Below are 56,682 nucleotides of genomic sequence, written 5' to 3' on the forward strand. Positions count from 1 at the left end.
CGCCAACCCACGGGCGGCAACGACACTACGAGCCAGATCACCAACGGCCAGGATCCCAACCACCGCAACAGCGGCAACATCACCCTGACACTGAGCCGAACACTAGGCACGGCGGGGGTGCGCGTCTTGGAGGAACGCGAACAGCTCCCGCGGCGTGACACCGGCCAGCGCCCGCGTCTCCCGGCAGAAGTGGGACTGGTCCGCGAAACCGTGGCCGGGCCCCGCCGCCGTGGCGCGCGGCCCAGCCATCGCGACCGCGGCGCGCTGGAAGCGGGCGATGCGGGCCACGGTCTTCGGCGTGAGCCCGACCTGGCGGCGGAAGCCGAGCTGCAGGTACCGCCGGCTCACGCCGAACTCGGCGGCCAGCGCGCCGATCGTGACCGGCGCGGGCCCGGTCTGCAGCCGCCACCACGCCCGGGTGATCACCGGCTCCGGGTCGGCTTCCCCGGCCGAGGCGAGCCGCGCGGCGAACCACCGGTCCAGCACCGCGAACCGGCCCGCCCAGTCCGGCACCTCCGCGAGCCGCCGGGCCAGCCGCCCCGCCCACGGCCCGAGCACGTCGTCGAGCGGCACGATCCGGTCGGCCAGCTCGTTCTGCCGCACGCCGAGCAGGGCGCGCACCCCGGCCGGGGTCACCCCGACGGAGATCCCGTCGCGCCAGCCCGGCCCCTGGTACCGCAGGCCGGTGGCGCGCGGGCCGGTCACCAGCGGCGGCGCCCCGGTCCAGTCGACGATCAGCGTGGCGACGTTGAACGGGAGGATCCGCCGCAGCAGCGCCCCCTCCGGAGTGGCGCGGAACCCGGAGTAGCCGGCCACATAGGGCCGCAACGGCTCGGCCACCGTCCCCGGCACCACCTGCAGGCACCCACTGGCCACCGCGGACACCGAGTGAATTTGCGCCAGCACCGCACCATCATGCCCTGCCCCGCGCCCGGCGGGCGACGAGCGCGGAGCGGCCCCGCGGGACCGGCCTACTCGCCGGAAACGTCGGGCAGGGCCTCGGGTGGCAGCACCCGCAGCTGCAGCATCGCGGCGAACCGCTGCTCCGGGTCGGCGAGATCGATCCTCCCGACCTCCCCGACCCGGCGAAGCCGGTAGCGCAACGTGTTCGGGTGCAGGAACAGGGATTCCGCGGCGACGGTGACGTCCCCGAACGAGTCCAGCCAGACGCGCAACGTGCCGAGCAGGTTGCCGCCGTGCCTGCGGTCGTAGTCGATCAGGCGGGCCACCGCACCCGTGGGGGCGTCGCCGCGGGCGCGCGCGATGTCCCGCAGCTCCATGACGAGCGCCTCGCCCTGGAGTTCGTCCAGGACCCCGATCGTGCGGCCTCCCCTGCCCTCGCGCAGCACCCTGAGCACCCGGTCCACCGTGGTCCTGCTTCCGGCCAGGTCCCGCACGTCGAGCGCGACCGGTCCGACGGCGGCGAGCGTCGGGAGCCGCCTGCCCACCCGGTCGACGAACTCCTGCACGATCCGCAGGGCGTGCGACTCCGCGTCCTCGGCGGCGCCCGCGAGCGGGAGCAGGCCGTAGGTGACGTCGCCGATGGCGGCGGCGGCCGAGCGCGGATGCACCGCGCCCAGGTGCAGCGCGAACGCACCGGTGAGCCGTTCCCGGTCCTGCGCGGTCTCCGACGGCGCGTGCCGGCCGGACGGGGCGCGCTCGTCGAGGGCGACGCCGAGCACCTGCAGCGGCTGCCCGGCCAGGCCCAGCCGCCCCAGTGCCTCACCGGCCCCTTCGTCGCCCTCCAGCGCGGTGCGCAACAGGTCCGCCCGCAGCCGGTGCTGCACGTCCGCACCCGCGCGGACCCGGAGCATGTGCAGGGCGACCAGCTGCGCCGACTCCCGCAGGGCGACCATGCGGTCCTCGCTCAGCGGCCCGGTCACCGCGGCCCAGACGGAGCCGAGCACCTCGTCTCCCGCGCGGACGGCGACGGCGACCCTGGGCAGCGTCAGCCCCTCGTCGGCGTGCAGCACGGAGTCCACGTACACGGGCATCTCACTGCGCAGCAGGTCCCGGAAGACCCCGCGCTCGCGCAGCACCCGCGCGTACCGCTCCGGGACCTGCCGCCCCAGGATCGTCTCGACCCGCGACGCGTCGGCCTCGTCCTGGCGACCGGAGAACGCCAGCACCCGCGAGTTGCGGTCCTCGATGGTGACCGGGGCGTCGAGCAGGGACGCGATCGCGTTGGCGACGGCGAACAGGTCACCGGACGGCAACCCGCCCAGCGACTCCGCCTCCTCGAAACCCACGTCGCCCTCGGCCAGCAGCGAGCGCAGCATCTCCCCGAGATGCCCCCACGGCGCGCCACGGCTCAGCCCGAGGAGCGCCACCCCCGACCGCTCGGCCGCCGACCGCACCTCGTCGGTCAGCGGCACGGGAGCCCGGAGCACCAGTCCGGCCGCGTCCTGCTCCCCCAGCTCGCGCAGCAAGCCCGTCACCCGCTCCGGGGACTCCACGCCGACGCCGAGCACCAGCGCGTGGCGGGGCAGCACCGGCGCGTCGAGCGGGTCGTAGATCACCACCCCGCCGATGTCCCGGACCCGGGCGGGATCGCCGTGCGCGAGGTCGAGCAGGGTCGTGCCGAGATCGTCGAGGACTCGGGCGAGGCTCGCCCGCGGCCGCACGTTCATGGCCTGGGACACCTTCCGACCGTAGACGGCGCAGGCACGGAGCCTAGTCGTCAGATCAAACGAAATCGAGGTCCTCATTTCGTGCGGATCCACCAACGCGGTCCGACGGGGTCAGAGGTCGAGCCACTCGCTCGCGGTCGTGACGGCCTCGAGCCGCTCGGGCACCGGTGTCACCCCCAGCCCCGCGCCGGCCGGCACCGCGAGATGCCCCTCGTCGAGCACGAACGGTTCGGTGACGTCGGTGGCGTAGTAGCGACCGGACGCCGAGGTGTCCCCCGGCAACGTGAACCCGGGCAGCGCGGCGAGCGCGACGTTCGCCGCGCGCCCCAGGCCCGTCTCCAGCATGCCGCCGCACCACACCGGCACGCCGTGCGCCGCGCAGACGTCGTGGATGCGCCGGGCCTCCAGGTAACCGCCGACCCGGCCCGGTTTGATGTTGACCACCTGGGTGGCTCCCAGCCGGATGGCGGCGGCGGCGTCCCGGGCGGACCCGATCGACTCGTCCAGGCAGACCGGCGTCCGGATCAGCCGGGCCAGGTCGGCGTGCCCGAGCAGGTCCTCCTCGTCGAACGGCTGCTCGATGAGCAGCAGGTCGAACGCGTCGAGCCGGGCCAGGTGCCGGGCGTCCCCGGGCCGGTACGCGGTGTTCGCGTCGACCTGCAGCAACAGGTCGTCGCCGAACCGTTCCCGGACGGCGCGCACCGGCTCGACATCCCAGCCGGGCTCGATCTTCAGCTTGATCCGCACGTAGCCCTGGTCGAGGAAGGCCCCGACGGCGTCGAGCAGTTCGGGAACGCTGTCCATGATCCCCACCGAGACCCCGCACGGCACCCGATCGTGGACCGCGCCGAGCTCGCGCCCGAACGAGCGGCCCTCCGCGCGCAGCTCCGCGTCGAGCACCGCCATCTCGAGCGCCGCCTTCGCCATGCGGTGCCCCTTGACCGCCGACAGGGCAGGCGCCACGGCGCCGGCGTCCGGGACGTCGGAGGCCACCAGGGCCGGGACGAGGTGGCCGCGCAGCACGTCGGCGGCCCCGTCGACGTACTCCGCGGAGTAGAGCGGGCTCGCCATCGCCACGCACTCGCCCCAGCCCTCGGCCTCCTCGGTGCGGACACGCACCAGCAGGATGTCCCGGGTGTGCTGCGTACCGAACGACGTCCGGAACGGCGCGACGAGCGGCATCGCGATGCGCCGCAGCTCGACAGCGGTCAGCTTCACGGTGTCCTCCTCACGACGTACCAGCCCGCGCGGTCGAACCCGACGACACGGCCGCCGTCGTCGGCGAGCGTCATCAGCGCCTCGCGGACGGTGATCCGCCACTCGTGGGCCAGCCCCGGATCGGTCACGCGCATCCGCTCGATGTCCCTCGGGACCGCGACCAGGGACGTGCGCCCGTCGAGCCGCCCCGGCCGGGGACGCTCACCGCTCGTGCGGTCGAGCGCCACCACGGCACCGGCCGCCAGCTCACCGGCCGCGTCCAGGTTCACGTGGGTGCCCGCGCACGCGCGGTGGACCTCCGCGTCGTCCAGCCTCCACCGCATGAGCAGGCGGTCGGTGTCGTCGTGCCCGTTGATGCTGTCGGCCATGGCGCCGTAGAAGTTCGGCAGGTACTCGACCGGCCTGGCCGCCAGCTTGACGAGGTTGAAGTAGGCGTTGCGGCTGACCAGCGGGTCGAACGTCCAGGCGATGTCGGACACCCCGCGGCGCAGGGCCCAGGCCCGCTGGTGGAGCTTGAGCGCGAAGCCGATGCTGCGCCCGGCGGCGAGGCCGGAGACCCCGGCGATATGGCTGTGCAGCGCGTCGTCGTCCGGAGCGTGGAAGAACCCCACGCAGGCCCCGACCAGCCGCCCGTCCTCGAAGGCGCCACTGACGTAGTTGCCCGCCTTGGTGAAGGCACGCAGCAGCTCCAGGGTGACCGGCGGGTTCCCGGCCCGCCCCCAGATCTCGGAGAGGAGCCCGACCACGGCGTCCAGCTCCTCCAGCCGGGTCAGCCTCCGCACGGCGACCCCGGCCGCCTGCGCGGCGCGGTCGGCGTCCCGCACCGCCCGCTCGGCTCCCGGCGCCGACGAAGCCGACGAGGCCGACGAGGCCGTGGCCGCGTTCCCGGCGGGCGTGCCGCTGAGCTGTTCGTGTGCCGTCACGGCAGGGCACCACCAGACACGGCCGGCTCGCCGGCCGGAGCCAGCAGGTCCTGGAGCAGCGCGCGCAGCAGCCGCGTGCGGCCGGGCAGGTGGTCGATCAGGACGTGCTCGTGGTCGGCGTGCGCGCCCCCGCCCACCGCACCGAGCCCGTCGAGGGTCGGCGTACCGACCCCGGCCGTGAAGTTGCCGTCCGACGCGCCGCCCACGGCGACCGCACCCGGGTCCCCGAGCCCCAGCCGCGCCGAGAGCAGGCGCAGCCGCTCCAGCAACGCGGCCGAGGAGCTCGCCTCCAGGGGCGGGCGGTTCGGTCCGCCGGTGACCTCGACGTCCGCGCCGGGAAGGACGGGAACCAGGGCCCGCATCGCCCGGTCCACCCTGGCCTGCTCCGCGGCGGTGCGCACCCGCACGTCGACCGTGCACGTCCCGTGGGCGGGCACGGTGTTGGTGGTGGTCCCGGCGCTCGCCCGGGTCGGGGTCACCGTGGTCCCGGCGGCGGGATCGGCGATCGCGCTCACCGCGAGAGCCTGGTGTGCCAGCTCCAGGGTGGCGTTCACGCCGCGTTCCGGCTCCAGGCCCGCGTGCGCCGCCCGGCCGGTGACCCGGATCTCGTACAGCGAGACCCCCTTGCGCTCCGTCTTCAGCGCACCGCCCTCGGCGGACGCCTCGAGCACGAGCGCCGCCGCGGCACCGCGGGCCTCGCGCTCGACGAGCTCCCGGGAGGAGGGAGAGCCGAGCTCCTCGTCACCCGTGACGAGCACGGTCACCCCGGCCAGCCCCGCCGCGGCGTGGAACGCCATGGCCAGACCCGACTTCATGTCGAAGCAGCCGGGGCCCCGCAGCACCCCGCCCTCCACTGTGCACGGACGGGTCCGGAGGGACCCCAGCGGCCACACCGTGTCGTGGTGGCCCAGCAGCAGCACGCGGGCGGGCCCGCCGCCGGTGCGCCAGCGCAGGTGGGTGTGGCCGTCGAGCACGATGCGCTCGGGCTCGGCGCCCAGGTGCCCGGCCCCGACCCGGGCGACCACCTCCGCCGAACGCGCCACGGCCGTCAGGTCCGCCGACGGTGACTCGCACTCCACCATCGCCCGGATGTCCTCCAGCAGGTCGGTCATGCCCGGTTCCATCAGCGCACCTTCGGGGTGGCGCGCACGCCGAAGTGCAAGTACCGCTCGCCGCCGGAGAGCTCGTAGAAGGTGACCGGCGTCCAGGTCTGCCCGTCGCCCGGCCGGACCGCGAACACGCCGGGCGCGACCGGGGTCATCGGGTACTCCTCGACCGGATCGGGGACGAGCTCGGCCAGCGGGCCGGTGATCACCGTCCGCAGCACGGGACCGCCGGGGGTGTCCTCGACCTCCTGCCGCACCGACGCCCGTTCGTAGGTGCCGACGTGGGGCGTCACGTCCACCGGCACCGGCTCGGCGGGCGGCGCGAACGGGGCGGGCATGTCCGCCCCGGCGAGCTCGGCGAAGATCTCCCGGTACAGCTCCTCGTACAGGTCGCGCGTGCGGCCGCCGTTGGTGAGCAGCGCGACCGCCAGCCCCTGCTCCGGAAGCAGCCGCAGGAAGGCCGCCTGACCGAGCGTGTTGCCGTCGTGCCCGATCAGCCGGTGCTCGCCCCACCCGAAGCGGATCCAGCCCAGCCCCCACGAGTCACCGAGGCTGAGCTTGACGGGTAGCTCCGCCTGCATCGCCGCCATGGCGTCGACGCTCCGCTCGCTCAGCACGCGGGTCCCGTCGGCGGCCACCCCGCCGGTCAGGTGCATCCGCGCGAACGCGAGCACGTCGGCGACCGCGGAGGTCACCAGGCCGGCGGGCCCGATCGACCGGGGCAGGGTCCACGCGGCGGCCGGGACGGTCCGCCCGTCCCGTTCGTCGTGGCCGACGGCGGCACCGAACAGCAACGCGTCCTCGGGCAGCGTCACCGTGTGCGCCAGCCCCAGCGGCGAGAACAGGCGGTCCCGCAGCGCCTCGTCCCACGTGGTGCCGGTGACCTTCTCGATCATCCGGCCCACCAGGGAGAAACCCGAGTTGCAGTAGGACCAGGTGGCGCCGAGCGGGTGGTTCTGCTCCGCCTCGCCCAGTCCGGCGACGTACTTCTCGAGGCAGTCGTCGCCCCGTCCGGTGTCGGTGAAGATGTCGCCGTCGATCCCGCTGGTGTGGGTGAGCAGGTGGCGCAGGGTCACCGACTTGGTGACGTCGGGATCGGCGAGCCTGAGCTCCGGCAGCACCTCGGCGACCGGGGTGTCCAGCTGGAGCAGTCCCTCGTCCACCAGCGCCATCGCCACGGTCGCCGTCCAGACCTTGGTGATCGAACCGATCTGGAACAGCGAGTCGGCCCGCACCGGAGCGCCGGTGCGGACGTTGAGCACGCCGTGGGTGGCGCACCACACCTCGTCGCCGCGTTCCGCGCCGGGGTCCAGCCGCAGGATGCCGAGCTGGGCGCCGGGAACGCCGTGGCGCTCGGCCAGCTCGGCCAGGCGCCGTTCCCAGTGCCCGAGGTCCACCGGGGGGCGACCGTCCTGCCGGGTGTGCCGCTCGACCCAGTCGAGGACGCGCCGGTTGTAGTCGAGGCGGTGTGCGGGGCGGCCGGTCAGGACGAAGACGTGCGACGCGCCAGGGTAGACCACGAGCCGGGTCGGCACCCCCTGCTCGCGCAGGGCGCTGTGCCACTGCTGCGCCTGGCCGAGCGGGCAGGTCAGGTCGGCCTGCCCGTGCAGCACCAGGGTGGGGGTGCGGACGTTGCCGACGTGCGTCAGCGGCGACATCGCGGCGAACTGCTCCGGCCGCTGCCACGGCGCGCCGCCCAGTTCGAAGGCGTTCAGCAACGGGGCGTCGTCGCTGGTGCCGCTCATGCTCACCAGGTCGCTGACGGGCCCGCCCGCGACCGCCGCGGCGAACCGGTCGTCGTGCCCGGTGAGCCAGCACGTCATGAACCCGCCGTAGCTGTAGCCGGTGACGGCGAGCCGGTCCGGGTCGGCGAGTCCCTCGGCGACGAGCTGGTCCAGCGGCTCCAGGAAGTCGGCCGCGTCGGCGACGCCCCACGCGCCGTGCACGCCGCGGTAGAAGCGCTCGCCGTAGCCGTCGCTTCCCCTCGGGTTGACCAGCAGCACCGCCCAGCCGCGCGCGACCAGCTCCTGGTGGTACAGGTGCACCTCGTCGGCGGCGCCGTTCCACGCGTTGTGCGGGCCGCCGTGCACGTCCAGCAGGACCGGGCGCGCGCCGCTCCGGCCGGGGTCGTGCACCAGCCAGGCCTGCACCTCGGTGCCGTCGCTGATCCGGAAGGTCCGCTCCTCCCGCGGGTACAGCAGCACGTCGTCGAGCGCGGCGCCGTGCGAGGTCAGCACCCGTTCCCGGCCCGAGGCCAGGTCGATCACGACGATCTCGCCGTACGAGGACGGCGTGCGGAGTGCGACGGCCGCGCGGTCGGCCGCGACGGCAAGGCCGGAGACGACCCGCCCGGCGCCGTCGAGCACCGGGCGTGCCCCGGAGCCCTCGGTGCCGACCGACCAGAGGTGGGTGCACCCTCGGTCGCGCAGGCAGAACAGCACCCGGTCACCGGCCTGTGCGGGAGGGCCGCCAGGGTAGCCGGTGGCTCCGGGCAGCACGTTCCGGTCGAGGTGGCCGCTCAGGTCGGTGACCTCCCCGTCGGCGAGGCGGACCCGCAGCAGGCGCGCGTGGCCGGCGGGATCACCGAGCCAGCCGGTCACGAGCAGACCGGCCCCGTCGGGGGTCCACTCGACGGTCCCCGCGACCCCGTCGGCGAGCGCGACCTGGCGGGGCGCGGCGCCCGGCTGGTCGACCGCCAGCAGGAACACGGGGGTGCGGCAGGTGAGGTCGCTGTCGGCGCCGGAGCGCCGGGGGAAGGCCAGGGTGGTCCCGTCCGGGGACCATGCGGGCTCGCCCGCGCTGTCCGGGCCGTCGGTCAGCCGGCGCACCCGGCGCGAGGTGAGGTCGAGGACGTGCAGCTGGCTGCGCACGCCACCGTGCAGGCCCGCGCCGTCGGCCTGGTAGTCCAACCGGTCCAGCACGAGGGGAGCGTCCGTGCCGCCGGCCGGGCCGACCGGTGCCGTGAAGGCCAGCCGGCGACCGTCGGGGCTCCACCGGGGCGCGCCCGCGCCCGGCGGGCAGCCGGTCAGCAGCTCGACCTCGCCGCCGTCGGCGGGGACGACGGCGAGCCGGCCGTCCCGGACGAAGGCGAGGCGGCGGCCGTCGGGGGACCACGCGGGGGCCGTGTCCGCGGGCCCGAGGGTGAGCCGTCGCGGTGTTCCGCCGCCGGCCGCGACGAGCCACAGCTCGTCCACGTTGCGGTCCCGCTCCACGTCGAGCGTGCGCAGCACGTACGCCACCTGGGCGCCGTCGGCCGACAGCGCGGGCTGGGAGGGGACGGCGAGGCCGTTGAGGTCGTCGATCCGGGCGCGACGGGTCATGGCTGGCTCCTTCTTCCGGGCACGGCGGCGAGCAGCGTGCGCGTGTAGTCGTGGTTCGGGTGGCCGAGGACCCGCTCGGTGGGGCCCTGCTCGACGATCCGGCCGGCGCGCATGACCGCCACGTGCGAGGCCACGTACCGGACCACCGCGAGGTTGTGCGAGATGAACAGGATGGACAGGCCGAGGTCTCGCCGGAGCTCGCGCAGCAGGTTGAGCACCACGCCCTGGATGGACACGTCCAGCGCCGAGGTGATCTCGTCGGCGATCACGACCCGGGGCCGGGCGGCGAGGGCGCGGGCGATCGCCACCCGCTGCCGCTGACCGCCGGAGAGCCCGCCCGGCCGGGTCCGCGCGCGGGCGGGGTCGACGTGGACCAGCTCGAGCAGCCGTTCCACCTCGGCGCGCCGCTGTTGCCGTGATCGGCCGGGAGGCATCGCCTCGGCGACGCTGTCGCCGACGGTCATCCGGGGATCGAGCGAGGCGTAGGGGTCCTGGAACACCATCTGCAGCGGTCGCCGACGGCCACTGGTCGGGACCGGTGCCCCGCCCAGGGTGATGGTTCCGCCGTGCACCGGCGCCAGCCCCACCGCGGCCCGCGCCAGCGTCGACTTCCCGGAGCCGGACTCACCGACCAGGCCCACGATCCGCCCCTCGGGGACGGTGAGGTCGACCCGGTCCACCACGACGTGCCTGCCGTACCGCACGGTCACGTCCTGCCAGCGAAGGTCGCTCATGGCGTCTCCACCAGCTCGTCGGCCGGGTGTTCCGCGGTCCCGCCGGGGAGCGGCTCTCCGGCGTGCCAGCACGCCACCCGCCGCCCGCCGGGGTCGGCGACCAGCGGCGGGTCCTCGGCCCGGCAGCGGGCGTCCGCCAGCGGGCAGCGCGCGGCGTAGGCGCATCCGGCGGGCAACTCGGCCGGGTCCACGGGCCTGCCCGGGATGGTCGCGAGCGGCTCGTCGATGTCCGTTTCCATGTCCGGGACGGCCGCGACGAGGGCACGGGTGTAGGGATGGCGGGCTCCCGTGGCGAGTTCGGAAGTCGGCAGGTCCTCCACGATCCGGCCCGCGTACATCACCAGCACGCGGTCGCAGACCTCGCCGACGACCGTGACGTCGTGGCTGATCAGCACGAGGCCGACGGCGTCGTCCCCGCGGATGGTGGCCAGCAGGTCGAGCACCTGCTGCTGCACGGTGACGTCGAGTGCCGTGGTGGGTTCGTCGGCCACGATCAGCCGCGGGGAGCCCATCAGGCCCATCCCGATCATCGCCCGCTGGCGCATCCCGCCCGAGAACTCGTGCGGGTACTGCCGGGCCCGGCGGCCGACGTCGGGGATCCCGACCGCGCCGAGCCGGTCCTCGGCCCGCGACATCGCCTCCCGGCGGGGCATCCCCAGGTGGTGGCTCGCCACCTCGGCGAGCTGGCCGCCGATCCTGCGGGTCGGGTTGAGCGAGGTCATCGGATCCTGGAAGACCATGGCCAGCGACGTGCCGAGGAGTCGCCGCCGCCGCGGGGTGTCGGCGCCCCGCAGGTCGTCGCCCAGCAGCCGCAGCCGGGTGGCTTCGACGTGCCCGCTGTCGGCGACCAGCCTGGTGACCGCGAGCGCGGTCAGGGACTTGCCCGAACCCGACTCGCCCACCACGCCCACGGCCTCCCCCCGCCGCACGGTGAACGAGACCCCGCGCACCGGCCGGATCGCGCCCCGGGGCCCGGGCACCGTCACCTCCAGGTCCCGCACGTCGAGCACGACGTCGGGATCGGCGGCCTCGACGTCGTCCCTGGCGTCCTCCCCGGCCGGTGCGCGGCGGGAGTCGCCGTCCGCGGACGGGGCGGGCGGCGGACCACCGCGGAGGGTGGGGCTGCCCAGCCCCTTGGCGACCGACTCGCCGAGGAGGTTGAACGCGAGCCCGGCGAGGAGCACCGCCGCGCCCGGCGCCAGCGCGGCCATCGGGTTCACGTAGAGGGCGCTCACCCCCTCGTAGAGCAGGCGGCCCCAGTCGTAGTCCGGCGACTGGACGCCGAGGCCGAGGAAGGACAGCCCGGCGAACGACAGCAGCACGGTGCCTGCGCCGATGGTGGCGTTCACGGCCAGCGGCTCGGCGACGTTGGGCAGGATGTGCCGGAACAGCACGCGCAAGCGCCCCACCCCGGCGATGCGGGCGGCGGCCACGAAGTCCCTGGCCGCGAGGTTCGCCACCAGCGCGTGGGTGAGCCGGGCGAACGACGGCGCCCCGGCCAGGCCGATGGCGAGCACGGCACCCCGGGCGCCCAGCCCGAACACCACCGCGAAGAACAGCGCGAGCAGCAGGCCGGGGAAGGCGACGGCGGCGTTGACGATCGCCGTCATCAGGCGGCCGGCGCGCCGGCCGAGAAGGTACGGCGCGGACCCCAGCAGGAGTCCCACCAGGACGGCGATCGCCGTCGCCGCCAGGGCCAGCCCGATCGAAAGCCGGGTGGCCACCAGCACCCGCGCGAGGATGTCGCGACCGAGGTTGTCGGTCCCCGCCCAGTGCTCGCTCGACGGGCCCGCCAGGATGTCGGCGGTGTCCACCGCCTCCGCGGCCGCGCCCCACACCAGCGGGGCCACCACGGCCAGCACCAGCACCAGGCCGCACAGGGCGGCCGCGCCCGCGCCGAGCGGCGTGCGCAGGACCCGCAGCCAGCGACGTTCCATGGCTCAGTCCTCCCGGATCATCGATCGAGGGTCGAGCAGGGCCAGCGCGACGTCCACGGCGCTGTTGACCAGCAGGACCCCGGCGCCGTACACGAGCACGATCGCCTGCGCGACCGGGTAGTCCTTGGTCAGGATCGAGTCGACGATGGTGCGCCCGAGTCCCGGCCAGGCGAAGACGTTCTCCACCAGGACGGTGCCGACGGCCATCGCGCTGAGGATCAGCCCGCTCAGGGTCAGGGCGGCGGTCACGGCGTTGGGCAGCGCGTGCCTGAAGTACACGGTGCGGGCGGGCAGCCGCTTCGCCCTGGCCGTGCGGATGAAGTCGGACTCGAGCACCCCCACCATCTCCACCCGCAGGATGCGGGCGAGGATCACGGCGGGGCCGATCGCCATGGCGACCACCGGCAGGATGTGGGCCGAGGGCGTGGCGTTGCCCGCCACCGGCAGCCAGCCCAGGTGGACGCCGAAGACGGCGACGAGCCCCACGCCGATCAGGAAGTCGGGGATCGTGCCGAGCACGACGCTGGTGGTGGTGAACGCCAGCTCGGTGCGCCGTCCGCGCCCTCCCCGGGTGAGCACTCCCATGGTGACGCCGAGCGGGACCGCGATCACGACCGCGGCCGCGAAGGCGAGCACGGTCAGCGTGAGCGTCGCGGGCAGCCGCTGCGCCACGATGTCGGACACCGGCAGCTGCGCGGACAGGGAGGTGCCGAGGTCGCCGGTGAACAACCCGCCGAGGTAGTGGACGTACTGCACGAGCAGGGGTTCGTCCAGCCCCAGCGCGTGCCTGCGTGCCTCGACGAGCGCGGCCGGTGCCGTGGGGCCGAGCGCAGCCCGGACCGGATCGCCGGGCATGAGGTGGATCATCGCGAACGACGCGGTCACCAGCACCCACACCGACACCAGCAGCCGGACCAGCCGCCGGAGGGCGAACCGCGTCCACGGGCGGCGCAGGAGACCGGTGCCGCTCTCGTCCCCCGAGGCCGTCTCGAGCACCGGATTCGCGGTCGAGGACATGCCGTCAGCCCGCCAGCATCCGGATGCTCGTCGGCATCAGCACGCCCGGCGTGCGGAACTCCGCACCCGAGCCGAAGGTCCGCGTGAGGTCGTTGGCGAAGGGCACCAGGGCGGCTTCCTCGACGAGCAGGGACTCGGCCTCCAGCCACGTGGCGCATCCCTCGGCGCCGGGCAGCTTCATGGCGTCGGCCACCTTGGCCTCGTAGCGGGGGTTCGCGATGGCCGCGAAGTTGGTCCCGTCCGGCGCGGCGGGCCCGGAGAGGAACGGCACGAGCTGGTCAGGACTGTTGACGTTCAGCGACACCCAGGCGACGTCCCAGTCACCGGCTCCGAAGATCGTCCCGGTCAGGGCCGTCTCGTTCTGGCTGCGCGCCGTCGCCCGGACGCCGATGGCCTGCCACTGCTGGACAGCCAGTTCCGCCGCGGCGTCCCCGCCCGAGCCCATGTTGTTCTGGTACAGGAACACCAGCTCGAGCGGCCTGCCGTTCTTGGTCCGGACGCCGTCGCCGCCCATGGTCCAGCCCGCCTCGTCGAGCAGCGCCGCCGCGGCGCCGGGATCATGCTCCGGCAGGGCGCCGGACAGCGAGTCGCCGGGGCAGGCGACGGGCTCGTTCGCGGCGAGGGTGGTCGGCGGGGTGCCGTGCCCGGAGGTCATGACCTTCCGGAGCTGGTCCAGGTCCAGCGCCTGGGTGAGCGCCATCCGCACCCGCGGGTCGCTGGTGACCCGGCCGTCGGCATGGTTGTACCACTGCTCGCCGAGGAGGGCGGGCGTTCGCGCGGCGAAAAGCCCGGCCTTGTCGAGCCGTTCGGCCTCGGGACCGACCACCTGCGCCGCGTTCAGCTCCCCCGACAGCAGCAGGTTGGCCGTCGTCGTCGGGTTCTGCACCACCCTGATGACGACCGTGTCCGGCATCCCCTCGGCCGCCGTGGTGGCCCCGCCGGGGCCCCAGGTGTAGCCGTCGCGGATCGTGTACGTGTAGCGGTCGCCCGGGGCGGCTTCGGTGAGCTCGTAGGGCCCCGTGCCCGCCGTGCCCGTCTTCAGCACGGACCTGTCCCGCATCCCGCTCGGGCACACGATCGGCAGGCTGGCCAGCCCGTTGAGCACGAACGGCGCGGGCTGCTGCAGCGTGATCGTCACGGTGCGGGTGCCGTCGTCGCCCCCGGCCCGCGCGCCCGCGGGCAGGAACGTCCCGAGGAACGGGCTCTGGTTCTCCGGGTCGGCCACGAAGTTCAGGCTGTCCGCGACGTCCGTGGCGGTGAGCTGGTGCCCGTCGGCGCACGTGATGCCCTCGTTCAGGGTGAGCTCGACCCGGGTGCCCTCGACGGTCCAGCTCTCGGCGAGCGCGGACCGGATCTCCCCGTTCTCGCCGTCGACGCTCAGCAGCGCGTCGTAGGCGAACTGGGTGGCGGTGAACAGCATGCTGCCCGCCCCCATCTGGGGGTCGAGGCTTCCCGGGTCGGAGGACATCCCCAGGGTGAACGTCGCCCCGTCGGCGTACTGCTTCTCGCCGGGGCCGGACGAGGCCGGGCCGCCGCAGCCGGCACCGGCCGTGACGATCAGGCAGAGACCGAGGCCGTAGGCCACCAGGTTGGTCAGCTTCATGGCGGTTCCGATCCGTGGGTGCGAGCAGGGGGTTGCGGACGGTGGTGCGGGCGGGTCAGGCGCCTGCCCGCCGGACGACGCGGCCGAGGTGCAGGTAGAGCGCGCGGCCCGCACCGTCGTCGCCGACGAAGGCGTGCGGCATGTGCATGCCGCGGTCGGGCTCGAGGGGGATGAGCATGTCGTCCCGGTAGTGCACGAGCTCCGTGCGTTCGACCTTCCCGCCGAGCTGTTCGGCGAAGACGCCCTTGGGCACCTGCTCGATCCAGATCCGGCCGTCGTCGTCCTGGGTGACGGTCAGGTCGAAGACCTCGGCGGAGTAGGTCCCGGCATAGCGGCTCGCGTCGACCCGCCGCGGTCGCGCGGGCGGCACCGGGAGCTCCGCCAGCGACGTGCCCGCCAGCGCGGACAGGACGTGGCCGACGACGTCGCGGTAGAGGGAGACCACGTCGCCGCCGTTGGTCAGCAGCGCCACGGCCACCCCCGCTTCGGGCACCATGCGGAGGAAGGCGCTCTGGCCGATGGTGGTGCCGTCGTGGCCGACGATCGTCCGGTTCGCGTTGTCGAACCGCTCGAAGCCGAGGCCCCACGACGTCCCCATCAGGCCCAGCGGGGGGAGGTCGACCTGGTGGGCCCGCATCCGCCCCGCGGTCCCGGGCGCGAGCACCGGCGTTCCGTCGGCGGCACGGCCGTCGTCGAGGTGCATCCGCGCGAAGGTGAGCAGGTCGCGCGGGCGCATCGCCAGCATCGAGCCCGCCGGTGCGTTCGACCGGGCCATCGCCCACACCGGCGCGGGCTGGTGGCCCGCCCCGGTCTCGGTCTCGACGTGCCCGACCGCCGCCCGGAACAGAATGGCCTCGTAGGGCCCGGTGGCGGCATGGGTGAGCCCCAGCGGAGCGAACAGGTGCTCCCGCAGGCACGCGTCGTACGGCTGGTCCCGCAGGACCTCCACGAGCCGGCCGAGCACGCAGTATCCCGCATTGTTGTAGGAGAACCGCTCCCCCGGCGGGAACAGCTGCGGCACGTCCCGGAGGCACTCGACGTATTTCTCCACGCAGTCGTCGCCGACCCCGGTGTCGGTGAACACGTCACCCTCGAACCCGGCCGTGTGGCTGAGCAGCTGCCGCACGGTGATCCGGGTGGCAGCCTCCTCGTCGGCGATCCGGAACGACGGCAGGTAGGTCCGCACGGGCGCGTCCAGGTCGACCCGGCCCTCGTCGACGAGCTGCAGCACCATGGTGGCGGTCCACAGCTTGGTGATGGAACCGATCTGGAACACCGAGTCGGCCGTCGCCTCCACCCCGGTGGAGGTGTTCAGCAGGCCGGACGCTCCGTCGACGATGTCCGGGCCCTGGAGCACACCCCACGCCGCGCCGGGGACGTGGTACTTCTCGAGCAGCCGCGGCATCCGCTCCTCGAGCCATTCCTGCACCCTCCGCAGTTCTGTCATGCCGGAGGACGCTAGTCACCGCATCGGGGCGCTGTGTTCGTCGTGATGGACAACTCTGCGCACCCCCGATTGTGCGTTCCGACGAAATCCCGCTCGCCGTCTCCCCGCGGCGGCGTCCCGACGCGGCCACCCGCGGACGAGAACGGACCCGCCCGGTCTCCCTTCTGTCCACACAGGACAGCGGAACGGCAGCATCACGCGAGCAGGCCTTGTTCTCCGACGCATCGGGTTGTACAGTGCCGCCCATGTCCCTCGGACTGATCATTATCGACGGCGCAGGCTGACCAACCCCCCGGCCTGCGCCCCACCTCTCGTGCCTCGCACGGGAGGTTTTTTGTTGCCCAGTCCCGCTGGAAACTCCCACCAGGAGCACGAATGCCCGCACTCACCGAGTCCACCGACCACGAACAGGTCCTCTTCTGCCAAGACCGGGCCAGCGGCCTGCGCGCCATCATCGCGATCCACTCGACCGCGCTCGGCCCGGCACTCGGCGGCACCCGCTTCCACCCCTACGCATCCGAGGAGGAGGCGCTGACCGACGTACTCCGCCTTTCCCGCGCCATGGCCTACAAGGCCGCGTGCGCCGGTCTCGACCTCGGTGGCGGCAAGGCCGTGATCATCGGGGATCCCGCCGAGCTGAAGAGCGAAGCGCTGCTACGGGCGTACGGCCGGTTCGTCGAGTCGCTCAACGGGCGCTACCGCACGGCCTGCGATGTCGGCACCTACCCCGAGGACATGAACGTCATCGCCAGGGAGAGCCGGTTCGTCACCGGACGCACCCGCGAGCACGGCGGGTCGGGCGACTCCTCGGTGCTCACCGCGTTCGGCGTCTACCAGGCGATGCGCGCGGCCGCCAGGCACACCCGGGGCGCCGCCTCGTTGCGCGGGCTGCGCGTCGGCGTGGCGGGCGCGGGCAAGGTGGGCAGCAAGCTGGTCAAGCACCTGCTGTCGGACGGTGCGTCCGTGGTCGTGGCCGATGTCGACGCCGCCGCCGTCGACCACCTCCGCGACCGCCACCCCGAACTGGAAAGGGAGGACCCGGAGCGGCTGGTGTCCCGCGAGCTCGACATCTACGCACCGTGCGCGCTCGCCGGGGCGCTGGACGAGCAGACGGTCCCCGCGTTGCGGGCACCGATCGTGTGCGGCGGCGCCAACAACCAGCTCGCCCACGACGGCATCGATCTGCTGCTCCGGGATCGCGGCATCCTCTACCTGCCCGACTACGTGGTCAACGCGGGCGGCCTGATCCAGGTCGCCGACGAGATCGAGGGCTTCAACCACCAGCGGGCGAGAGCGCGCGCCGAGAAGATCTTCACCACCTGCGGGGAGATCCTGGCGAGCGCCGCCGACACGCACACCACCCCGGCCAGGGCCGCCGACCTCCTCGCCGAGCGGCGGATGGCCGACGTCGGACGGCTACGCGGCCTCTGGCTTTCCGAACCGGTACCGAACGGTCACGCTCGCGCCCGGGTCTGAAACGGCGCCACGACCGGCGCGGCGGGCCGCACGGAAGGTGCCCGGCGGTCACGACGGCCGCTGGTCACCGTCCGCGGGAGTTCCTCCGCACCGTTTCGTCCACATCGAACGGATCGGGCACCGCGCCGGGCTCCGGATCCTCAGCGAGGGTGGTGCGTGCCCGCGCCGCGGCGCGCGTTGTCCAGGTAGCGCAGGACCGCTGTCACCCGCCGGTCGGCGCGGTCGTCGGGAGAAAGGTCCAGCTTGGCGAAGATGTTGCGGATGTGCTTGTGCACCGCGCCGTCGGTGACCACCAGCCGCTCGGCGATGGCGCTGTTGCCCAGTCCCTCGGCCATCAGGGCCAGCACGTCCCGCTCACGGGGGCTGAGGCGGTCCAGCCGCGTGTCGCTCCGGGTGGTGGTCAGCAGCTGGGCGACCACGTCGGGATCGATCGCGGTGCCGCCCCCGGCCACCCGGTGCAGGGCGTCCAGGAACTCGGTCACCCGGCCGACGCGTTCCTTGAGCAGATAGCCGAGGCCAGCGCTGCCGGTGGCCAGCAGGTCGGTGGCGAAGCTCTGCTCGACGTACGCGGACAGGACCAGCACCGCGAGGTCCGGTCTGCGCAGCCGGGCTTCGACGGCGGCGGCGATGCCCTCACTCGTGTGGGTCGGCGGCATGCGCACGTCGACGATGGCGACATCGGGCCGATGTTCGTCCACTGAGGACAGAAAGTCGCCCGGGTTGTCCGTGGCGGCGGCGACGTCCAGTCCTTCCGCGCGCAGCAGGAGCACGACGCCTTCGCGCAGCAGCGAGTCGTCTTCCGCGATCACAATCCGCATGGCAGGCTCACAGTCACGGTGGTCGGCCCGCCGGCGGGGCTCGCCAGCGAGAAGGTTCCGTCATGGGCTTCGATCCGGCGGCGGATACCGTCCAGTCCGGACCCGGCGTTCTCGGTCGCGCCACCGCGGCCGTCGTCGGTGACGTCGACATTGAGCCGGTCGCCGTGCCGCCGGAGGACCACGGTGGCGTGCCGTGCGCCGCTGTGCCTGGCGATGTTCGTCAGGGCCTCGGCGACCACGAAGTACACCGACGCCTCGACCGAGGCCGCGTACCGGCCGGGCAGCTCGGCGTCGACCCGGCAGGGAACGGGGCAGCTCGCCGCGAGCGCGGCCAGCGCGTCGGCCAGGCTCCGGTCGGCCAGGACCGGTGGCAGGATGCCGCGCACGACCGCGCGCAGGTCGCGCAACGCCTCCTCGGCCGCGTCCTGGGCACGGCCGAGGATCGTGTCGGCCTCGGCCGGATCCCGCGCCAGGGCGCGGCGCGCCGCGCCCAGCAGCACGGTCATGGCGACGAGCCGGTTCTGGGTGCCGTCGTGCAGGGCCCGTTCGATCCGCCGGAGCTCGGTGGCGTGCGCGTCGAGCGCCGCGGCCCTGGTCGCGGTCAGGTGCGCGACCCGCGTGGCGAGATCGGTCTCCGCGCCCGGCCGGAGCAGGCGGCGGCCCGGCAGTGCCTGGAGCCGGGCCATCCCCGGCAGCAGCACCGCCGACACGAGCACCCAGCCGACCCCCAGCAGCGCGACGGTCAGCGAGCCGGGCACGTCGTGCACCGTCCACAGGCCCACCGACGGGGTGGTCTCGTTCTCCGGGAGCAGGTACCACCACAGCGGGAACGTGGCGTCGCGGACGGCGTTGAGCGCCAGGGTGAGCCCGAGCAGTCCCAGCGTGAATCCGGGCACGGCATGGACGGCGAGCCACCCGATCTCGCGCCGGGTGGCGGGGGCGCGCAGGGCGGCCTCGAGCCGGCCGGACGGCGGCCCGGGGCTCACCACGTCGGGGCCCCAGCGGCTCAGCCGGGCACGTTCCTGCTCCGCGACCAGGTGGACCAGCCGCAGGACGGAGGGCGCCAGCAGCAGTCCCACGCCCACGACGCTCAGCACGGCGACGACCAGCAGGCAGGTCAGCGTGCCGAGGGCGAGCACCGCCGACCCGAGGCCCGCCACGAGGTGTTCCAGCGACGCGAAGGCCGAGCGGGCACGGCGCGCCACAGCGCGGTTGACCCGCTGGCCTGCGGACGACGGCATGGCACCTCCTCGAGGGCCAACCCTAGCGAAGCGCCGCGGACCGGCCACCGCGGTGAGCGGGTACAGCCTGCTGTACCGCGAACAGTCGCGCTGAAGGGATCGGCCGCGCGGGCCCACGTCCGTAGCGTTTCCGGCATGTCGAACACCACCTCTTCGCGGGAACCCGCCGCCGTGCGACGCGCGGACGGCACGGCACGGCGGCTGCGCCTGTCCCTGCTGTGGATCCTCTTCGCGGCCGGCGTGGCGTCCAACGCCGCGACCTCCTTCGCCGACGTTTCCCCGCTCGTGCCCCTCAGCCTCGGCTTGCTCACGACCGCGTCCGGCGTCGCGCTGATCGCGCACTACCGGCGGCACCGCCGGTGACCGCCAGGCCGACACCCCAACCCCCACCTTCCGGAAAGGACACCGCCGACATGGCCGGCACGCAATCCCCACCGTGGCACCGCCTGCGCGAGTTCGCGGCTCACCGTCCACTCGCGAGCTTCTTCGTGCTGTCGTTCGCGCTGAGCTGGCTGGCCTGGGCGCCCTACGTGCTCTCCGAGAACGGACTCGGCGTCATCCCGCTGAGCTTCCCCGTGATCCTGGGCTCGACACAGCTGCTCGGGGTGCTGCCCGGTGCCTACGCCGGCCCGCTGCTCTCGGCGTTCGTGCTCACCGCCCTCATCGGTGGCCGGGCCGGGTTGCGCCGGTGGCTCGGGCGCGTGACCCGCTGGAAGGTCAACTGGCGCTGGTATGTGGGGGTGCTCGGCGGCGTTCCGCTCGCCCTCGCCGTCACCAGCCTGCCGTTCGCGGGCGGCTGGAGCGTGCCCGCGGCGTCGGTGCTCATCGCCTACCTGGTCGGGCTGGCCTTCCAGCTGGTGACCACCGGGCTGGCCGAGGAGCCGGGGTGGCGCGACTTCGCCCTGCCCTACCTGCAGCCGAAGTACGGCCCGCTGCGCGGCACCCTGATCCTCGGTCCACTGTGGGGGGTGTGGCACCTGCCGCTGTTCTTCACCGAGTGGGGCGGCTGGCCGCACTTCAGCGTGGTCGAGGTGCTGGAGTTCTGCGCCGCGGCCACCGCGATCAGCGTGGTGATGACCTGGGTGTTCAACCGGACCGGCGAGAGCCTTCCCCTCGCCGCGCTGCTGCACATCAGCGTCAACAACTTCTTCTCCACCGCCTGGCTGCCGCTGTTCCCGACGATGGACCCGCGCGACCTGGCCCACGTCTTCCTGATCGCCTCGGCGGTCGCGGCCGTGGTGACCGTGCTGGCGACCCGCGGCCGCCTCGGCTACCGGAACCCGGCGCCGGTATCCACGCCGCCGCGCGGTGACCGGCTGCCCACCGGCTGACCCGGGAACCCGGGACACGGCCTCGTGACGGACCGGCGCTCACGCGTCCTCGCGGTCGTGCTCGGTCCTCAGGCGGCGCGGCGCGGCGGCGCCGCCTGAGGACTCGCCCGGGCGCCACCGAGGCAGCACGAGGCGCCTGGCGAGCGGGCGGCGCGGCCCCCGCGCCCTCGGCCTTCTGCCCCGGTGGCCGGACTGGCGCGGATCCTCGTGGCGGTAGTACACGTCGACCGGAACACCGGCCCAGACCCACTCGGTGACCATGATGGTGACCTCGCCCCTTTCGTTCCGTGCTCGACGGAGGCGAGCGTCGTCCTGAGGTGACGGATGCGGCATCGGACGTTCACGCCGACGTGGGCGTCACATCCCTTACGCGGGCCCGATCAGGGTCGATGCGGGTAAGGGCGGAGCCGGGCACCCAGCGCGGGCCGGGCTCACCACGCGCGGCGGCCAGGAACGCGGTCCCCATCCCACGCGGGCCGACACCCACGCCACCGCCACCGTGCCGGTGCGGTCCTGGCGCTCCACCCACCGGGTCCGCTCCCCGGGGATGTCCGGACCGGCCCGTCCCTGGTGTGGCCGGGACGTTTTCTAATCCGACGTTCTCGCCGCCCGCCCGGTCAGCCCCGGGTGTCCGCAGTGGGCAGCACGTCGGCGGAACCCGGGCCGCGCGGGCTCGTCACAGGTCGAGCAGCTCCAGGCTGACGGTCACGCGGTCGCCAGGGCCGACGCCCTCGGCCCGGCGGATCGCCCGCTTGACGGGCAGCACGTATCCGTGCGTGCGGTCGGGGAAGATCGACGTGGCCCAGCTGCTGCCGCCGATGCCGGCCCGCACGCGCAGGGAACCGAACCCCCGGCGCGGCCCGGCGGCGAGTTCCCGGATGTCTTCGGCCAGGTCGCCGGGCAGGCTCACGAACGTCCAGCTGTCCGGGCGCTCAGCCACCCACGCCCACAGCGCGGCATCGAAGTCGACGACCATGCCGCCACGATCGCACGGGGCACCGACAGTTCCCCGGCACCCGCTCACGACGCGAGCACGGTGAGCGTGGCCGGTCCCGTCGACAGCTCGCCGTCGTCGAGCGGCTCGCAGCGCACGCCGCCCCGGCCGCGCAGCCCGCGGAACGCGCCGGGCGCCAGCAGCACGTCCATCCACGCGCACGGGTTGGCGGGCCGGTGCGCCTGGAACCGCACCGGGCCCGCGCCCGAGTCGAGGCTGAACACCGCCCCGGCCGCGCCGCGGCGGGCGGCGAGGACGTCGACGGGATATCCGCGCAGCACGATGTTGCGCCGGGCGCGCAACGGATCCAGCGAGCCGGCCGGAGCGAGCTCGCGTTCGAGCTCGTCGAGTGCCTCCGCCGCGAGAACGGTCACCGCGGCCCGCCGGTGGGCGCGCTGGTTGAAGTACCGGTCCCCCACCACGCCGCGCCCGGCCCGCACCACGATGCGCTCGCGCGACACCGGCTCCGGGTCGGGCCGCGGACCGTCCGAGGGCCGCCCCGCGAGCGCGTGCAGGGGCGAGGCCAGCAGCGCCACGATCTCCACGGCGACCGTCTCGGCACTGCGCGCGCTCATCACCGGCACCCTAGCGGACGCGGCACGCCCCCAGCCCGCGCCGCGTCCGCCGGCCCCGCCCGTGCGGCGACGGCCGATCACGCTGCCGGGCCGCGGCCGCCACGATGTGGGCAGCGGGTCCGCCCGGGGCATCGGCATCGTCCAGGGCAGCCCGTCCACCTGGGACTCGCGACCCCCGGCCACGCGGCGTGTACCAGCCGGACCGGCCTCACCGGCGGCGGAGGATCGGGCCCTGGTCCTCCACCTCCTCGCCGGGTGGGTTCCCCTCCGCGCCGCCCTCCGCGTCAAGACCGGAGGGCTCACCGTCCGCGTGGGCACGGAGGTGCTCGTCGACAACGCCGACCAGCTGGGCGAACCGCGCGAGGCCGTCGGCCATCCCGGCCCGCAGGTGCTCGCGGTACTCGGGAGTCGACAGCATCTCGGCGGGGCGCATCCTGCCGTCGCGCAGCTGCTGCCCCATCTCCCGCCACAGCGGATCGGGGTTCTCGGCCATGAGCCGGTAGAGCGCGCGGCGCCGGGACGAGGCATCCCTGAGCTCCTCGAACTCGGGGGACTCCGCCACGGCGGACCGGACGTCGTCGATGTCGCGGGGGTTCTCGGCCTGGTCCACTGCGAACCTCCTATGCGGGAAGGTGGCTCAGCGACGAGCCCTCGGCGGCGGGTTGCGGCAGGGACGGCAGATAGTAGTCATTGGCGCTGATCTGCCCGAAGTTGTTCATGCTGCTCTGGGTGGTTCCGAAGATCGAGTCCCAGATGCCCTTGGCCTCGGCGAGCTTCGCGAGGCCCTGCGAGATGACGTGGGCCTCGAAGAGCGCGACGGCCCCACCGATGACCGGGCCGATCCCGGTGGTCGCGGTGACGGTGCCGCCCGCGATCGCGGCAGCGAAGATGATGATCGCGTCGCCGATCTGGTCGATCACGAAGTCGACGACGGCCCGGAAGTCCGCCGCCCCGGCGGAGGCCTCCTGGTAGATGTCGGCGACGTCGCGCATCTCGGCGGCGGCGCCGGGCAGCTTCGACCGGAGCTCTTCGAGGAAGGCGTCGCAGGCGTCGGCGGCGTTGCCTTTCCAGACCTCCGGTAGGTCCACCCGGGCGTGCAGCAGCACCACCTCGAAGCTGTCGAGCGCGTTCGCGAGATTGCGGTAGACATCGGCGGTCCGCCGCATCGCGGCCCAGTCGCCCAGGACCGGCTCCGCGTAGGCGTCGTAGGGATCGATCGACCTGTCGATCCATCCGATGCTGGCCAGCAGCCCGGTGACATCGATGAACATCTGGCGGAGCGAGCCGGTCAGCCCGATGTACCGCGTGAGGTTCCAGTCGAACTTGTAGTTCTCGTCGCCGCTGTAGTCGGGCGGGGTCTCGAGCGAATCCTCCGGATCGGACGCGATGCCGAACGTCGTGGGGTTCGTGCCCGGTCCGGTGGACGACGGCCCGGTCTCGACGGGAGCGGGTGCCGAAACGCCTTCGATCTGGCCGTCGAACTCCGCGGCGCTGCCGGCTTCGGTCGCATCGTAGTATCCCATCGCCGCCTTGATCGCCGCGGCGGCGGGATCCAATGTGGACCCGGCGAGGTCCCGGAACCAGTCGGCGCCCTGCTGGGTGATCGAATCGTGGGAGCCGCTGAGGTCGTTGAGCCACCCCTCGCCCCCGTCGAGGACGGTGTTGTCCTTCAGATAGCCCTGGCAGCTTTCGGCATGGCCGGCCAGCTGCTCGAAGAACTTCCTGAGCTGGTCGAGTCCCCAGGTGTCGACCTCGAATCCTGACATGTGAAGCGCCTCCGAGCATGACGGGCCACTGGCGGTGCGAAGGGGTCCCGTCCGGAATCCGGAGTGGACAACCGGAACCCGGCGGACGGGCAGTCTCCTCCCCCGGCGTCACGAGGCCCCCTCCCCGGATGAAGACGTGCTCCGCCAGCCTAGGACGGCGGGAACCACCGCGATGTCAGGCGAACGCCCGACACGGCCACCTGCGCCGACCAGGACGCGGGTTCCCGTCAGACCGAGCCGGACAGCAGGCTGGCGAAGAAGCCGATCACCGCGGGCCGGGTCCCCGCGGCGTCGTGACCCACCCCGGGCAGCACGACCGTCCGGACGGCCGCTCCGTGCCGGTCCAGGCTCGCGGCCAGCCGGCCGAGCCGCTCCGGCCTGCTGTCTCCGGGCAGGCCCATGGCGGCCAGGTCGGCGCGGCCGTCGTCATCGCCGCCGACGACGAGCAGCACCGGCACCCGGGCGACCGCGCCGGGGTCCACGGTGACCCCGAACCGCCGCGCGGTGTCGCCGACGCCCGCGGGCCAGGCGAGCGCGTGATCGAGCAGGGTGACGCTGCCCGGTGCGCTGATCGCGGCGGCGGCGACCCGGTCCGGATGGAGGTGGAGGAAGCGGTGGGCGAACTGGCCACCGCCGGAGTGGCCACACAGCAGGACGGTGCCGACCCGGGCGCTCCACCGGACCCGGACCTGCTCCAGGATGTCGAGCAGCACCAGGTCGAACCGGATGCCGTGGGCCTCGATCGCCTGGTAGTTGTGCACGTCGTCCGGATCGCCGATCCCCGCCGGGAACAGCGGGGTCACCACGATGACGCCGTGGCGTTCGGCGAAGGGAACGAACCCCTCACGCAACTCTCCGACGTCGCGCCCGGTGCCGTGCACGGCCACCAGCACCGGCAGCTCCGCCTCGGGGGTCCAGCCCGTCGGGACGTAGGCGCAGTAGGCGCAGCGCGGCTCGTCCGGTGCGGCGAAGAACGGCGTGCGCTGGGTCAGCAACCGGCGGCCGGGGTGCGCCGCGGGCAGGTCGGCGGCACGGATCACGCGCGCTCCGGCCGGGTGACCGGCAGGCGCGCGAGCGGGACGTGGTGCTGGCCCGCGTGCATGTCCCGGTCCCGGAGCGACCCCTGGCCGACGGGGCGGGGGAAGGAGATCTTCACGACGCGCAGCGACGGGATGCGGAAGATCTGGACCGTGCTCGCCTCCACCCGGTAGAGCTCCGCGATCACGCGTTCGTCGAGGAAGGACTCGTCCGCGGCGATCCGGTAGCCCTCGTCGTCCCGCAGGAACACCTCCATGGTGACCCAGAACGGACCGGCGTTCTTGGCGCGGACCTCGTGGGCGAGGTCGGCGAGGGTGCGGGCGGCCGTGGTCTCAGGCACGGGTCTCCTCCTCGAACTCCCTGCGGAACAGGCTGGTGGGACTGTCGCAGTCGACGACGTGGTGCAGGACGAACTCGTACGCGGCGCCGCGCTCGACCTCGGCGGGTGAGGACGCGAACGCCAGGCTCGGCAGGTAGTTCATCCCCGGCGTCGGCAGGTGCAGCATCAGCGGGTTGGCGACCTTGGCCACGGCGGTGGCGGTCGCCTGGTCGGGCGCGTTGACGAGCAGCATCACGCCGACCTCGCGCGGCGGCCCGCTCTCCGGCTCGAGGTCGTCCAGCACCGCGTTGTGGCCGTAGAGGCGAAGGTCGAAGGCGTACTCGTCGTCCGCCAGCCCCAGTGTCTGCCCCACCCGCTGCGTGATCATGGTGCGCATCAGGTCCGCCCAGGCGTCGATGTCGGCGAGGATGAGCGGGTCCCGGATCGCCGAGAACGACATGGTCTCGTAGCCGGTGATCCGGGCGCCTTCCAGCTTGATCGTGTACTGATCGGCGACGTGGAACCTCGACCCCTCCACCCGCACGATCCGGTCGTCGACCGCGGTGTACTTCGCGTCCCGGACGTCGAGGGTGCCGTCGGGCTCCCGCATCTCGAACGGGTTCGCCGTCTCGTAGAGCATGTGGGCGGCGACCAGCCTCGGCGTGCACGCCGCCGTGGGAGCGAGCGGTTCGATGGTGAAACCCCCGGCGTCGATGGTGGCGAGGACCCCGCCCGCGCGCGGGTCGCTGGTGCACTGGCCGCCGCACTCGACGATCTTGGCGGCGTGCCAGGTGGGCCCGGCAGGCATCCCTTTCATCAGCGGGTAGGCGGCCGCCACGGCCGTGTCGGTGGCGCGGCCGGCGAGCACGACCTGGGCCCCGGCCCGGAGCGCCTCGACGATCGGTTCGTGCCCCATCGCGCCGACGATGTGGGTGCAGCTCTCCAGCGTCTCGGCCCGCAGCTCCCCCAGGGGCGGCAGCGGGTGGATGCGGCCCGCGTTGAGGTGCTCCTTCAGCTCGGCCGCGTTCTGCTCGCTGTAGATCTTGGCGACCCGCAGGTCCAGACCTTCCTCCGCCATCACCTCGGCGGCGATCCCGGCGACCCAGTCGACCCCGCTGTCGGTTCCGCTGGTGCCGCAGGAGCCCACGATCACCGGGATGCCCGCGTCGGCGGCGGCCGTCAGCAGGCTGCGCAGGTCGCGGGCCACCGCCTTGGCCGTGGTCTTGGGCGTCGCGGAGCCGAGATAATAGGGCCCGGAGTCGGTCGACCCGCCGTCGATGCTGATCACGTCGGCGCCCAGCGCGATGCCGCGCTCGACGGTCGCGTGGTCCCAGCCCGCGCCGAGCATGCCGCTTGGCGCCAGGACCCGGACGGACTGCACCGGTTCGCTGTCCATGTTCCTCATTTCTTTCCCTCGGTGATCAGGGCCGCGTTCACCACGAACCGCGCTCGGCCTTCGAGCGCCGCCACGAGCTCCTCGGCCCCCGCGCGGCCCGCCGCGGCCCGCGCTTCGGCGGTCTGCCCGGCCAGGTGGGAGTAGACGACGATGCCGTCCACGTCGCGCAGCGGGCTACCCGGCGGCAGCGGCTCCGCACTCACGACGTCGAGCGCGGCACCCGCGATCTCCCCGGACCGCACGGCCGCGGCGAGCGCGTCCTCGTCGACGATGGGACCGCGCGCGGTGTTGACCAGCAGCGCCGTCGGCTTCATCCGCCGGAACGCCGACTCGTCCAGCAGTCCCCGGGTCCGGTCGGTGAGCGCCGTGTGCACCGAGACGTAATCGGAGACGGCCAGCAGCTCGGGCAGCTCCACGAACCGCACGTCCTGGTCGCCGCGCAACGGCGCGGGCACGTTGGTGGCGCAGACCACGGTCATGCCGAAGGCGCGGGCCAGCGGCACCACCGCCCGCGCCGCGGCGCCGTAGCCGATGAGCCCGAGCGTGGCACCGCGCAGTTCGTGCCCGTCCTCGCGCGGCCAGCCCCCTCGCGCCACACCGTGCGCGGACTGCACGAGCCGCCGGGCCCCCGCGAGCAGCAGGCCCAGGGTGTACTCGGCCACGGCGTTGGCGTTGATCCCGGGCAGGTTGCTCACGGTGATCCCGAGCCGGGCCGCGGCGGCGACGTCGATGGAGTCGTAGCCCACGCCGGTCCGCACGACGGCGCGCAGCCGCGGTGCGCGGGCCAGGACGTCGGCCGTCAGCGGTTCGTTGGCCACCAGCGCGGCGTCGATCCCGGCGAGCGCGGCCACGAGCTGACCGGGATCACGCCGGCCGACCATCGGCAGGTGCACGGTGTCCAGCCCGGAGCCTCGCAGGAACCGGTCGACGTCGTCGCCGGGGCGCAGGTAGTCGGTGGTGATCAGAACGCGGGGCACGGCTTCCTTCCTGGCGAGGGGATGTGGTCCGGCCGGGGTCGTCACAGGACGCGGCCGGTGGAGAACCGTCGCTGCAGGGCGCTGACCCGTGCGACGGCCAGCACGGAGACGAGCGCGACGATCGCGACGTTGAGCAGCAGCAGTGGCCAGCCCGTCAGGTCGACCATGCCGCCGACCAGCGCGGGCCCGAGGAAGCCGCCGCTCACCCAGCCGACGGTGTAGAGCCCGGTGTAGGTCCCGACCACGCGGTCGGACGGGGCGAGGTTCCACAACACGACGACGGCGTTGACGAGGAAGGAGGACGCACCGGCCGCCGCGACGCACAGGCCGACGACGGCGCCGGTGGGAGTCTGCAGCACGGTGCCGAGCACCATCCCGGCCGCGAACACCGTCATCCCGGCCATCATCATGCGCAGCCTGCCGAAGCGCTCGGCGAGCCTCGCCACCGGATAGGCGGCCACGAGGAAGGCGATCCCGCTGGGCAGGGTCAGCCCGCCCGCTTCGCCGCGGGACATGTCCAGCGCTTCCATGCCGTAGGGCGTGATGAGCGCCCGCAAGGCGGCCCACGCGCCACCGAAGAGCAGGATGGAGAAGATCAGCCACAGCCTGCTGCGGTCACGGTCCCGCACGATGTCGAGCACGATGTCGCGCACCCGCGACCGTGGCCGCCCGCCGGGTCCCGCCGCACCGTGCGGCTCCCGTTCCTCCTCGACCGCCGCCTGGTAGGCGGAGGACCGGTTGTCCCGCAGTTTGACGGCGAGCACGGTCACGGAGGCCACCATCAGGATCGCCGGGACCACGAAGGACAGCTTCGGGAAGTCGTCGATCAGGAAGATGCTGATCAACGCCGCGACCATGACGGTGAGACTCGAAGCGATCTTGACCGCCGCGTTGGCCCGGCTCCGCCGCTCGGGCGGGATGAAGTCCGGCAGCAACGACTCGGCGATCGGCTTGAACGAGTTCGCGATCAGCGCGTAGCTGAACATCACCAGGACCAGCAGCGGCAGCGACGCCGCGGTGTGCGGGATGGCGACGAACAGCAGCGCCGCCAGCGGCATCCCGACCACGAGGTAGGGGATGCGCCTGCCCCACGAGGTGCGGGTGTGGTCCGACCGGTTGCCCATCCACGGCTGGACGAAGATGCCGAGCAGGTTGTCCATGCCCATGAGGAGACCGACGAGAGCGGCACTGGCGATGTGCTCGCGGAGCAGCGGCGGAACCTGCGAGTCGTAGAGGTTCCAGGTCGACTCCTGCGCGAACACCGCCAGCGCGACGAAGAACGTGACCCGTCCCGTGCGCAGGCGCCGCGCGCTCGCCGTCGTCGTCGTCATTCGGGGACCTTCCCTCCACCGCCGCCGTTGGGGTCCCGCTACCGTATTTTGCTATAGCAAGAAGGTCAATAGTTCTGAAACTATAAGCTATGGCAGATAGAGTGCTGCCATGGCGAGTGAGACGTTGAAGGGCCTGACGGCCGACACGCTGGCGGACCGCGCCTACCGCGCCATCCGCGACGCGATCACGACCGGCGAGCTACGTCCGGGTCAGAAGGTCACCGAACGCGGACTCGCCGAGCGGTTGTCGGTCAGCCCGACGCCGGTGCGCGAGGCCATCCGGCGCCTCGAACAGGACGGCCTGCTCGAACGGACCGGTCCGCGGACCGTGCAGGTGGCGGCGTTCGGGGACGTCGCGATACAGGACCTCGCCGAGGTCGAGGTGGCACTGCGTGGCATGGTGGCCCGTTTCGCCGCCCGGCACGCCTCCCCGGCGCAACTGGACCAGCTCGACGCCATCCTCGACGAGGCCGACGACCTGCTGATCCTCATCAAGCAGCGGCAGCAGGCCGGGCGGGAACCGTCCCGGCACGTGGGCAGGCTGCTCGACGCCATGCAACGCTTCAACGAGGTCGTCGAGTCGTGCGCGCACAACCCGGTTCTCGTGCGCCTGCTCGGCCAGACCCGGGTGTTCTCCTGGCCGGAACGGCGGGCCAGGCTGATCGAGCGGATCAGCGAGAACCACCAGTTCGGCCTGGATCGTTACGGCAGCCACCGGGCGCTGGTCCGGGCGCTGCGGGCGGGTGACTCGGCGGCGGCCGAGGCGCTCGTGATCGAGGACGCCCGGGGCGGGCTCGGGGACCTGCTCGCCGCGCCCACGACACCGGCACCGGCGACAGCGGCGACATCGGCGGCCTCCGCCGCCCCGTCCTGAGGCTCCGGCCGGGCGCGAAGCCGGGATGCCTGCCCGCGGTTCCCGCCGCCGTGCGGCCCCGCGCCCGTCCAGGTGGAGGGTCAGCCGGTCCCACCGCGGCGCGGGACCGATCGGGGCGGACACCGCTGAAGTCATGGCGCCGAGGTGACCTCCGGACGCCTGCCGCGCCCGGCCGCCCCTGCGGCGATCTCGGCGGCGATGGCCGTGCCCAGCCCCTCGGTCGTGCCGGTGCCACCGAGGTCGGGGGTGAGCACGTCCGCCCGCTCGTCGAGCACTCGCTCGATCGCGGCCACGACCCGCTCCGCCGCGGCGGGCTCCCCCAGGTGGTCGAGCATCATCGCGCCGCTCCAGATCTGCCCGACCGGGTTGGCGATGCCGCGCCCGGCGATGTCGGGGGCGGAGCCGTGAACCGGCTCGAACAGGCTCGGCCAGGTGCGATCCGGATTGATGTTGGCGCTCGGGGCGATCCCGATCGTCCCGGCGCACGCCGGCCCGAGGTCGGAGAGGATGTCGCCGAAGAGGTTGCTGGCGACTACGACGTCGTACCGGTCGGGCTGCAGGACGAACCGGGCCGTGAGGATGTCGATGTGGTCGGAGTCCGCGGCCACCTCCGGGTACCGCTGCGCCATCGCCGTCGCGCGCTCGTCCCAGTACGGCATCGAGATGGCGATGCCGTTGCTCTTGGTCGCCCACGTCAGCCGCCGGCGTGGCCGGGCGGCGGCGAGTTCGAACGCGTAACGCAGCACCCGGTCCACCCCGGTCCGGGTCATCACGGTCTCCTGCAGCACCGTCTCCCGGTCGGTGTCTTCGAAGATCCGGCCGCCGATGCTGGAGTACTCGCCCTCGGTGTTCTCGCGGACGACGAGGAAGTCGATGTCGCCCGGCTCGCGGTCGCGCAGCGGGCTGCGCACCCCGCGCAGCAGCCGGACCGGCCGCAGGTTGACGTACTGGTCGAACCCGCGGCGCAACCGCAGGAGGCTGCCCCACAGTGACACGTGGTCGGGCACCACCTCCGGCCACCCGACCGCGCCGAAGAAGATGGCGTGGAAGCCGCCGAGCACGTCCCGCCAGTCCGGCGGCAGCATCTCGCCGTGCCGCGCCCAGTAGTCGGCACAGGCGAAGTCGAACTCCGTGCACTCGAGTTCGAACCCGTGGGCTTCGGCGGCGGCCTGCAGGCACCTCAGCCCTTCCGGGACGACCTCCCGGCCGATGCCGTCGCCCGGGATCACCGCGATGCGGTAGCGCTGGGACACGAGACGCTCCTTACGACCTGGTCCGCCGGTTTCGCTTCACCTTCATCGACGGTGAACAGCACGGGCAAGGCCGGGCGTGGCAACCTATCCTTTCCTCCATGGAAAGGCTCGGCACCCGATGACCACCGCCGTCGACGACCTCCGGTTCTTCCACGTGGTCGCCTCCAGTGAGACGCTCACCGCCGCCGCCCGCGAGCTCGGCTCCTCGCTCCCGGTCGTCAGCAAGCGCCTCAAAGCACTGGAACGCAGGCTCGACGCGCGCCTGGTGCACCGTGGTACCCGCCGGCTCGTGCTGACCTCCGAGGGCGAGCTGTACGCCTCCCGGGTGGAGGCGATCCTGGACCAGGTCCGCGAACTCGACGACCTGATCACCCACCGCTCCGGCGACCTGCGGGGCTCCGTCGTGGTCCAGGCGACCCTCGGTCTCGGACGCGCGCACGTCGCGCCGCTGCTCGGCGAGTTCACCGCCCGGCATCCCCAGCTGAGCGTCCAGCTCCGCACGTCGGCGCTTCCCCTCCGGCCGCACCGGCGCGAGTTCGACCTGGCCGTGCACGTCGGCGCACCGCCCGACTCGTCACTGCGGATGCGCAGGCTGGCCGAGAACCGCAGGGTGCCCTGTGCGGCACCGTCCTACCTGGAACGCAAGGGGATGCCCGAGCGCGTCGAGGACCTGGCCGCCCACGACTGCATCGTGCTGCGGGAGAACGAGGGCGACTTCGACCTGTGGCGGTTCGGGGACGCCGACCACCCGCGCCAGGTCCGGGTGCGCGGCCGCCTGTCGAGCAACGACGGGGATGTCGTGACCGGCTGGGCACTGCAGGGCCGCGGGGTGATCATGCGCTCGGAATGGCAGGTCCGGCCCCACCTCGACAGCGGCGCCCTGGTGCGCGTCCTGCCCCGGGTACCGACGCCGCCCGCCGACATCTACGCGCTGCTGTCCGACGACGTGCACGTGCCCCGGCGGATCAGTGCGCTGATCGACCACCTGGCGGAGCGGCTGCCGGACCGGATCGCCCGGTCCGCGAAGCCGGGCCTTTCCCGTTGAGAAAGGTCGCCTTGCCGTCGACGGCGTTGCCCGGCCACCACCCGGTTCCTAGGTTGCCTACCGTGGACATCCGTGAGCGCATCGACGCCCAGGTCCGCACCCGACTCGACCAGTACCTGCGGCTGGTCGGCGGCGGCGGGCTGAGCGGCATCGCCGACATCCCGGAGCGACGCCGCAGGCAGGCCGAGCTGGCGGCGCTGCGGGCCGGGCCGGTCGCCGACGCCGCCGACGTCGCCGTGCACGACGTGCCGATCGCGCACGGCGCGGGCACCCGGGGCGAGCCGGTCCTCGTGCGGGTGTACCGGCCCCGGGCGGCGACCACACCGGCGCCCTGCGTCTGCTACGTCCACGGCGGCGGCATGGTGGCGGGCAGCGTCGCGGGGGATCACGGGAAGGCCACCGCGCTCGCCCGCGAGACCGGCTGCGTCGTCGCGTCGGTCGAGTACCGGCTCGCGCCCGAGCACCCGTACCCCGCCGCGCTCGACGACTGCTACGCGGGGCTCACCGGTATCGCGGACCGGCACCGGGAACTCGGCATCGATCCGGACCGGATCGCCCTCTACGGCGCGAGCGCGGGCGGCTGCCTGGCCGCGGGGACGGCCCTGCTGGCGCGCGACCGCGGCGGCCCGGGCATCGCCCACCTGATGCTCGTGTCCCCCATGCTCGACGACCGGTCGTCGACACCGTCGGCACTGGCCAACACCGGCTTCGGCGCGTGGAGCCGCGAGGCGAACATCCAGAGCTGGCAGGCGTGGCTCGGCGGGGACTTCGGCACCGGCCGGGTCTCGCCGTACGCCGCGCCGGCGCGCGCGGGCGACCTCGCCGGGCTGCCCCCGGCCTATGTGGACGTCGGCGACCTGGACCTGTTCCGGGACGAGGCGGTCGACTTCGCCCGCAGGCTGTCCTGGGCGGGGGTGCCCGTCGAGCTGCACGTCTACCCGGGAGGCATCCACGGGGGTGAGAACCTCGCCCCCGACGCCGAGCTGAGCGTGCGCGTCCGTGGATACCGGCGGGACGCGCTGCGCCGGGCCCTCCGAGGGGAGACGCCCTGACCTTCCCGCCCGGCGCGGCGGTCAGGTCAGCCAGCGGCGGCCCTGCCCGGCGAGGACGCGGCCGAACCGCAGCTCGGGAAAGTGCGCACCGGCGCCGAGGGTCGCCCCGTCCTCCAGCTCGCGGAACAGCCGTTCGCGGACCTGCCGCGCGAGCCCGGGGTCGACGTCGCCGATCGACTCCCAGGTGGGCTCGTCGAGCTGCACCGGGCACACGATCGCGTCGCCCAGCAACAACGCGCGGCTGCCCCGGGAGGAGACGATGACGCTGAGATGGCCCGGGGTGTGGCCGGGCGTCATGGTCAGGCTGACACCCGGCGCGACGGTGGTGTCCCCGCGGACGGGACGCAGCAGGTCGCCCCGCTCGGCGGCGGCCCGGAAACCCTGGCGGATGTGGCCGAACATCCACACACCGGGGTCGGCGACGAAATGGTCCCAGTCGCGCGCGCCGAACCAGACGGTGGCGCGGGGAAACACCGGGACGGCATCCCGGTCGAACAGCCAGCCGCAGTGGTCGGCGTGCAGGTGGGTGCACACGACGTCGGTGACGTCGGGCGGGGTCACCCCCACGGCGCGGAGCCCGAGCAGCAGCTGCCCGCCGACCAGCAGCCTGCGCGGGCCGTCGTCGCGCATCTCCGGCCCCATCCCGGCGTCGACCAGCACCGTCCGGTCACCGGTGCGCACGAGGAAACACCCGATCGGCAGCCACGCCATGCCGTCGCGGGAGAACAGGTCCTCGTGGCCGTCGGGGCGGGCATGGTCACCGAAGTAGGCGGGCGAGGCGCGGAAGGTCCCGTCCGCGACGGGGTGGACGTCGATGTCGCCGATCAGCATGAGGTCTCCTCCGGTCCTGGTGTCCATCCTGCGACGGCACGCCGCCGCGTGGGAGCCGGAAACCGGGGGAACTGTGCGGCGACTGATCAGCGCAACGCGGGAAGCCCGGCGACGAGCGCGGTGAGGGCGCGTGTCATCGCGGGCACGAATTCCACGCACGCCTCGGCCAGGTCGGGGTTGCGCGCGTAGACCTCGACCAGGGTCGGCGGCCGGGTAGAGCACGGTGGCGAGCGGACCCTGCCGCCGCTCCCGGAGCACCCGGCCTGCCCCCTCAGTGCCGGGGTGTGAGGTAGCCGAGGGAGAACGCGGCGGCCACGGCGGCTGCCCGGTCGTTGACGCCGAGCTTCGCGTACGCGTGCAGCAGGTGCGTCTTGACCGTCGCCTCGCTGATGAACAACTGCTTCGCCGCCTCCCGGTTCGTCGAGCCTTGGGCGATCAGCTCCAGGACCTCCAGCTCACGCTGGGACAGCGGCTCCGCGGCAGGCCCGCGCATCCGCCCCATGATCCGGGTGGCGACGGCGGGAGCGAGCACCGCCTGCCCGCGCGCGGCCGCTTCCACCGCGCGGAACAGCTCCTCCCTCGGCGCGTCCTTCAACAGGTAGCCGGTGGCACCGGCCTCGATGGCCGGCAGCACGTCGCTGTCCGTGTCGTAGGTGGTGAGCACCAGGACCCGCGCGGGCACACCGCGCTTCGTCAGCTCCTTGATGGCGGTGACCCCGTCGGTTCCCGGCATCCGGAGATCCATGAGGATCACGTCGGGCCGGTACCGCTCCCCCGCGGCGATGGCCTCCGCCCCGTCGCCCGCCTCGCCGAGCACCTCGAACCGAGGGTCGGCGGTGAACATGCCCCGCAAGCCGTCGCGGACCACCGGGTGGTCGTCGACGATCAACAGCGAGATCACGCCGCACCTCCCGCGGGGATGGCCGGAACGGTCGCGCAGATCGCCGTGCCGCCGCCCGGTTCCGACTCGATGTCCAGCCGCCCCGCGAAGCGCTGCACCCGCTGCCGCATGCCCGCGAGCCCGAAGCCGCCGCTCGTGGCATCGCGGGCACGCTGGGCGTCCGGATCGAAGCCCGTCCCGTCGTCCCGCACGTCGAGGGTCACCAGATCCTCCATGTACGACAGGGTCAGGCCCACCCGACCCGCGCGGGCGTGCTTGGCCACGTTGGCGAGCGCCTCCTGCGCGGTCCGCAGCAGCGTCACCTCGATCTCGGCGTGCATCGGCCGGGCGTCCCCGGTGATGGTCAGCACCGCGTCGATGTCGTTCACCTCCGACCAGCGCCGGGCCACCTCACTGATCGCGTCGGGCAGCCTCGCCTCGGCGAGCGCCATCGGCTCCACCGCGTGGACCGTCCGGCGGGCCTCGGTGAGGCTCTCCCGCGCCAGTTTCCTCGCGTTCGTCACGTACCGGCGCGACATCGACGGCGTGTCCAGCGTCTGCTCGGCGGCCTGGAGCTGGGTGAGGATGCCGGCCAGGCCCTGGGCGAGCGTGTCGTGGATCTCCCGCGCCATCCGTTCCCGCTCGTCCAGCACCCCGGCCTCCCTGGCCTGGACCAGCAGCTGGGCGTGCAGGCCCGCGTTCTCCTCGAGCGCGGCCGCCAGCTTGACGTTGGCCTCGTGCAGCTCGGCGAGTGCCTGCTTCTGCTTGGCGTTGCGCCGGTCGGCCATCTCGGCGAAGTAGAAGAACGCCGCGGCCAGCACCGTGGTGATCACACCCAGGACCGGCCAGCCCCACCACAGGCCCTCCGCCTCGATGTTGGTCCAGCCGCCCAGGTACGACACCGCCGCGACCATCGCCGTCGCGGCGACGCCGACGTACCGCCAGCCGCCCCTCAGGTACTGCAGCGCCTGCGGATAGCCGACGAAAGCGAAGAAGCCGTACCAGGGCGCGAGCCCGACCAGGCCGAGGGCCAATGCGAGGAGCCCCGCGTAGTACAGCCCCATCAGCGGGCCGTTCTGGTGCCAGTCCGGGTGGAGCGTGTGGAACCAGAGCAGCCAGAGCGTGGCCGCGATCGTGAGCCCGAACACCGCCGGGTAGGGCACCGGCTCGTCCCAGAGCGGCTGCAGCAGCGTGATGAAGGTACTGATCGCGAGGAGGAAGTAGGGGAGGACCTGGAAGACCCTGGTCTCCCGCTGCTCCCAGCGGTGGAACTCCGTACGCAGCTCGGCCTCGACGCTCACGTCCTACCCCCAGCGGAAGTACCGCGCGGCCAGTCCGCCGGCCACGATCGCCCACCCCAGCATGACGGCCAGGTGCAGCAGTTGCGGCCCGTGCCCGGCGGTGGCGTCCTGCAATGATTGCACGCCGGCGCCCAGCGGGGTGAAGTCGCTGATCGTCCGCAGCAGGTCGTTCATGGTGGCGCGGGGCACCCAGAGGCCGGCGAAGAACGCGAGCGGGAAGAACAGCAGGGTCCCGATCGCGCTGGCGCTCCTGCCGGTCGGCGCGAGCGACGCGACGAGCAGGCCGATCGCGAACATCGACACCGCCACCAGCACGTAGGCCACCAGGTAGGCGGGCAGTTGCCGGGGCAGGCTCACGTCGAACGCCAGCCTGCCGATGGCGAGCACGACCAGCATCGTCGCCACGGACATGACCGTGGACATCACCAGCTGCGCGCCGAGCAGGACACGCGGCTTCACCGGGGTGGTCCGCATCCGCCGCAGCACGCCCTTGTCCCGGTAGGTGGCCAGCAGCTGGGACAGGCTGGTGAGCGCGAACAGGGCGACGCTCATCACGATGATGATCGGCACGTACAGGCCGATCATCCGTATCCCGTTCTCGTCGGGTTCCCGGAACGCCGGGACCAGCCCCAGGATGACCAGCAGGATCGGGGGGAACGCGAGCGTGAAGAACACGATCGTCGGCTCGCGGAAGAACAGCCTGGTTTCGGTGGCGGTGAGCCGGGCCAGTGCGGACACGATGTACTCCTCAGGTGTCGAGGGGGCGGCCGGTGAGTGCGACGAACGCGTCGTCCAGCGAGGTCTGCTCGACTCGCAGGCCGGCCGCGACGACCTGGTGGCGGGCGAGCACGGTGGTCACGGCGAGCAGCAGGTCTCCGGTACCGGTCACGACGAGCTGGCTGCCGGCCCGCTCGACGGAGGTGACCTCGGGCAACGCGGTCAGCACGGCGTGGTCCAGCGGCGCGGACGGCCGGAACCGGACCCGCTGCCGGTCGTCGACCCTCGCGACCAGGCCGGCCGGGGAATCGAGCGCGACGAGCCTGCCGGAGTCGATCACGGCCAGCCGGTCGCAGAGCCGTTCCGCCTCCTCCATGAAATGGGTGACCAGCACGATCGTCACGCCCCGGTCGCGAATTCCCTCGATGAGGTCCCACGTGTCGCGGCGCGCCTGCGGGTCGAGGCCGGTGGTGAGCTCGTCGAGCACGGCCACCCTCGGGTTGCCGATGAGTGCGAGCGCGATCGACAGCCGCTGCTGCTGCCCGCCGGACAACCGCCGGAACTGCGTGCCGAGTGTGCCGGTGAGGTTCAGCCTGTCGACCAGCTCCCGCCAGTCGGCACGGTCGCGGTAGAAGGAGCTGTACAACTCCATCGCCTCACGCACCGTGAGCCGGTCGGGCAGCTCGCTCTCCTGGAGCTGCGCACCGAGCAGGTGCCGCAGCTCCCCGGTGTCGCGCTGCGGGTCGATGCCGCAGACGCGGACGGCACCCCCGTCCGGGGTGCGCAACCCCTCGACGCATTCGACGGTCGTGGTCTTTCCCGCCCCGTTGGGCCCCAGAATGCCGAAGATCTCGCCTTCTTCCACGGCGAAACTCACCCCGCTCAGCGCGGTGTGGTCGCCGTAGCGCTTGACGAGGTCGTCCACCTCGATGATCGCCATACGCCGAGCCTGCCGTCCGGCGCCGCGCACCGCACCGGCCACGCGGCCGGAGCTGGTGCGGAACGCGGTGGACCCGCCCCTCCACCATCCGGTGGATGCGGGGCCGTACCCGCGCCCTTTCCGCGGTGCGCGGGTAGCGGTTCCCGGCGACCGCGCCGTCCGAGGTGGATGGTCGCTCCGTCCGGCGACGACGGTGTCAGGTGCGGCGTGCACGCGCTCGCCGAGAGCGCGCGTCAGGTGGCGGGGCGTTGCGCCCGCCGGCCGCTTCCGGGTGAGCGCCGGTCAGGCCGGCGGCGGCGAGCAGGACGAGCGCTCCCGGGAGCAGGAACACGCCGATCCCGAGACCGAACACGACGGCAAGGCCGACGAGCAGGAGTCCACAGGCCCACGTCGTGGGCACGGCGGCCCGGCGGCCTGCGACCAGCAGGGGCGTCGCGGCCAGGGCGACGGACACGGCCGGGACCAGCACGGTGAGGAGCGCGGGATTGTCGCCGTCCAGCAGACGTGGCAACGACAGCCCGGCACCGGCGAGAACGAGCAGCAGCGCGGCCCAGCGGAGCGCGGCGGCGACCGTGCCGACACCGCGGACCGCGCCTCGCTTGACGAGCACCCGGGCCACCACCGCGAGAACGAGGACCGTCAGCACGATCAGGGCTGCCACTGCCACCTCCTTGTGACGGTCGCGTCCGGCCGACTGTAGCAACAGCGTGCACGCGGCCGGGCGGATCCGCACACCGGCGTGCTGCCCCGGTGCGTCGACCGGGGCCGCGCGGGTGGCGTGGCACCGCCCTTCTCCGGTGGGCCGCGCCCGATAGGGTCGGACCCGAGGACGAGCGTGGCAGTGATGCGGAGACGACCTCCATGGGCAGGGTGACCTCGGCCCTTCGCGGCAGACCGTGGGCGACCGCGGCGGCCTTGTCCGCGTGGTGCGCGGCGGCCATCCTGATCGCACTGGTCCGGCCCGAGACGTCGCTGCTCGTGGTCCCACCCGCACTGGCGGCCACGGCTCCCGTCGCCGCGCCATCGCGGCATTACCGGCTCGCCGTCGTCGTGGCGGCCACGCTCCTGGCCTCGTGGGCCGTCCTCGGAATCAGCCTGCTCGGACCGTACTTCCTCCCCAGCGCGATGCTGCTGGGTCTCGGCTACGCCCGGCTGCGAGCCGACCGAGCCGACCACCCGGGCCCGTGACACGACGCCGGGAACGGCGGGAGCGACCGCGATACCCGGTCACGCGGTGACGAAGAACTCGAGCAGCTCGGGAGCCAGCACCTCGGCGGCCACCGCGTGCGTCTGGCCCGCGAGCACGCGGTGCCGCGCGTGCGGCACGCCGTCGGCGACCGCCCGGCAGGCAGCCGCCAGCCAGCCGGGACTGCGGTCGCCCGCCATGACCAGGGTCGGCTGCGTCACCGTGGCGAGCAGCGCGGTCGGCAGCGCGTTGGCGGGGCCGAGGACGGCGGCCTCGTAGGCGAGGGTGTGGGCGACGGCCTCCGCCTGCGCCCACGTGGGCTCCGCCCGCATCGCCGCCACGACTTGCGGGGGCACCTCGGCGGCCTCCACCAGGAACAGTTCCACGGCGTCGCCCCTGCGGTCGCCCGCCACCAGCGTCTCCAGCCGCTCCGCGAAGTCGCCCGGAAGCGACGGCGCGCCCTCGTCGACGTGGTACGGCGGCTCCCACAGCGCCAGCTTCGTGATCGCGGGCAGCCGGGCCGCGGCCGTCAGTGCCAGTGCCGCTCCCGAGGAACCGCCGAACACCATCGCCGAGCCGCCTGCCGCGGCGATGACCGCGGCGAGGTCCTCGATCTCGCGCTCCACCGCGTACGGCGCGGTGTCGCCGCTGCCGCCACGGCCGCGCCGGTCGTAGTTGCAGACCGTGAACCAGGGCGCGAGCGCGTCCGCCACGGTCCGCAGGATCGGGTGGGCCCGGTCGGTGAAGGCGCCGTGCACCAGCACGACGGCGGGACCGGTGCCGGCACGGTCGTACGCGATGACCGTGCCGTCCGCGGACGTCACCTGACCGGTCACGGCTGTTCCGGCGGCAGCAGGCACAGCACCGACCACTGGTGGCCGTCGAGGTCGGCGAAACCGCGCTGGTACCGGCCCTGCGCCCGCGTCGGCTCGCCGATCTCGGTGGCGCCCGCCGCCACCGCCTTGCCGGTGAGCTCGTCGACCTGGGCGGGGTCGTCCATGCCCAGCACGAGGATCACCTGGGTGCTCTTCGCCGGATCGGCGACCGCCGTTCTCGCGTAGCCGGCGAAGGTGGGCTCGGCCAGGAGCATCACCTGCGTCTGCTCGCTGATCACGACGGAGGCCATGTCGTCGGCCATGCCGAAGAACTCGAAGCCGAGGTCGGCGAAGAACGTCTTCGCCCGGTCCAGGTCCTTCACCGGCAGGTTGACGAACAGTGCGGGCATCGGAGTGCTCCTTCCGGGGAGTGTCGCTACCCCACGAAGCCTGCCGATCCGGCCGGGTGCCGGCTTGGCTTCGCGCGCCGGGTGATTGACCTTCCGTGCCGTCAGCCGAGCGCGGCGCGGCGGTACTCGAGCGGCGAGACGCCGTACGTGCGGCGGAACACCCTGCTGAAGTGGGCCGGATCGGGGAATCCCCACCGTGCGCCGACGGCGCCGACCGGTGTGGTGCCCGCGACGGGGTCGCCCAGCTCGCGCCTGCACCGTTCGAGCCGCCGGTGCCGGATCCACGCGGCCGCCGTCGTGTTCTCCGGCTCGAAGAGCCGGTGCAGCTGCCGCAGCGAGACGTGGTGCGCGGCGGCGAGCGTCGAGGGGGTCAGCGCGGGATCGCCCAGGTGCTGCTCGATGAAGGAGTGGATCCGCAGCAGCAGGGTCCGCTCGCGGGAATCCTCCGGGACGAGGTCGAGCCGCTCCGCCCGCTCGGCGATCGTGGTGGTGATCAGGTCCGTCACCACGGTCGACAGCCGGGCGGCGCTGGCCGGCCGGTAACCGTCGAGGTCGGCGGTGACGCGGCGCAGCACCGGGGCCGTGAGCGCGCCCGTCCCCTCGTCGGAGGTGACGGGCACCGCGGTGAGCCTGGCGACCGTGCCCGCGGGAACCGCGAGCGACGCGCGCGGGACACTGAACACGGCGAGGTGCACGGGCGCGTTGTAGCACAGCTCGTAGGGCCTGCCGAAGTCGTAGATCACGAACTGGCCCTGCCGCAGCCGCGCGGACCGGCCGTCCTGGGCGACGAGCAGGCTGCCGGACATGGCCAGCACCACCCGGTAGAGCTCCGGGCTGTCCCGGCGGATGAGCCCGCGGGTGCGGTGCACGCTGTGCGGCGTCGAGGTGCGCACCCGGCCGACGCCGAGGGGACCCAGCGCCCCCGCGTCGATCCGGCCGTGGAGCGGAGCGTCGCGATCGATCCGCAGGTCCAGCGGGCCGAGCGTGTCGCAGACGATGCTCCGCCACGCGTCGTGCCGCCGCGCCGCGGGCACCTCCCGGGTGCGTATCAGGACCGCCATGGCCCACCCTTCCATCCCGGCGCCTCGTGTGTGCGGGACGTCCTGGGCACCAGGTTTATCACTCGCGGGGCCGGATGCGGGCGATCGGCGGAGGCGGCCTGGCCGGCTGCCGCCATCGCCGAGTCGACGAGATCGGACGGTGACCGGCGCGGGCTACCCGAAAAGGACAGCCGTGCGCGAGAATCGTCCTCGACGGGCCTGCCCTGTGCGCGGCGTGGGCCGACGTGATCGAAGGAGCTCAGGGTGGAGCAGAACGCGCTGGTCGAGGTCGGTCTGCCGGTCGCCTTGTTCCTCATCATGATCGGCATCGGGTTGACGCTCACGACGAAGGACTTCGCCCGGGAGACCAGGGACCCGCGCGGCATCGTCGTCGGGACGCTCGGCCAAATCGTGCTGATGCCCGCACTGGCCTTCCTGATCGCGTACCTGCTGTCCCTGCCCGCCGCCATCGCCGTCGGCCTCGTCATCATCGCCGCGTGCCCCGGCGGCACGACGTCGAATCTCGTCACGTACCTGGCCCGGGGCAACGTCGCGCTGTCCATCGTGCTGACCGTGCTGGCCAGCCTGATCACGATCGTCACCCTGCCGATCGCGGCCAACCTCGCGCTGCGGTGGCAACCCGCCGCCTCGGGCGTCAGCATCGAGGTGCCCGTGTTGCGGACCATCGCCCTGCTGGTCGTCATCGTGCTGATCCCGGTGGCGATCGGCATGGTGATCCGCGCCAGGTGGCCGCAGCGTGCCGCCGCACTCGAGCGGGCGGTGTCCCTGTTCGGCGGCGTGGTGCTGGCCGTCCTCATCGTGGCGATCGCGATCTCGCTCGGCAGTGACATCTGGACCTACCTCCGGCAGGCGGGCCTCGCCGCCATCCTGCTCAACCTCGGCGGACTCGGCCTCGGCTACGGGATCGTGCGACTCGCCCGCCTGTCGTTCCGGAGCCGCCTCGCGGGCGCGATCGAACTCGGCATCAAGAACGCCACCCTCGGCATCCTCATCGCCGTCAACGTGATCGGATCCGAGGCCCTGGCGGTGCCCTCGGCCGTGTACGGCGTGCTGATGTATCTCTCCGCTGTCGGCGTCGTGGCCTACGGCCGCCGGAGGAGTCTCCGGGCGCCCACCGCGGGCAAGCCGGTTCCCGAATCGCCGTAGGCGGCGCCGGGCAACCGCCGGCCGGTGACGCCCACGCCACCGGCTCGCCTCCGCACCGGAGTGCGGACACGGTGCGGCCGTCCTCCCCGGTAGCGCGGCCGGTACCTCCTGGTGCGCCCCGGCACGCGCCGTGGCCGGTGCGGCCGGGCGGCGGGGTCCGCGACGAAGCCGTCCCGGCGGCCCGGGCCCGTTCCGTCCGCCACGTCCAGGCTCTCCGGGCCCGCGAACCGGTGCGCGACCTCGCTCACCTGCTCCCGCAACCGGCCCGCCCGGCTCCCGGCAGGTCAGCGTGACGCTGGATCGGGCATCCGCTTCGCCGCGACTTCCGGGCGTGGTTCGTCGGCTGTGCAGGCACCGCGGCGCCGGAACGGCTCGGCGAGCTGGGCGAGGTACCCGCCCGGGTAGTGGGGTTTGGCGGCCATGCCGAGGTCGTCGCTGGTGAAACGGCGTTCGGGGTCGTAGGAGTAGGTACCGAGCAGGTGGTCCCAGACCAGGGTGAACAGTCCGAAGTTGACGTCACCGACGCCCGACCATTTCAGATGGTGGAACCGATGGGCCTGGTTGAGTGCGAGCACGGAGCGCAGCGGTCCGACTCGGTAGTCCGCATTGGAATGCTGGAGAAGGAGCTGGACGGCGACGCAGAGGGCGAGGGCGTAGGCCACGCTGGTCGGCAGGCCGAGCAGGACCAGGGGTGCGACTCCCGCGGCGGTTTCCAGGGTCTGGTGCAGCGGGTGTTTCATCAGGCCGTTGAAGCCGTAGGCGCGTTTGACGCTGTGGTGCACCGCGTGCAGTCGCCAGAGCGCGGGGATCCGGTGGCTGGCCAGGTGGACCAGGGTGATGCCGAGGTCGGCCACCAGCACCGCGGCGAGCACCTGGAGCACGAACGGCCAGTCATGCGGCCAGACGCCGTCGATCGAGGCCACGGCGGTGAGCACGGGCAGCGCGGCGACGCTGCCGAGCGTCAGGGTTTCGTTGACCACGGCGTGGACGGCGTCACGGCGGTCGTCGTCGTGTGGAATGTTCCAGTCCGCGCGGTAGGGCAGGACGCGTTCGGCGACGAACGAGGCCGCGATGGCGAGGGACAACAGGCCGAGCAACCACAACTTGGAGCTGCCGGAGGCAGCGACGGCGATACCGGCGCCGTTGACGGCCAGCAGCATGAACGGCACATAGCCGTACCGGACGAGTGTGCGCATGCGCCCGAGTCTGCGGGCCGGGCAGCCGTCACGGCTTGAACAGACTCGCTGACGTTCAGGGCATCGCTTCGCGCCAGTCCACCCCGCGAGCCAGGAGTGAAGGGGGCAGACCGAACATCTCGTGGCAGACGCGGGTGAGGTGCGCGCTGTCGGCGAACCCGGCGGCGTGGGCCGCCTCCGTGAGCGTCGCGCCGAGCCGGGCGTGGTCGATCGCGTGCCGCAGGCGCACCCACCGGACGTAGGCGCGGAACGGCAGGCCGAGTTCGTCACGGAACAGGTGCCCGAGCCTGCTGGCCGAGATCCCGGCCGCCACCGCGACCTGTCCCAGCTGGACGGTGCGGTCGAGCATGGTCGGCAGCACGGCGACCGCGTGGCGCAGGGCGGGGTGCAACGGCCGCTCGCGGAGCCGGCCACCCTCGGCGAGGGTGGCCAGCACCTGGTCGATCATCGCGCTCGGGGTTTCGTCGGCCAGGACGCCGTTGTCCAGCAGCGGCCGCGCCGCGGCGACCCACGCGGCGACGGAGCCCAGCGGCTGCCGCGTGCGCCGCACCCGTGCGGTCAAGGCCTGGCCGAGCAGGCAGTGGGCGTCGATCCACACCATCAGCCCAGCCGAGCCGCTGATCACCTCGTGTGCCGCGCCGGACGGAATGACCGCCGCGCGGCTCTGCCCTTCGGCGCCGGACTCGTCGCGCAGCAGCACCGGCTCGGCGGTGGCGAGCACCAGCTGCACCGCGGCATGCCGGTGCTGATGCGCGACGCCCAGCCGGCCGGCGTAGGTCATCCTGCCGGGCCGGAGTGTCACGGTTCCCTGCCACATCGTCAACTCCCCCGCGCGTGCGCGGTCTCCACCGCGTTCCTCACCATCGCCCAACCGCGATCACATCACACCTGACTGATGTCACCGCCAGGTGGCGACGAAGAGCACGGACGGACACCTGGGGTCGAGCGCGACGGCGTTCGACCCGGCGGTGGAACTGGGGATGACGCGGTCCACGGTGTCGGCACACGTGGGCTGCCCGCGCGCTGGTGGTGGGGCGCCCGCAGGGACGGCAGGTGCTCCACAGCCTCGCCCGCCCGGAGCTGACGGTCTGCTGGCGTCGGCGGAAACGCTGCTGGCCGCGACCGGCAACGCGGCCGCGCTGTGCCCGTACCACGGCACCGACGCCCCGGCCGGCACGGCCCCTGCGGTCGGTGCGGTCGGACGCAGCACGAACGCTCGATGAGCGACGCGTCCGGGCCGCGAACCGGCTCCGGTACCGACGGTCACCAGGGACGCCCGCACCGCCAGCTCGCCCCCCGCCGCACGCCGGTCCGGCACCCGGACCGGCTCGAGTCAGCCTTGGCGCGCCTTGAATCGCGGATCACGTTTGTTGATCACGAACACCGTGCCGTGCCGCCGGACCACCTGCGCACCCGGCTTCCGCTTCAGCGAACGCAGCGACTTGCGGACCTTCATCGGGCTCCTTCCCGTGGCGTGACACCACCCTACCTTAACGATAATCGTTTTCACTAGCGGACCGGCTGAGGTGAGCACGGGCACACCCGGCCTGGACCGCGCGCGAGCGGCTGCGCACCTGCTGCCGTTCGGGTCCGAGGTGGCCGAGGACGCGCATCGCGACCACCGTGCTGTTCGCCGGACGACCACGGCGGCCCGCACCCGGTCGCGCCCGTGCCGAACACCGTCATGACGGCAGCGAATCGCGTCAGGACGGTCAGCGCAGACGGGTTTCGACTCGTGGGGTCACGGTGGGCACGCACAGCACACCGTCGAAGGCCGTGGGCACCGGCACGTCGAGTTCCGCGCTCTGGGTGCGGATCCGCTCGAGCACCACCGCGCCGTCGCGGGTCCGCAGCGGGCGCAGATCGGTCAGGCTCACCCCGGCACCGAGACCGGCGTCGAGGACCGCGCGTTCGACGCTGCCCGCGCTCGGCGGCGCGACACCGGTCTCGGTGACAGCGAAACCGGCGGGCTCGGTGTCGTCGGGATACATCTCGGGGACGCTGCCCGCGGTGTGGGTCAGTGCCAGTGCCCGGTACTCCTCGCCGAGAAGGTGATCCAGGTAGTGACCGAGGGGCAGGGCCGTCAGGTGCCCGTCGAAGCGGACCGGTTCCCGCTGAATGTGGTTGTTGTGGGCGACCACCACGACACGGGCATCCGGTTCGGCACGGTCGAGATGCCACCGCAGCGACTCAGCCATGAACCGGTCGCGGGCCGAGGTGTCGCCCGGCAGTCCGGCGCCAGTGAACAGGTCGTGCATCGCGCCGACCATGTAGTCGCCGTGCACGGCCGCGTCGAGATGCTGTGCGGCGAGATCGTAGCGTTGCCGGTCACTGCGCCGGATGTAGAGCGGCTCGAGCGCCCGGAAGCGGATCGCCAACCGGGCCAGCGACGCGGTCAGCGTGGCCCGCTCGGCGGGGTCCAGCCGCGCCCAGCGCGGGGCGGCCGCGGCGACCGACGGTCCCGCGATGCGATCGCCGAGGGCGAGCGCCCGGTCCACCACCGGCCGCAGGTCGGGGTCGACCTCGTCGAGGTAGCGTGCCACCGGCTCCAGCGCGGGCCGCAGCGCCCCTCCCGCCTCCGGGGTGTCGATCCCGACCAGTCGCAGTGGTGCGCCGCTGGTGGCGTTGTGCCCGCGCAGCCAGCGGGCCAGGTCGCCGGTGAGCCCCGAGTTCGCCGTCCCGGCGAAACGGGCCAGTGCCGCGGGGTCACCGTCGCCGCGCAGCCAGCGGTCGAGCGCGAACGCCTCGGCGAAACCGAACTCGAAGGCCAGCACGCGGAAACCGCAACGCTCGGCGAGGAACCGGATGATCCGCTGCCGCAGGTGGCCGAACTCCGCGACGAAATGGGCACCTTCGCCGACCGCGACCACGCGGGCCCCCGCGGCCAGCTCCCGCAGCGGCTCCAGGTCGTCGAGAGCTCCTTCGGGGTCCATCGTGGTCAGTTGGTGGGCGTGCGCGCGGAACCAGGCCGCCGCGGCATCGCCCGCGGAAGACGCGGTCATGGAATCAGCTCTCCTTCCGGTGGACGGACGAGCCGGGCCTGCCGGGCTCGTCCCACCCGAACGAACGCAGCCGCTCGGTGTCCCAGGTCAGGGTTCCCCGGCGAAGCTCGCCGACGATGCCGCGAACCCAGCGCAGTTCAGCGTCCACCATCGCGCTCCGGTACTCGTCCTCGAGAAGAAAGACCCGCGGCAGATCCGGCGGCCGCTGCGACAGCTCCGCCAGCGACCGTTCCAGTTCCGCCGCTCGGTGTTCCAGCCATTGCCGCACCTCGTCGGGACCGAACAGCGCGGCGAACGACAACCCGGCGGGCAGCTCCGGGAACTCCCGGGCAGGGCGGGACAGAATCTCCCGCATCCACCGGTGCAGCGTCGTCCGCCCCGCGCCGGTGATGCGGAACACGGTGCGTTCCGGCCGGTTGCCCTCCCTGGTGGTCTCCTGCACCGCGATCTGTCCGTCGCGGCGCAGCCGCTCCACGGTCTGGTTGACGCTGTTGCGGCTGGCGACGTTGACGACGGTGTCCTTGCCGCGCTCCCGGATCAGCCGCTGCATCAAATACGGATGCATCGGCCGCTCCGCCAGCAGGGCCAGCACGACGAGCGCGAGCCCGGACCGACGGGGAGCGGGCCCTGCGACCTCGGAGTCCACCGTCGAAGGCTATCCGACGAATATGAATAGACATAGTATGACTATAACTGTCATCCTGTGCCCCGCACACCCACGGCCCGGAAGGCGGAGACGATGACGACCGACGCACACCTCCCACGACGCTCACCCGACGCGGCCTCCCTGCGCGCGGCCGCCGGGTGCGCGATCGCGGGCACCCTCGGCTACCTCCTGGTGACCGTGCTGCACGGGGATCCCCCGATCGACGACCCGCGAGCCCTGCTCCAGTACGTCGCCGCGCGACCGTGGTGGCAGGTCGCGCACCTGGTGAACATCCTCGCCGTGCTGGCCTGGATGGCCGTCGCCGTGCTCCTCACCGGCACCGCACGCGGAGGCACCCGCGCGGTCGGCCGCGTCACGCAAGCCGTCTTCATCGCGACGAGCGCCGTTTTCGCGGTCTACTTCGGACTGCACGCGCACGCGTTCGAACCGTTGGCCCAACGCCTGGCCGAGAGCCCGCCCGCGGCCGACGGCCAGGTGCTCAGCCAGACCCAGGCCGTGCTCGCCGTGCTGGGGAGCGCCGCGTTCACCGGGCAAGCCCTGCTGGGCCTTTCCCTGCTGCTGCTCGGGGTGACCGTGCTCGGTCACGACCGGCTCCCCTCCTGGCTGGGCTGGATCGGGATCGGAGCCGGCGCGGGCTGGCTGACGGGTGCGGTCCTGCTCGAGTTCGCCGTCATCGTGCCGTTCACGGTCGCCGGGTGGCTCTGGATGCTCATGCTGGGAACCGCGTTGTGGCGCGGCGCGAGGCGCACGTGAACCGGCCAGGCCGATCACCTCGTTCCTCGCCGGCGCACACGCCGCCCCGGGACACCGGCACCAGTGCTGGACGCATGCTCGTGGGGCGGCACGACGAGCGTGCCCGCATCGACCGCCTGCTCGCCGGCGCGCGCGAAGGACACGGCGGCGCGCTGGTCGTCGCAGGCGAGGCAGGCATCGGAAAGTCGGCACTGCTCCGGCACGCGCGCGAGTCCGCGCACGGCATGCTGGTGCTGCCCGGGATGGGCATCGAGTCGGAGGCCGAGCTGCCTTTCGGGGTGTTGCACCAGGTGCTGCTGCCGTACCTCGACCGGCTCGACGCCCTGCCCGAACCGCAGGCCGCGGCGCTGAAGACCGCCGTCGGGTTGGCCGGGGCGCCCGAGGTGAGCCGGTTCCTGGTCGGGGCGGGCACGCTGACCCTGCTGGCGGAGCTGGCCACCGAGCGGCCCGTGCTGTGCCTGGTCGACGACGCGCAATGGCTGGACCAGGGCTCGTTGGACGCTCTGCTATTCGCCGCGCGGCGACTGCGGGCCGACCCGGTCGCGATCGTGTTCGCCGTGCGCGACACCGCCGTCGCGGTCCCGGCGCCCGGGATCGCGACGCTCCGGCTGACCGGGCTTTCGCGTGCGGCGTCGGCCGCCGTGCTGGAGGCGCATTCCCCGGGTCTGCGCGCCCCGGCACGGGATCGGGTGCTGGACGACGCACGCGGCAATCCGCTGGCCATCATCGAGTGGGGCGCCGCGCAACGGCTCGGCCGTTCCGACCCCGCCGACCACATCGCGCCCCTTCCGGTCACCGGCCGGGTGCAGGAGACCTTCCGCGCCCAGATCGCCGCGCTCCCCGCGGCGACCCGCCTCCTGCTGCTGTCGGCCGCGGCCGACAGCGCCGAGGACCTCGACCTGGTGCTCCGCGTCGGACGGCGATTCGCCGCGGCCGTGTCGGACCTCGCCCCGGCCGAGCGGGCGGACCTGATCACCGTCCGCACCGACCGATTGATTTTCCGGCATCCGCTGATTCGGTCGGCCGCGTACCGCAGCGCGCCACATCATCAGCGGCTCGCCGTACACCAGGCGCTCGCCGAGGAACTGGCGGGCGCGGGGGAAGCCGATCGCCGCGCGTGGCACCTGGCGGCCGCCACCACCGGTCCGGACGAGAAGGTCGCCGCCGAACTGGAACAGGCCGCCCTGCGTGCCCGGCATCGCGGAGACGCGATGGCCGTGTCCGCCGCGTTCGACCGCGCGGGCAGGCTGAGCACGGACAACGAACGCAAGGCCCGGCGGCTCGGCGAAGCGGCGAACGCCGCCTACGACGCGGGCAAGCCGGACCGCGCCGTCCGGCTCGCCGCCGAGGTGGCGCTCCGCACCGACGACCCCGGTGTCCTGGCCGGCTCGCTCCACCTGCGGGCGCAGGTGGAGTACGAACGCACTTCTCCGGCGGCGGATGCCGCCCTGGCACTCCAGGCGGCCGAACTGGTGCTGGACCACGATCCCGGACGGGCCGCGCTCATCCTCACCGAGGCGGTCGTGGCCGCGCGGCACGCGGGCGCGCACGACCTGGTGCGGCAGGGTGTGCGGCACCTGCGGGACCTGCGCCTGCCCGCCGGCTCCGATCTGGAGCGCGCGGCGCACGCGCAGGCCGGGTGGAGCGCGCTGTTCGACGGCGCCCCCCACCGCGCCGCGGACGCGATGGCGCCCTTCGTGCGCGCCGCGCGGGACCGCCGTTCGCACTACATACTGCGGATCGTCGCCGGTTTCAGCGGGCTGATGCTCGCCGACGACGACGCGGCGATCGCGGTCACAACGTCCCTGCTCGCCGAGGCGAGGGCGGCTGGAGCATTGCTGTGGGTTCCGTACTCGCTGGAGATTCTCGGGCTGGCACAACTGCTCCGGGGCGGGTTCGTCGATGCGGAGACGCACGTGGCGGAGGGCGTGTCGATGGCCGAGGAGCTGGGAATGGACACCCAGCTGGCCGTGCTGAAGGCCATCGCGGTGTGGCTGGCCGCCGTGCGCGGCGACGAATCCGGATGCCACGCACTCGCCGACGAGGTACTGCCGCGGCTGACCACGCGCCACCCGGTCAACGCCGCCCTGGCCCGCTGGGGTGTGGGCATGCTCGACCTGTCGGCGGGCCGGTGCGGCGACGCGCTGCGCACGCTCACGGAGGTGTGCTCGGGCGCGGCGAGCCGTGACGTCCTCGTCCGCGCCGTTCCCGACCTGGTGGAGGCGGCGGTGCGGCTCGGGGAGACCGGTCTCGCGCGCGAGCGGCTCACCGAGTTCGGCCGCTGGGCGGAGCACGTGGCCACGCCGGTCGCCCGCGGGCTGCTCCTTCGCTGCCGGGCCCTGCTGGCGGACGCCGACGGCGCCGAGGACTCCTTCGTGGACGCACTGCGGATCCAGCACGAGCGCGCGGGTCCCTTCGACGCTGCCCGGACCCGGTTGCTGTACGGGGAATGGCTGCGGCGCCGGCGTAGACGAGCCGACGCCCACACCCATCTCACAGCCACCCTCGCGACGTTCGAGCGGCTCGGCGCACCAGGCTGGGCCGCGCGCGCCCGCGCCGAGCTGGCCGCACTCGGCGAGCGGCCCGTCGCCCGGCCCGGGGCGGCCGACCCGCTGCAGCGGCTGACGCCTCAGGAGGTCCAGGTGGTGCGGCTCGCCGCCGCCGGCTACAGCAACAAGCAGATCGGGTCCCAGCTCTTCCTCAGCCCGCGCACCGTCGGCCATCACCTGTACAAGGCCTACCCCAAGCTCGGCGTCAGCAAGCGCATCGAGCTGGCGCAGCTGGACCTCGATCGCGCGTGAGTGAACGACTTATCCGGTCAGGCTCCGGGACCTCGGACGCCCGTCGCCCGACCGATGCGACGACGGCGCGCCGCTGCCTAGCGTCTCCAGCGACATCGATTCCCGACCGGGAGGTACCGACATGTTGCTCGAGGACAAGACCGCCGTCGTCTACGGAGCGGGCGGAAGCATCGGAAGCGCGCTGGCCAGGGGCTTCGCGAAGGAAGGCGCGCGGTGCTTCCTCGTCGGCCGCACGCCGGGCAAGCTCGATGCCCTCGCCGAGGAGATCCGCGCGGCGGGTGGCCAGGCCGAGACCGCCGTGCTGGACGCCCTCGACGAGGCGGCGGTCGACGACCACGCCGATACCGTGGCCGCCCGCGCCGGAAGCCTCGACATCTCCGTCAACGTCATCACCCAGGACGCCGTCTTCACCCCGCTCATCGACATGCCCGTGGCCGACTTCGGGCGGGCCATCGAGAAGGCGGCCACCTCCCAGCTGGTGACCACGAAGGCGGCCGCCCGGCACATGGTGAAGCAGGAATCGGGCGTGATCCTGTTCTTCGGCGGAGCCGACTACCACCGAGGACAACCCGGGCTCGGCACCGTCCAGGTCGGCATGGACACGGTCGAGGCGATGCGCAGGCAGTGGGCGTGCGAACTCGGCGCCCACGGCGTCCGGGTCGTCACGCTGCTCACCGGCGGGATCCCGGAGACCTTCCCCAGCATTCCCGAGGTCGAGCCGCAGAAGCACGCGATCGTCGATGCCACCCTGCTCAGACGAGCGGCCACCCTGGACGACGTGGGCCACGTGGCCGCCTTCGTCGCCTCCGACCGGGCGCGCACGCTGACCTCCACCCAGGTCAACATCTCCTGCGGCGCCCACGGCGACTGAGCACCGTCCGAGGTGGTGCCGCGGCGGAGACGGCGCGGCACCACCTCGGCGGCCGGGCGGTCCACCCGTGCACCGAGACCCGGCCGCCCTATCCGTGCGCACCGGCCGGTAGGTCACCCGGGCCGACGGGTGTGAGCTGGCCATGGCGGCCCCTCTGCTGGGGCAGCAGGGAGCCTGAGAGAGCAGCCCACCGCACACATGCCGGTCGGTGCGCTGGGGCAGAGCCCGCGCACTCAGGCGACGATCCGCGCTGAGCTCCAGCCTGGCCCGCACCGCAGCCCGCGGTGTCGCCCGCACCGGCAGCTCAGCGTGCCGCCGCCGCCCGCGGTCATGCGGGTCGTGACGGCGCCGCGAGCAGGCCGGCGGTGGCCTGGATGCCCTAATCGGCGGGCTCACGCGGTCCTTTCGACGACAGCGCCGCCCGCATCGCGTGGCGCGAGATTCCCAGCACCCGAGCGATCGTCTTGCTCGCCATTTCCTTCGGCCCGTGCGCACGCCGGACCTCAGCCAATCTTCCCCAGCTGGCCCCTCCGCCCCCGCCCCCGGCTCGAGCCACGGGCAGCCGGCGAGGGGCCAGAATTCAGATCCCACGCCGCGTTCGGTCCTCCCGTGCTCCTCGACACGACGAAAGCCCATGACCGCGACCGTCCGGCTCGAACGGTGAAGATCACAAATGCGCGGAGTACTGAGGGCCGAACCGGATGGGTACCCGACGTGTGGGCCCCCGGAGAAAGGACGCGTCAATGTCGAACCTCGTCGACTGCTCCACGAGATCCGTTTCCGTTACCCGGTGGATCCTGCTGTCGGTGTGCGTTGGCCTGTCCGCGGTCATCGCGTGGTGGTATTTCACGTCGCCGGAGACATTCTTCACCGAGGTACTCGGTTTCGGGACCGTAGCCGAGGTGTCGATATGGGCGTGGTTGCTCATGGTCGCGGTGGCGGTGACGTACACGGTCTACACGGTCAAATCCGTGGCCTTCGTCGACCGGCACAAGGGGGAACTCTCCACGCTCAAGATCATCGGAGTGTGGGCCGCGGTGGTCAGCGGCGTCGTGGAGGAGGTCGTCTTCCGCGCCAAGCTCATGGACTGGGCGATGTCCGCCGGTTTCGCCCCGGTCACCCAGGTGGTGATCTCGGCGGTCGTGTTCGGCGCCGCCCACGCCGCGTGGATCGTGTTCCGCGGCGAACTCACCGTGGTCCTTCCCGTGGTGATCGCGACAACGCTTCTTGGCGCGATGCTCGCGGTCGTCTACCTCGTCGCCGGCCGCAACATCCTGCCGCCGATCATCGCGCACACGGTCATCAATCTCGTCATCGAGCCGTGGCTGATCCTGGCCGCGGTCGCGGGAAAGTTCCGGTGAGCACCGTCAGTCGGCGGCGCGCGCACCGGCACGAAGGCGGCGCAGGGCGAGTTCGGCATAGCAGCGGGCGCCGTCGGCGAGGACGTTGTCGCCGTACCTGGCATCGCGCACCTCGACCCATGGTCCCCAGGTGCCGTCGCCGCCGCTCGCCCGGCGCGGGGAATCCGGCCAGCGATCATCGACGTCGGTACTTCTCCACCTTGTCCCCGTCGACGGTGATACCGAAGCCGGGCCCCGTGGTCAGCAACAGATCGCCGGCCGCGTAGGTCACGGGCTCGGTGGCGATGTCGTCGGCGAGCAGCAGTGGGCCGAACAGCTCGGTGCCGCAGCGCACCGCCGCGGTGGCGCAGAACAGGTGAGCCGACGCGGCGGTGCCGAGGGACGTCTCGATCGCGGTGCCGCCGTAACAGCCGACGCCCGCCGCGTCCGCGATGGAGGCGATGCGCTGGACCGCGGCGAGGCCGCCGCTCTTGCCGATCTTCACGGCCAGCAGGTCCACGGCGTGGCCGGCCACCAGGCGCAGCGCGTCGGCCGCGGTACGCAGGGACTCGTCCGCCATGATCGCCAGGCCCGACCGTTCCCGCAGGCGGGCGAGACCGGCGACGCTCGCCGCCGGAAGCGGCTGCTCCACCAGCTGGACACCGGCGTCGTCGAGCACCGGCAGCCACCGGCGCGCCGCGTACTCGTCCCACGCGCCGTTCAGATCGACCGCCAGCGGAGCCGCACCGTCGAGCGCCTCGGCGATCGCGACCACCCTGGACACGTCCGCTTCGGGCGGTATGGCACCCATCTTGAGCTTGAAGGAACGGTGACGGCCTTCGGCAACAAGCCGCCGCACCTCGTCGACCACGATCTCGGCGGGCTCGCTGCCCACCGCCCACGTGACCGGCACACGGTCCCGGTGCGGTCCGCCCAGCAGCTGGTGCACCGGCACACCGAGGGTTCGGCCCGCGGCGTCCCACACCGCCATCTCCACTCCTGCCCGCGCGAACGGCGCGCCCGCGGCCAGCCGCTCCAGCCGCCGGGCGACCGCCTCCGGCTGGAGCACGTCCTGCCCGACGACGGCCGGCGCGAGGTGCCGGTCGATCAGCGCGGCCATGCCTTCCACGGACTCGCCGCCCCACCAGGGCCCACCGGGAACGACTCCCTCTCCCCAGCCGGCGACGCCGTCCTCGGTCACCACCCGGATCAGCAGGACGCCCTGGGTGCGCATGGTCGTGACGGCGAACCTGTGCGGGCGCAGCAGCGGAAGATCCAGCAGGGTGACCTCGACCGCCGTGATCCGGGACGGCACCTCAGGCACGGGTCATCGCCGCGTCCGCGGCGAACGCGAAGTCGTACCGTGCGTCCACAAAGGGCTCTTTCAGGTCGTGCCGTGCGGTCCGCGCCGGATCGTCCACGACGTGGACGTCCATGACCAGCTCGCGCCGGACGGCGTTGGCCACGTCGCTGTCGAGGTACTCGCCGCCGGGGAAGTACAGCTGGGACGTGCGCTCACCGAAGCGGGGATGCCGGAGCTTGACGTGCAGGTGGGCAGGCCGGAAGTAGTGCCGGCCCAGTGCGTCGAGCACCCTGCCGGTGGGGCCGTCCTTGGGGATCTCGTACGGCGGCGGCGCGATGGTCCGGACCTCGAACCGGCCGTGGCCGTCACAACGGAACCGCCCGCGCAGGTTCCACTCCGGAATCCCCGGGTGGATCTGCGAGTACTGGCCGTTCGCGTCGGCATGCCAGAGATCGAGCTCCACCCCGGCAAGCGGCTCACCGGTCTCGGTGGTGACCGTTCCGTGGAAGACCAACGGCATGCCCGGTTCCTCCGGCCGTTGCGGAAGGACGTACGGCGGGCCGTCGAGCCAGGGCGCTCCCGGCAGGTAGAAGGGCCCTTCGATGGCCTCGACGCTGCCGGGGCGGCCGTGGTTGTCCGTGTCGGTCGCCGCGGCCTCGAGGAAGACGTCGAACAACAGGCTGCCCTCGCCTGCCTGCACCTCGGCGACCAGCACGTCGGTCGCCGAGCGGTACTCGGCGTGGGTGACGCGGTGCGTGCGGATGAACTCGACGAGCGTGCGCTCGAGGTCCTCGACGAGGGTGCGGACACGATCGTTCGTCATCGAACTGGCCCCTTCACTAGGCGGTCGCATTGCGACCGTTTGAAACGCAATGCGAGCACATGCCAGAATGTGTCGCCGAGACCGCCGATGTCAAGGAGGACTGGTGGACCAGGAGCGGCGCGACCACCTGCAGACCTTGGAGCGCGGGCTGGACGTCATCGCCGCCTTCTCCGGCCGCGGGCCGCTGCTGACCCTGAGCGAGATCGCGAACGTCACCGGTCTGTCCAAGCCGATCGTGCGGCGCGTCATGCTGACCCTGGAACGGCTCGGCTACGCCCGCGCGACCGCGAGCCGGTTCGCGCTCACCCCGAAGGTGCTGGCGCTCGGTTACGCGTACCTGTCGTCGGTACGGCTCACCGACGTGGCACGCCCCTTGATGGAGGAGCTCACCGACCAGCTCGGCGTGGGCACGTCGCTGGCCGCACTCGACGGCCCCGACGTGGTCTACGTCGACCGCGTCCAGCGCGGCCGGGTCACCAGCATCAACCTCGCCGTCGGCACCCGGCTGCCCGCCCACGCCACGTCGATGGGTCATGTCCTGCTGGCCTACGCGGCACCGTCGGACGTCGAGGCGGTACTCGCGACGAGCTCGCTCGAGGCGTTGACCGAGTGGACGATCACGGACCCGGCCGCACTGCGCGCGCGGCTGGCCCTGGTACGCGAGCGCGGCTGGGACGCCGTGGACCAGGAGCTGGAGCTCGGGCGCCGGTCCGCCGCGGCGCCGATCTTCGACAGCGAGGGGCGTGTCATCGCGGCCCTCGCGCTCTCCTGCGGCACCCTGCAATGCCCCATGGAACGCCTGACCGGTGAGATTCTCCCGCCCCTCCGGGAGACCGCACGGACGATCAGCAAGCAGCTCGGAGCGGGCGTGCGCGAGGAGCGACGATGACCGCGCTGGCGGATCTGCCGGACTACGCGGCCCTGCGCCGACGCACCGACGCGCCGCCCGGCTCCAGCTGGGGCCTCTTCGGGGCCGGTGATCAGGCGGGAACGCTCAACTTCCTCGCACTCAACGACCTGCCCGGCGCCGCGCGCGAGGTGCGCGAGGGCACCGCGTTCTCCCTGGACCTGCCGTCGACCGCGATCAGCCCCTCCCTCGCCCCGACACGTCGCCCGATCGAGCACCACGTTTTCCAGCGCACCCCGTTCCACCGTGACGAGTGGCTCGACAGCTTCTACCCTCAGTACGGTTCCCAGCTCGACGGGCTCCGGCATATC

At 73.1% G+C, this 56,682-nt stretch carries 53 protein-coding genes and 1 pseudogene (1 of these 54 only partly in view); 14 read left to right on the forward strand and 40 right to left on the reverse strand.

All coding sequences use genetic code 11. The features are described from left to right. Window positions 1–102: 102 nt before the first annotated feature. The 11 genes and pseudogenes from B0I33_RS15310 to B0I33_RS15360 all read right to left on the reverse strand — a co-directional run bounded on the left by B0I33_RS15310 (window position 103) and on the right by B0I33_RS15360 (window position 15,935). Window positions 103–906, reverse strand: coding sequence for a helix-turn-helix transcriptional regulator (locus B0I33_RS15310; RefSeq protein WP_146147504.1), 804 nt, complete (start codon window positions 904–906; stop codon window positions 103–105). Between the two features lie 65 nt (window positions 907–971). Further along, window positions 972–2,630: a PucR family transcriptional regulator gene (locus B0I33_RS15315; RefSeq protein WP_106179465.1), complete on the reverse strand. Its 1,659-nt coding sequence runs from the start codon at window positions 2,628–2,630 to the stop codon at window positions 972–974. A gap of 111 nt (window positions 2,631–2,741) precedes the next feature. Further along, entirely contained in the window at window positions 2,742–3,848 is a 1,107-nt protein-coding gene (gene menC / locus B0I33_RS15320; RefSeq protein WP_106179466.1) for an o-succinylbenzoate synthase, read from the reverse strand. Further along, window positions 3,845–4,672 (reverse strand): GNAT family N-acetyltransferase, encoded by an 828-nt coding sequence (locus B0I33_RS15325; protein ID WP_106179808.1) that lies wholly within the window; start codon window positions 4,670–4,672, stop codon window positions 3,845–3,847. Before B0I33_RS15325 ends, menC begins: the two co-directional genes overlap by 4 nt. Window positions 4,673–4,767: 95 nt before the next feature. Next, entirely contained in the window at window positions 4,768–5,883 is a 1,116-nt protein-coding gene (locus B0I33_RS15330) for a M20 family metallopeptidase (RefSeq protein ID WP_106179809.1), read from the reverse strand. Between the two features lie 11 nt (window positions 5,884–5,894). Beyond that, a complete protein-coding gene (locus B0I33_RS15335; protein WP_106179467.1) occupies window positions 5,895–9,197 on the reverse strand; it encodes a serine hydrolase in 3,303 nt (1,100 codons plus the stop codon). A gap of 17 nt (window positions 9,198–9,214) precedes the next feature. Then, a pseudogene (locus B0I33_RS15340) lies at window positions 9,215–9,931 on the reverse strand (ABC transporter ATP-binding protein); the annotation flags it as partial. Next, window positions 9,928–11,868, reverse strand: coding sequence for a dipeptide/oligopeptide/nickel ABC transporter permease/ATP-binding protein (locus B0I33_RS15345; RefSeq protein ID WP_106179469.1), 1,941 nt, complete (start codon window positions 11,866–11,868; stop codon window positions 9,928–9,930). The gene B0I33_RS15345 and the pseudogene B0I33_RS15340, both read right to left, overlap by 4 nt. A gap of 3 nt (window positions 11,869–11,871) precedes the next feature. Further along, a complete protein-coding gene (locus B0I33_RS15350; RefSeq protein WP_106179470.1) occupies window positions 11,872–12,885 on the reverse strand; it encodes an ABC transporter permease in 1,014 nt (337 codons plus the stop codon). Window positions 12,886–12,889: 4 nt separating this feature from the next. After that, the gene (locus B0I33_RS15355; protein ID WP_106179471.1) at window positions 12,890–14,488 is read right to left on the reverse strand and encodes an ABC transporter substrate-binding protein; all 1,599 of its coding nucleotides are present in this window, start codon (window positions 14,486–14,488) and stop codon (window positions 12,890–12,892) included. 55 nt (window positions 14,489–14,543) lie between these two features. Next, window positions 14,544–15,935 (reverse strand): serine hydrolase domain-containing protein, encoded by a 1,392-nt coding sequence (locus tag B0I33_RS15360; protein ID WP_106179472.1) that lies wholly within the window; start codon window positions 15,933–15,935, stop codon window positions 14,544–14,546. A 375-nt stretch (window positions 15,936–16,310) separates the two neighbouring features. On the opposite strand from B0I33_RS15360, the gene B0I33_RS15365 reads away from it, so the two are divergent. Continuing rightward, window positions 16,311–17,411, forward strand: a complete 1,101-nt coding sequence (locus tag B0I33_RS15365; RefSeq protein ID WP_106179473.1) for a Glu/Leu/Phe/Val dehydrogenase dimerization domain-containing protein — start codon at window positions 16,311–16,313, stop codon at window positions 17,409–17,411. 140 nt (window positions 17,412–17,551) lie between these two features. Here B0I33_RS15365 and B0I33_RS15370 read toward each other — a convergent pair whose 3' ends face one another. Together B0I33_RS15370 and B0I33_RS15375 are read right to left on the reverse strand one after the other, a co-directional pair. Next, entirely contained in the window at window positions 17,552–18,229 is a 678-nt protein-coding gene (locus tag B0I33_RS15370; RefSeq protein WP_106179474.1) for a response regulator, read from the reverse strand. Beyond that, window positions 18,217–19,470, reverse strand: coding sequence for a sensor histidine kinase (locus B0I33_RS15375; protein ID WP_106179475.1), 1,254 nt, complete (start codon window positions 19,468–19,470; stop codon window positions 18,217–18,219). Before B0I33_RS15375 ends, B0I33_RS15370 begins: the two co-directional genes overlap by 13 nt. A 135-nt stretch (window positions 19,471–19,605) precedes the next feature. On the opposite strand from B0I33_RS15375, the gene B0I33_RS15380 reads away from it, so the two are divergent. Beyond that, window positions 19,606–19,833, forward strand: a complete 228-nt coding sequence (locus B0I33_RS15380; RefSeq protein ID WP_106179476.1) for a hypothetical protein — start codon at window positions 19,606–19,608, stop codon at window positions 19,831–19,833. A gap of 50 nt (window positions 19,834–19,883) precedes the next feature. Beyond that, window positions 19,884–20,801, forward strand: coding sequence for a CPBP family intramembrane glutamic endopeptidase (locus tag B0I33_RS15385; RefSeq protein ID WP_106179477.1), 918 nt, complete (start codon window positions 19,884–19,886; stop codon window positions 20,799–20,801). A 39-nt stretch (window positions 20,802–20,840) separates the two neighbouring features. Here the strand turns inward: B0I33_RS15385 and B0I33_RS15390 are convergent, their stop codons facing one another. The 10 genes from B0I33_RS15390 to B0I33_RS15435 form a co-directional block, all read right to left on the reverse strand. Continuing rightward, window positions 20,841–21,062, reverse strand: a complete 222-nt coding sequence (locus B0I33_RS15390) for a hypothetical protein (protein WP_106179478.1) — start codon at window positions 21,060–21,062, stop codon at window positions 20,841–20,843. A 415-nt stretch (window positions 21,063–21,477) separates the two neighbouring features. Next, window positions 21,478–21,777, reverse strand: coding sequence for a DUF1905 domain-containing protein (locus B0I33_RS15395; RefSeq protein ID WP_106179479.1), 300 nt, complete (start codon window positions 21,775–21,777; stop codon window positions 21,478–21,480). Window positions 21,778–21,821: 44 nt separating this feature from the next. Continuing rightward, window positions 21,822–22,370 (reverse strand): MOSC domain-containing protein, encoded by a 549-nt coding sequence (locus B0I33_RS15400; protein WP_106179480.1) that lies wholly within the window; start codon window positions 22,368–22,370, stop codon window positions 21,822–21,824. Window positions 22,371–22,578: 208 nt separating this feature from the next. Continuing rightward, window positions 22,579–22,980, reverse strand: coding sequence for a hypothetical protein (locus B0I33_RS15405; protein ID WP_106179481.1), 402 nt, complete (start codon window positions 22,978–22,980; stop codon window positions 22,579–22,581). Window positions 22,981–22,990: 10 nt separating this feature from the next. Continuing rightward, on the reverse strand, window positions 22,991–24,136 hold the full coding sequence (locus tag B0I33_RS15410) for a WXG100 family type VII secretion target (protein ID WP_106179482.1): 1,146 nt from the start codon (window positions 24,134–24,136) through the stop codon (window positions 22,991–22,993). Between the two features lie 227 nt (window positions 24,137–24,363). Continuing rightward, window positions 24,364–25,176, reverse strand: coding sequence for an alpha/beta hydrolase (locus B0I33_RS15415; RefSeq protein ID WP_106179483.1), 813 nt, complete (start codon window positions 25,174–25,176; stop codon window positions 24,364–24,366). Continuing rightward, the gene (locus B0I33_RS15420) at window positions 25,173–25,514 is read right to left on the reverse strand and encodes a DUF4387 domain-containing protein (protein WP_106179484.1); all 342 of its coding nucleotides are present in this window, start codon (window positions 25,512–25,514) and stop codon (window positions 25,173–25,175) included. The genes B0I33_RS15415 and B0I33_RS15420 overlap by 4 nt, the downstream gene beginning before the upstream one ends. Continuing rightward, window positions 25,507–26,889, reverse strand: coding sequence for an acyclic terpene utilization AtuA family protein (locus B0I33_RS15425; protein ID WP_181193310.1), 1,383 nt, complete (start codon window positions 26,887–26,889; stop codon window positions 25,507–25,509). The genes B0I33_RS15420 and B0I33_RS15425 overlap by 8 nt, the downstream gene beginning before the upstream one ends. A 5-nt stretch (window positions 26,890–26,894) precedes the next feature. Next, window positions 26,895–27,866 (reverse strand): phosphoglycerate dehydrogenase, encoded by a 972-nt coding sequence (locus tag B0I33_RS15430; protein ID WP_106179485.1) that lies wholly within the window; start codon window positions 27,864–27,866, stop codon window positions 26,895–26,897. A gap of 41 nt (window positions 27,867–27,907) precedes the next feature. Beyond that, complete coding sequence (locus B0I33_RS15435) at window positions 27,908–29,197, reverse strand: MFS transporter (protein WP_106179486.1); 1,290 nt, start codon at window positions 29,195–29,197, stop codon at window positions 27,908–27,910. A gap of 109 nt (window positions 29,198–29,306) precedes the next feature. Here B0I33_RS15435 and B0I33_RS15440 point away from each other — a divergent pair, with 109 nt between their 5' ends. Further along, window positions 29,307–30,071 carry a GntR family transcriptional regulator gene (locus tag B0I33_RS15440; RefSeq protein WP_106179487.1) on the forward strand — a complete coding sequence of 255 codons (765 nt, stop codon included), beginning with the start codon at window positions 29,307–29,309 and terminating at the stop codon, window positions 30,069–30,071. Window positions 30,072–30,202: 131 nt separating this feature from the next. Here B0I33_RS15440 and B0I33_RS15445 read toward each other — a convergent pair whose 3' ends face one another. After that, window positions 30,203–31,324 (reverse strand): tartrate dehydrogenase, encoded by a 1,122-nt coding sequence (locus B0I33_RS15445; RefSeq protein ID WP_106179488.1) that lies wholly within the window; start codon window positions 31,322–31,324, stop codon window positions 30,203–30,205. Between the two features lie 118 nt (window positions 31,325–31,442). Between B0I33_RS15445 and B0I33_RS15450 the strand changes: the two genes are divergently transcribed. Continuing rightward, the gene (locus B0I33_RS15450; protein WP_106179489.1) at window positions 31,443–32,369 is read left to right on the forward strand and encodes a LysR substrate-binding domain-containing protein; all 927 of its coding nucleotides are present in this window, start codon (window positions 31,443–31,445) and stop codon (window positions 32,367–32,369) included. Window positions 32,370–32,431: 62 nt separating this feature from the next. Further along, complete coding sequence (locus tag B0I33_RS15455) at window positions 32,432–33,421, forward strand: alpha/beta hydrolase (protein ID WP_106179490.1); 990 nt, start codon at window positions 32,432–32,434, stop codon at window positions 33,419–33,421. Between the two features lie 21 nt (window positions 33,422–33,442). Here the strand turns inward: B0I33_RS15455 and B0I33_RS15460 are convergent, their stop codons facing one another. The 6 genes from B0I33_RS15460 to B0I33_RS15490 all read right to left on the reverse strand — a co-directional run bounded on the left by B0I33_RS15460 (window position 33,443) and on the right by B0I33_RS15490 (window position 38,751). Then, window positions 33,443–34,252, reverse strand: coding sequence for an MBL fold metallo-hydrolase (locus B0I33_RS15460; protein ID WP_219927194.1), 810 nt, complete (start codon window positions 34,250–34,252; stop codon window positions 33,443–33,445). Between the two features lie 271 nt (window positions 34,253–34,523). Further along, a complete protein-coding gene (locus tag B0I33_RS15470) occupies window positions 34,524–35,153 on the reverse strand; it encodes a response regulator (RefSeq protein ID WP_106179491.1) in 630 nt (209 codons plus the stop codon). Next, a complete protein-coding gene (locus B0I33_RS15475; RefSeq protein WP_106179492.1) occupies window positions 35,150–36,433 on the reverse strand; it encodes a sensor histidine kinase in 1,284 nt (427 codons plus the stop codon). Before B0I33_RS15475 ends, B0I33_RS15470 begins: the two co-directional genes overlap by 4 nt. Before the next feature lie 3 nt (window positions 36,434–36,436). Continuing rightward, entirely contained in the window at window positions 36,437–37,171 is a 735-nt protein-coding gene (locus B0I33_RS15480; protein WP_106179493.1) for an ABC transporter permease, read from the reverse strand. A 10-nt stretch (window positions 37,172–37,181) separates the two neighbouring features. Then, on the reverse strand, window positions 37,182–38,090 hold the full coding sequence (locus tag B0I33_RS15485; RefSeq protein WP_106179494.1) for an ABC transporter ATP-binding protein: 909 nt from the start codon (window positions 38,088–38,090) through the stop codon (window positions 37,182–37,184). A gap of 196 nt (window positions 38,091–38,286) precedes the next feature. Continuing rightward, entirely contained in the window at window positions 38,287–38,751 is a 465-nt protein-coding gene (locus B0I33_RS15490; protein ID WP_106179495.1) for a hypothetical protein, read from the reverse strand. Window positions 38,752–38,951: 200 nt separating this feature from the next. On the opposite strand from B0I33_RS15490, the gene B0I33_RS15495 reads away from it, so the two are divergent. Beyond that, entirely contained in the window at window positions 38,952–39,278 is a 327-nt protein-coding gene (locus B0I33_RS15495; protein ID WP_106179496.1) for a hypothetical protein, read from the forward strand. Between the two features lie 39 nt (window positions 39,279–39,317). Here the strand turns inward: B0I33_RS15495 and B0I33_RS15500 are convergent, their stop codons facing one another. From B0I33_RS15500 to B0I33_RS15510, 3 genes are all read right to left on the reverse strand, one after another. Continuing rightward, entirely contained in the window at window positions 39,318–40,112 is a 795-nt protein-coding gene (locus B0I33_RS15500) for an alpha/beta fold hydrolase (RefSeq protein WP_219927195.1), read from the reverse strand. After that, window positions 40,109–40,501 (reverse strand): VOC family protein, encoded by a 393-nt coding sequence (locus B0I33_RS15505; RefSeq protein WP_106179498.1) that lies wholly within the window; start codon window positions 40,499–40,501, stop codon window positions 40,109–40,111. Before B0I33_RS15505 ends, B0I33_RS15500 begins: the two co-directional genes overlap by 4 nt. A gap of 101 nt (window positions 40,502–40,602) precedes the next feature. Then, complete coding sequence (locus B0I33_RS15510; protein WP_181193311.1) at window positions 40,603–41,562, reverse strand: AraC-like ligand-binding domain-containing protein; 960 nt, start codon at window positions 41,560–41,562, stop codon at window positions 40,603–40,605. Window positions 41,563–41,805: 243 nt separating this feature from the next. On the opposite strand from B0I33_RS15510, the gene B0I33_RS15515 reads away from it, so the two are divergent. Further along, a complete protein-coding gene (locus B0I33_RS15515; RefSeq protein ID WP_106179500.1) occupies window positions 41,806–42,708 on the forward strand; it encodes a bile acid:sodium symporter family protein in 903 nt (300 codons plus the stop codon). Between the two features lie 284 nt (window positions 42,709–42,992). On the opposite strand, the gene B0I33_RS15520 is transcribed toward B0I33_RS15515, so the two are convergent. The 5 genes from B0I33_RS15520 to B0I33_RS15545 all read right to left on the reverse strand — a co-directional run bounded on the left by B0I33_RS15520 (window position 42,993) and on the right by B0I33_RS15545 (window position 47,552). Then, complete coding sequence (locus B0I33_RS15520; RefSeq protein WP_106179501.1) at window positions 42,993–43,904, reverse strand: sterol desaturase family protein; 912 nt, start codon at window positions 43,902–43,904, stop codon at window positions 42,993–42,995. Window positions 43,905–43,959: 55 nt separating this feature from the next. Continuing rightward, on the reverse strand, window positions 43,960–44,721 hold the full coding sequence (locus B0I33_RS15525; RefSeq protein WP_106179502.1) for an AraC family transcriptional regulator: 762 nt from the start codon (window positions 44,719–44,721) through the stop codon (window positions 43,960–43,962). Window positions 44,722–45,237: 516 nt separating this feature from the next. Next, the gene (gene ykgO / locus B0I33_RS15535) at window positions 45,238–45,360 is read right to left on the reverse strand and encodes a type B 50S ribosomal protein L36 (protein WP_106179503.1); all 123 of its coding nucleotides are present in this window, start codon (window positions 45,358–45,360) and stop codon (window positions 45,238–45,240) included. Between the two features lie 256 nt (window positions 45,361–45,616). Next, window positions 45,617–46,906, reverse strand: a complete 1,290-nt coding sequence (locus B0I33_RS15540; RefSeq protein ID WP_106179504.1) for an erythromycin esterase family protein — start codon at window positions 46,904–46,906, stop codon at window positions 45,617–45,619. Window positions 46,907–46,910: 4 nt separating this feature from the next. Continuing rightward, on the reverse strand, window positions 46,911–47,552 hold the full coding sequence (locus B0I33_RS15545; RefSeq protein ID WP_245900719.1) for a PadR family transcriptional regulator: 642 nt from the start codon (window positions 47,550–47,552) through the stop codon (window positions 46,911–46,913). Between the two features lie 93 nt (window positions 47,553–47,645). Here B0I33_RS15545 and B0I33_RS15550 point away from each other — a divergent pair, with 93 nt between their 5' ends. The 4 genes from B0I33_RS15550 to B0I33_RS15565 all read left to right on the forward strand — a co-directional run bounded on the left by B0I33_RS15550 (window position 47,646) and on the right by B0I33_RS15565 (window position 53,359). After that, on the forward strand, window positions 47,646–48,326 hold the full coding sequence (locus B0I33_RS15550; RefSeq protein ID WP_106179505.1) for a DUF4386 family protein: 681 nt from the start codon (window positions 47,646–47,648) through the stop codon (window positions 48,324–48,326). 74 nt (window positions 48,327–48,400) lie between these two features. Beyond that, window positions 48,401–51,127 carry a helix-turn-helix transcriptional regulator gene (locus B0I33_RS15555; protein WP_106179506.1) on the forward strand — a complete coding sequence of 909 codons (2,727 nt, stop codon included), beginning with the start codon at window positions 48,401–48,403 and terminating at the stop codon, window positions 51,125–51,127. A gap of 121 nt (window positions 51,128–51,248) precedes the next feature. Next, window positions 51,249–51,998: an SDR family NAD(P)-dependent oxidoreductase gene (locus B0I33_RS15560; RefSeq protein ID WP_106179507.1), complete on the forward strand. Its 750-nt coding sequence runs from the start codon at window positions 51,249–51,251 to the stop codon at window positions 51,996–51,998. A 743-nt stretch (window positions 51,999–52,741) separates the two neighbouring features. Further along, a complete protein-coding gene (locus tag B0I33_RS15565) occupies window positions 52,742–53,359 on the forward strand; it encodes a CPBP family glutamic-type intramembrane protease (RefSeq protein ID WP_106179508.1) in 618 nt (205 codons plus the stop codon). 175 nt (window positions 53,360–53,534) lie between these two features. Here the strand turns inward: B0I33_RS15565 and B0I33_RS15570 are convergent, their stop codons facing one another. Both B0I33_RS15570 and B0I33_RS15575 read right to left on the reverse strand, forming a co-directional pair. Continuing rightward, on the reverse strand, window positions 53,535–54,662 hold the full coding sequence (locus B0I33_RS15570) for a muconate/chloromuconate family cycloisomerase (protein ID WP_106179509.1): 1,128 nt from the start codon (window positions 54,660–54,662) through the stop codon (window positions 53,535–53,537). After that, on the reverse strand, window positions 54,655–55,464 hold the full coding sequence (locus B0I33_RS15575) for a dioxygenase family protein (RefSeq protein ID WP_181193312.1): 810 nt from the start codon (window positions 55,462–55,464) through the stop codon (window positions 54,655–54,657). Before B0I33_RS15575 ends, B0I33_RS15570 begins: the two co-directional genes overlap by 8 nt. Before the next feature lie 103 nt (window positions 55,465–55,567). Between B0I33_RS15575 and B0I33_RS15580 the strand changes: the two genes are divergently transcribed. Beyond that, window positions 55,568–56,353, forward strand: coding sequence for an IclR family transcriptional regulator domain-containing protein (locus B0I33_RS15580; protein ID WP_245900721.1), 786 nt, complete (start codon window positions 55,568–55,570; stop codon window positions 56,351–56,353). Next, window positions 56,350–56,682, forward strand: the 5' portion of a protein-coding gene (locus B0I33_RS15585; RefSeq protein ID WP_106179512.1) for a cyclase family protein. It continues 675 nt past the right edge of the window; only the first 333 of its 1,008 coding nucleotides appear in the window; its start codon is at window positions 56,350–56,352; the stop codon falls past the right edge of the window. Before B0I33_RS15580 ends, B0I33_RS15585 begins: the two co-directional genes overlap by 4 nt.

It is taken from the genome of Prauserella shujinwangii (assembly GCF_003001955.1).
Taxonomy (GTDB): Bacteria; Actinomycetota; Actinomycetes; order Mycobacteriales; family Pseudonocardiaceae; genus Qaidamihabitans; species Qaidamihabitans shujinwangii.

Bases quoted from the DNA above. Each gene is read 5' to 3' on its own strand.
- B0I33_RS15315 (WP_106179465.1), bottom strand. From the start codon at position 2,630: ATGAACGTGCGGCCGCGGGCGAGCCTCGCCCGAGTCCTCGACGATCTC.
- B0I33_RS15330 (WP_106179809.1), bottom strand. From the start codon at position 5,883: ATGACCGACCTGCTGGAGGACATCCGGGCGATGGTGGAGTGCGAGTCA.
- B0I33_RS15335 (WP_106179467.1), bottom strand. From the start codon at position 9,197: ATGACCCGTCGCGCCCGGATCGACGACCTCAACGGCCTCGCCGTCCCC.
- B0I33_RS15345 (WP_106179469.1), bottom strand. From the start codon at position 11,868: ATGGAACGTCGCTGGCTGCGGGTCCTGCGCACGCCGCTCGGCGCGGGC.
- B0I33_RS15350 (WP_106179470.1), bottom strand. From the start codon at position 12,885: ATGTCCTCGACCGCGAATCCGGTGCTCGAGACGGCCTCGGGGGACGAG.
- B0I33_RS15355 (WP_106179471.1), bottom strand. From the start codon at position 14,488: ATGAAGCTGACCAACCTGGTGGCCTACGGCCTCGGTCTCTGCCTGATC.
- B0I33_RS15360 (WP_106179472.1), bottom strand. From the start codon at position 15,935: ATGACAGAACTGCGGAGGGTGCAGGAATGGCTCGAGGAGCGGATGCCG.
- B0I33_RS15365 (WP_106179473.1), top strand. From the start codon at position 16,311: ATGCCCGCACTCACCGAGTCCACCGACCACGAACAGGTCCTCTTCTGC.
- B0I33_RS15370 (WP_106179474.1), bottom strand. From the start codon at position 18,229: ATGCGGATTGTGATCGCGGAAGACGACTCGCTGCTGCGCGAAGGCGTC.
- B0I33_RS15375 (WP_106179475.1), bottom strand. From the start codon at position 19,470: ATGCCGTCGTCCGCAGGCCAGCGGGTCAACCGCGCTGTGGCGCGCCGT.
- B0I33_RS15380 (WP_106179476.1), top strand. From the start codon at position 19,606: ATGTCGAACACCACCTCTTCGCGGGAACCCGCCGCCGTGCGACGCGCG.
- B0I33_RS15385 (WP_106179477.1), top strand. From the start codon at position 19,884: ATGGCCGGCACGCAATCCCCACCGTGGCACCGCCTGCGCGAGTTCGCG.
- B0I33_RS15390 (WP_106179478.1), bottom strand. From the start codon at position 21,062: ATGGTCACCGAGTGGGTCTGGGCCGGTGTTCCGGTCGACGTGTACTAC.
- B0I33_RS15395 (WP_106179479.1), bottom strand. From the start codon at position 21,777: ATGGTCGTCGACTTCGATGCCGCGCTGTGGGCGTGGGTGGCTGAGCGC.
- B0I33_RS15400 (WP_106179480.1), bottom strand. From the start codon at position 22,370: ATGAGCGCGCGCAGTGCCGAGACGGTCGCCGTGGAGATCGTGGCGCTG.
- B0I33_RS15410 (WP_106179482.1), bottom strand. From the start codon at position 24,136: ATGTCAGGATTCGAGGTCGACACCTGGGGACTCGACCAGCTCAGGAAG.
- B0I33_RS15425 (WP_181193310.1), bottom strand. From the start codon at position 26,889: ATGGACAGCGAACCGGTGCAGTCCGTCCGGGTCCTGGCGCCAAGCGGC.
- B0I33_RS15435 (WP_106179486.1), bottom strand. From the start codon at position 29,197: ATGACGACGACGACGGCGAGCGCGCGGCGCCTGCGCACGGGACGGGTC.
- B0I33_RS15440 (WP_106179487.1), top strand. From the start codon at position 29,307: ATGGCGAGTGAGACGTTGAAGGGCCTGACGGCCGACACGCTGGCGGAC.
- B0I33_RS15450 (WP_106179489.1), top strand. From the start codon at position 31,443: ATGACCACCGCCGTCGACGACCTCCGGTTCTTCCACGTGGTCGCCTCC.
- B0I33_RS15460 (WP_219927194.1), bottom strand. From the start codon at position 34,252: ATGCTGATCGGCGACATCGACGTCCACCCCGTCGCGGACGGGACCTTC.
- B0I33_RS15485 (WP_106179494.1), bottom strand. From the start codon at position 38,090: ATGGCGATCATCGAGGTGGACGACCTCGTCAAGCGCTACGGCGACCAC.
- B0I33_RS15495 (WP_106179496.1), top strand. From the start codon at position 38,952: ATGGGCAGGGTGACCTCGGCCCTTCGCGGCAGACCGTGGGCGACCGCG.
- B0I33_RS15505 (WP_106179498.1), bottom strand. From the start codon at position 40,501: ATGCCCGCACTGTTCGTCAACCTGCCGGTGAAGGACCTGGACCGGGCG.
- B0I33_RS15510 (WP_181193311.1), bottom strand. From the start codon at position 41,562: ATGGCGGTCCTGATACGCACCCGGGAGGTGCCCGCGGCGCGGCGGCAC.
- B0I33_RS15520 (WP_106179501.1), bottom strand. From the start codon at position 43,904: ATGCGCACACTCGTCCGGTACGGCTATGTGCCGTTCATGCTGCTGGCC.
- B0I33_RS15525 (WP_106179502.1), bottom strand. From the start codon at position 44,721: ATGTGGCAGGGAACCGTGACACTCCGGCCCGGCAGGATGACCTACGCC.
- ykgO (WP_106179503.1), bottom strand. From the start codon at position 45,360: ATGAAGGTCCGCAAGTCGCTGCGTTCGCTGAAGCGGAAGCCGGGTGCG.
- B0I33_RS15540 (WP_106179504.1), bottom strand. From the start codon at position 46,906: ATGACCGCGTCTTCCGCGGGCGATGCCGCGGCGGCCTGGTTCCGCGCG.
- B0I33_RS15550 (WP_106179505.1), top strand. From the start codon at position 47,646: ATGACGACCGACGCACACCTCCCACGACGCTCACCCGACGCGGCCTCC.
- B0I33_RS15555 (WP_106179506.1), top strand. From the start codon at position 48,401: ATGCTCGTGGGGCGGCACGACGAGCGTGCCCGCATCGACCGCCTGCTC.
- B0I33_RS15560 (WP_106179507.1), top strand. From the start codon at position 51,249: ATGTTGCTCGAGGACAAGACCGCCGTCGTCTACGGAGCGGGCGGAAGC.
- B0I33_RS15565 (WP_106179508.1), top strand. From the start codon at position 52,742: ATGTCGAACCTCGTCGACTGCTCCACGAGATCCGTTTCCGTTACCCGG.
- B0I33_RS15575 (WP_181193312.1), bottom strand. From the start codon at position 55,464: ATGACGAACGATCGTGTCCGCACCCTCGTCGAGGACCTCGAGCGCACG.